Annotated in this window: 48 protein-coding genes, 1 tRNA gene and 1 pseudogene (2 of these 50 running past the window's edge); 19 read left to right on the top strand and 31 right to left on the bottom strand. The window is 71.7% G+C overall.

Annotation, left to right across the window (positions count from 1 at the left end):
* From tmk to bldG, 8 genes are all read right to left on the bottom strand, one after another.
* Nucleotides 1-2,828 carry the 5' portion of a dTMP kinase gene (gene tmk, locus ABTY62_RS26215; RefSeq protein ID WP_352131869.1) on the bottom strand. The gene continues 412 nt to the left of window position 1, outside the view, so 2,828 of the gene's 3,240 nt are visible here — the first part of the coding sequence; it begins with the start codon at nt 2,826-2,828; its stop codon lies off the left edge, out of view.
* A gap of 183 nt (nt 2,829-3,011) precedes the next feature.
* Nucleotides 3,012-5,891, bottom strand: coding sequence for a type I DNA topoisomerase (gene topA / locus ABTY62_RS26210; RefSeq protein ID WP_352131868.1), 2,880 nt, complete (start codon nt 5,889-5,891; stop codon nt 3,012-3,014).
* 211 nt (nt 5,892-6,102) lie between these two features.
* Nucleotides 6,103-6,300 (bottom strand): hypothetical protein, encoded by a 198-nt coding sequence (locus tag ABTY62_RS26205; RefSeq protein ID WP_352131867.1) that lies wholly within the window; start codon nt 6,298-6,300, stop codon nt 6,103-6,105.
* Nucleotides 6,301-6,452: 152 nt separating this feature from the next.
* A complete protein-coding gene (locus ABTY62_RS26200; RefSeq protein WP_311727078.1) occupies nt 6,453-8,051 on the bottom strand; it encodes a DUF7059 domain-containing protein in 1,599 nt (532 codons plus the stop codon).
* Between the two features lie 78 nt (nt 8,052-8,129).
* Nucleotides 8,130-8,720: a small secreted protein gene (locus ABTY62_RS26195; RefSeq protein WP_352131866.1), complete on the bottom strand. Its 591-nt coding sequence runs from the start codon at nt 8,718-8,720 to the stop codon at nt 8,130-8,132.
* Nucleotides 8,721-8,971: 251 nt separating this feature from the next.
* On the bottom strand, nt 8,972-11,416 hold the full coding sequence (locus ABTY62_RS26190) for a sodium-translocating pyrophosphatase (RefSeq protein ID WP_352131865.1): 2,445 nt from the start codon (nt 11,414-11,416) through the stop codon (nt 8,972-8,974).
* Nucleotides 11,417-11,831: 415 nt separating this feature from the next.
* A complete protein-coding gene (locus ABTY62_RS26185; RefSeq protein ID WP_311727075.1) occupies nt 11,832-12,266 on the bottom strand; it encodes an ATP-binding protein in 435 nt (144 codons plus the stop codon).
* Nucleotides 12,267-12,352: 86 nt separating this feature from the next.
* Nucleotides 12,353-12,694 (bottom strand): anti-sigma factor antagonist BldG, encoded by a 342-nt coding sequence (gene bldG / locus ABTY62_RS26180; protein WP_144382955.1) that lies wholly within the window; start codon nt 12,692-12,694, stop codon nt 12,353-12,355.
* Between the two features lie 54 nt (nt 12,695-12,748).
* Here bldG and ABTY62_RS26175 point away from each other — a divergent pair, with 54 nt between their 5' ends.
* Complete coding sequence (locus ABTY62_RS26175; protein WP_352131864.1) at nt 12,749-15,217, top strand: DEAD/DEAH box helicase; 2,469 nt, start codon at nt 12,749-12,751, stop codon at nt 15,215-15,217.
* Nucleotides 15,218-15,297: 80 nt separating this feature from the next.
* On the opposite strand, the gene ABTY62_RS26170 is transcribed toward ABTY62_RS26175, so the two are convergent.
* From ABTY62_RS26170 to ssd, 7 genes are all read right to left on the bottom strand, one after another.
* Nucleotides 15,298-15,660, bottom strand: coding sequence for an Rv3654c family TadE-like protein (locus ABTY62_RS26170; RefSeq protein ID WP_352131863.1), 363 nt, complete (start codon nt 15,658-15,660; stop codon nt 15,298-15,300).
* The gene (locus ABTY62_RS26165) at nt 15,657-16,115 is read right to left on the bottom strand and encodes a TadE family type IV pilus minor pilin (RefSeq protein ID WP_352131862.1); all 459 of its coding nucleotides are present in this window, start codon (nt 16,113-16,115) and stop codon (nt 15,657-15,659) included. Before ABTY62_RS26165 ends, ABTY62_RS26170 begins: the two co-directional genes overlap by 4 nt.
* Nucleotides 16,102-16,299 carry a DUF4244 domain-containing protein gene (locus tag ABTY62_RS26160; RefSeq protein ID WP_311727071.1) on the bottom strand — a complete coding sequence of 66 codons (198 nt, stop codon included), beginning with the start codon at nt 16,297-16,299 and terminating at the stop codon, nt 16,102-16,104. The genes ABTY62_RS26165 and ABTY62_RS26160 overlap by 14 nt, the downstream gene beginning before the upstream one ends.
* Before the next feature lie 142 nt (nt 16,300-16,441).
* Nucleotides 16,442-17,251, bottom strand: coding sequence for a type II secretion system F family protein (locus tag ABTY62_RS26155; RefSeq protein ID WP_352131861.1), 810 nt, complete (start codon nt 17,249-17,251; stop codon nt 16,442-16,444).
* Nucleotides 17,241-18,170, bottom strand: a complete 930-nt coding sequence (locus tag ABTY62_RS26150) for a type II secretion system F family protein (RefSeq protein WP_352131860.1) — start codon at nt 18,168-18,170, stop codon at nt 17,241-17,243. The genes ABTY62_RS26155 and ABTY62_RS26150 overlap by 11 nt, the downstream gene beginning before the upstream one ends.
* On the bottom strand, nt 18,167-19,363 hold the full coding sequence (locus ABTY62_RS26145; protein ID WP_352131859.1) for a TadA family conjugal transfer-associated ATPase: 1,197 nt from the start codon (nt 19,361-19,363) through the stop codon (nt 18,167-18,169). Before ABTY62_RS26145 ends, ABTY62_RS26150 begins: the two co-directional genes overlap by 4 nt.
* Nucleotides 19,360-20,472 carry a septum site-determining protein Ssd gene (ssd, locus tag ABTY62_RS26140; RefSeq protein ID WP_352131858.1) on the bottom strand — a complete coding sequence of 371 codons (1,113 nt, stop codon included), beginning with the start codon at nt 20,470-20,472 and terminating at the stop codon, nt 19,360-19,362. Before ssd ends, ABTY62_RS26145 begins: the two co-directional genes overlap by 4 nt.
* A 455-nt stretch (nt 20,473-20,927) precedes the next feature.
* Between ssd and ABTY62_RS26135 the strand changes: the two genes are divergently transcribed.
* Nucleotides 20,928-21,764 (top strand): HAD family hydrolase, encoded by an 837-nt coding sequence (locus tag ABTY62_RS26135; RefSeq protein WP_311727223.1) that lies wholly within the window; start codon nt 20,928-20,930, stop codon nt 21,762-21,764.
* A gap of 346 nt (nt 21,765-22,110) precedes the next feature.
* Here ABTY62_RS26135 and ABTY62_RS26130 read toward each other — a convergent pair whose 3' ends face one another.
* Nucleotides 22,111-22,932: a Fic family protein gene (locus tag ABTY62_RS26130; protein ID WP_352131857.1), complete on the bottom strand. Its 822-nt coding sequence runs from the start codon at nt 22,930-22,932 to the stop codon at nt 22,111-22,113.
* Between the two features lie 110 nt (nt 22,933-23,042).
* Here ABTY62_RS26130 and ABTY62_RS26125 point away from each other — a divergent pair, with 110 nt between their 5' ends.
* Nucleotides 23,043-24,047, top strand: coding sequence for an ATP-binding protein (locus ABTY62_RS26125; RefSeq protein ID WP_352131856.1), 1,005 nt, complete (start codon nt 23,043-23,045; stop codon nt 24,045-24,047).
* On the opposite strand, the gene ABTY62_RS26120 is transcribed toward ABTY62_RS26125, so the two are convergent.
* Nucleotides 24,028-25,281, bottom strand: coding sequence for a polysaccharide deacetylase family protein (locus ABTY62_RS26120; RefSeq protein WP_352131970.1), 1,254 nt, complete (start codon nt 25,279-25,281; stop codon nt 24,028-24,030). The genes ABTY62_RS26125 and ABTY62_RS26120 overlap by 20 nt on opposite strands.
* A gap of 348 nt (nt 25,282-25,629) precedes the next feature.
* Here ABTY62_RS26120 and ABTY62_RS26115 point away from each other — a divergent pair, with 348 nt between their 5' ends.
* The 6 genes from ABTY62_RS26115 (at nt 25,630) to ABTY62_RS47535 (ending at nt 33,624) form a co-directional block, all read left to right on the top strand.
* Nucleotides 25,630-28,134: a bifunctional SulP family inorganic anion transporter/carbonic anhydrase gene (locus ABTY62_RS26115; protein ID WP_352131855.1), complete on the top strand. Its 2,505-nt coding sequence runs from the start codon at nt 25,630-25,632 to the stop codon at nt 28,132-28,134.
* 105 nt (nt 28,135-28,239) lie between these two features.
* Complete coding sequence (gene acs / locus ABTY62_RS26110; RefSeq protein ID WP_352131854.1) at nt 28,240-30,201, top strand: acetate--CoA ligase; 1,962 nt, start codon at nt 28,240-28,242, stop codon at nt 30,199-30,201.
* Between the two features lie 191 nt (nt 30,202-30,392).
* Nucleotides 30,393-31,784: a Na+/H+ antiporter NhaA gene (nhaA, locus tag ABTY62_RS26105; RefSeq protein WP_352131853.1), complete on the top strand. Its 1,392-nt coding sequence runs from the start codon at nt 30,393-30,395 to the stop codon at nt 31,782-31,784.
* Between the two features lie 120 nt (nt 31,785-31,904).
* Entirely contained in the window at nt 31,905-32,366 is a 462-nt protein-coding gene (locus ABTY62_RS26100; RefSeq protein WP_311727061.1) for a phage holin family protein, read from the top strand.
* The gene (locus tag ABTY62_RS26095) at nt 32,363-33,289 is read left to right on the top strand and encodes an alpha/beta fold hydrolase (RefSeq protein ID WP_352131852.1); all 927 of its coding nucleotides are present in this window, start codon (nt 32,363-32,365) and stop codon (nt 33,287-33,289) included. The genes ABTY62_RS26100 and ABTY62_RS26095 overlap by 4 nt, the downstream gene beginning before the upstream one ends.
* 128 nt (nt 33,290-33,417) lie before the next feature.
* Complete coding sequence (locus ABTY62_RS47535; protein ID WP_502997521.1) at nt 33,418-33,624, top strand: hypothetical protein; 207 nt, start codon at nt 33,418-33,420, stop codon at nt 33,622-33,624.
* Between the two features lie 66 nt (nt 33,625-33,690).
* On the opposite strand, the gene ABTY62_RS26090 is transcribed toward ABTY62_RS47535, so the two are convergent.
* Genes ABTY62_RS26090 through nth form a run of 3 tightly spaced genes read right to left on the bottom strand, consistent with a single transcriptional unit; the run spans nt 33,691 to nt 36,614 of the window.
* Nucleotides 33,691-34,890: a MarP family serine protease gene (locus ABTY62_RS26090; protein ID WP_352131851.1), complete on the bottom strand. Its 1,200-nt coding sequence runs from the start codon at nt 34,888-34,890 to the stop codon at nt 33,691-33,693.
* Nucleotides 34,891-34,902: 12 nt separating this feature from the next.
* A complete protein-coding gene (locus tag ABTY62_RS26085; protein WP_502997520.1) occupies nt 34,903-35,589 on the bottom strand; it encodes an NUDIX hydrolase in 687 nt (228 codons plus the stop codon).
* Nucleotides 35,586-36,614 (bottom strand): endonuclease III, encoded by a 1,029-nt coding sequence (nth, locus tag ABTY62_RS26080; protein ID WP_352131850.1) that lies wholly within the window; start codon nt 36,612-36,614, stop codon nt 35,586-35,588. The genes ABTY62_RS26085 and nth overlap by 4 nt, the downstream gene beginning before the upstream one ends.
* Before the next feature lie 248 nt (nt 36,615-36,862).
* On the opposite strand from nth, the gene ABTY62_RS26075 reads away from it, so the two are divergent.
* Nucleotides 36,863-37,537: a Crp/Fnr family transcriptional regulator gene (locus ABTY62_RS26075; protein WP_003981529.1), complete on the top strand. Its 675-nt coding sequence runs from the start codon at nt 36,863-36,865 to the stop codon at nt 37,535-37,537.
* A 124-nt stretch (nt 37,538-37,661) separates the two neighbouring features.
* Here ABTY62_RS26075 and ABTY62_RS26070 read toward each other — a convergent pair whose 3' ends face one another.
* From ABTY62_RS26070 to ABTY62_RS26060, 3 genes are read right to left on the bottom strand one after another with little or no spacing between them, the layout of a single operon-like run.
* The gene (locus ABTY62_RS26070; RefSeq protein WP_352131849.1) at nt 37,662-38,492 is read right to left on the bottom strand and encodes an MBL fold metallo-hydrolase; all 831 of its coding nucleotides are present in this window, start codon (nt 38,490-38,492) and stop codon (nt 37,662-37,664) included.
* Nucleotides 38,489-39,379: an NUDIX hydrolase gene (locus ABTY62_RS26065; protein ID WP_352131848.1), complete on the bottom strand. Its 891-nt coding sequence runs from the start codon at nt 39,377-39,379 to the stop codon at nt 38,489-38,491. Before ABTY62_RS26065 ends, ABTY62_RS26070 begins: the two co-directional genes overlap by 4 nt.
* A gap of 60 nt (nt 39,380-39,439) precedes the next feature.
* On the bottom strand, nt 39,440-40,822 hold the full coding sequence (locus ABTY62_RS26060) for an RICIN domain-containing protein (RefSeq protein ID WP_352131847.1): 1,383 nt from the start codon (nt 40,820-40,822) through the stop codon (nt 39,440-39,442).
* A gap of 279 nt (nt 40,823-41,101) precedes the next feature.
* Between ABTY62_RS26060 and ABTY62_RS26055 the strand changes: the two genes are divergently transcribed.
* On the top strand, nt 41,102-41,896 hold the full coding sequence (locus ABTY62_RS26055) for a VOC family protein (RefSeq protein ID WP_352131846.1): 795 nt from the start codon (nt 41,102-41,104) through the stop codon (nt 41,894-41,896).
* Nucleotides 41,897-42,028: 132 nt separating this feature from the next.
* Here the strand turns inward: ABTY62_RS26055 and ABTY62_RS26050 are convergent, their stop codons facing one another.
* Both ABTY62_RS26050 and sp36 read right to left on the bottom strand, forming a co-directional pair.
* Nucleotides 42,029-42,493 carry a RidA family protein gene (locus tag ABTY62_RS26050; RefSeq protein ID WP_311727050.1) on the bottom strand — a complete coding sequence of 155 codons (465 nt, stop codon included), beginning with the start codon at nt 42,491-42,493 and terminating at the stop codon, nt 42,029-42,031.
* The gene (sp36, locus tag ABTY62_RS26045) at nt 42,490-42,651 is read right to left on the bottom strand and encodes a Sp36 family protein (protein ID WP_014178397.1); all 162 of its coding nucleotides are present in this window, start codon (nt 42,649-42,651) and stop codon (nt 42,490-42,492) included. Before sp36 ends, ABTY62_RS26050 begins: the two co-directional genes overlap by 4 nt.
* Nucleotides 42,652-42,722: 71 nt before the next feature.
* On the opposite strand from sp36, the gene bagA reads away from it, so the two are divergent.
* Together bagA and bagB are read left to right on the top strand one after the other, a co-directional pair.
* On the top strand, nt 42,723-43,700 hold the full coding sequence (gene bagA, locus ABTY62_RS26040) for an ATPase BagA (protein WP_352131845.1): 978 nt from the start codon (nt 42,723-42,725) through the stop codon (nt 43,698-43,700).
* Between the two features lie 181 nt (nt 43,701-43,881).
* The gene (gene bagB / locus ABTY62_RS26035) at nt 43,882-45,333 is read left to right on the top strand and encodes an ATPase BagB (RefSeq protein ID WP_352131844.1); all 1,452 of its coding nucleotides are present in this window, start codon (nt 43,882-43,884) and stop codon (nt 45,331-45,333) included.
* Between the two features lie 174 nt (nt 45,334-45,507).
* Here bagB and ABTY62_RS26030 read toward each other — a convergent pair whose 3' ends face one another.
* Complete coding sequence (locus tag ABTY62_RS26030) at nt 45,508-45,843, bottom strand: WhiB family transcriptional regulator (RefSeq protein ID WP_043487364.1); 336 nt, start codon at nt 45,841-45,843, stop codon at nt 45,508-45,510.
* Nucleotides 45,844-46,228: 385 nt separating this feature from the next.
* Between ABTY62_RS26030 and ABTY62_RS26025 the strand changes: the two genes are divergently transcribed.
* Nucleotides 46,229-48,496 carry a transglycosylase domain-containing protein gene (locus tag ABTY62_RS26025; RefSeq protein ID WP_352131843.1) on the top strand — a complete coding sequence of 756 codons (2,268 nt, stop codon included), beginning with the start codon at nt 46,229-46,231 and terminating at the stop codon, nt 48,494-48,496.
* 89 nt (nt 48,497-48,585) lie between these two features.
* On the opposite strand, the gene ABTY62_RS26020 is transcribed toward ABTY62_RS26025, so the two are convergent.
* Nucleotides 48,586-49,056, bottom strand: a complete 471-nt coding sequence (locus tag ABTY62_RS26020) for a GatB/YqeY domain-containing protein (protein ID WP_352131842.1) — start codon at nt 49,054-49,056, stop codon at nt 48,586-48,588.
* A gap of 77 nt (nt 49,057-49,133) precedes the next feature.
* Here ABTY62_RS26020 and ABTY62_RS26015 point away from each other — a divergent pair, with 77 nt between their 5' ends.
* From ABTY62_RS26015 to ABTY62_RS26005, 3 genes are all read left to right on the top strand, one after another.
* Nucleotides 49,134-50,063, top strand: coding sequence for a metallophosphoesterase (locus tag ABTY62_RS26015; protein WP_352131841.1), 930 nt, complete (start codon nt 49,134-49,136; stop codon nt 50,061-50,063).
* A 118-nt stretch (nt 50,064-50,181) separates the two neighbouring features.
* Nucleotides 50,182-50,255: transfer RNA gene (locus tag ABTY62_RS26010), tRNA-Pro, on the top strand.
* Between the two features lie 123 nt (nt 50,256-50,378).
* Entirely contained in the window at nt 50,379-50,615 is a 237-nt protein-coding gene (locus tag ABTY62_RS26005; protein WP_352131840.1) for a hypothetical protein, read from the top strand.
* Between the two features lie 76 nt (nt 50,616-50,691).
* Here ABTY62_RS26005 and ABTY62_RS26000 read toward each other — a convergent pair whose 3' ends face one another.
* Both ABTY62_RS26000 and ABTY62_RS25995 read right to left on the bottom strand, forming a co-directional pair.
* A complete protein-coding gene (locus ABTY62_RS26000) occupies nt 50,692-51,474 on the bottom strand; it encodes a VOC family protein (protein ID WP_352131968.1) in 783 nt (260 codons plus the stop codon).
* A 189-nt stretch (nt 51,475-51,663) separates the two neighbouring features.
* The gene (locus ABTY62_RS25995) at nt 51,664-51,894 is read right to left on the bottom strand and encodes a hypothetical protein (RefSeq protein WP_311727232.1); all 231 of its coding nucleotides are present in this window, start codon (nt 51,892-51,894) and stop codon (nt 51,664-51,666) included.
* Between ABTY62_RS25995 and ABTY62_RS25990 the strand changes: the two genes are divergently transcribed.
* Entirely contained in the window at nt 51,809-53,095 is a 1,287-nt protein-coding gene (locus ABTY62_RS25990; protein WP_352131839.1) for a cytochrome P450, read from the top strand. The two genes, ABTY62_RS25995 and ABTY62_RS25990, sit on opposite strands and share 86 nt — an antisense overlap.
* Nucleotides 53,096-53,184: 89 nt before the next feature.
* On the opposite strand, the gene ABTY62_RS25985 is transcribed toward ABTY62_RS25990, so the two are convergent.
* Complete coding sequence (locus tag ABTY62_RS25985; protein ID WP_352131838.1) at nt 53,185-54,642, bottom strand: hypothetical protein; 1,458 nt, start codon at nt 54,640-54,642, stop codon at nt 53,185-53,187.
* Between the two features lie 143 nt (nt 54,643-54,785).
* Between ABTY62_RS25985 and ABTY62_RS25980 the strand changes: the two genes are divergently transcribed.
* Complete coding sequence (locus ABTY62_RS25980; protein ID WP_352131967.1) at nt 54,786-56,675, top strand: S9 family peptidase; 1,890 nt, start codon at nt 54,786-54,788, stop codon at nt 56,673-56,675.
* An 85-nt stretch (nt 56,676-56,760) separates the two neighbouring features.
* Here ABTY62_RS25980 and ABTY62_RS25975 read toward each other — a convergent pair.
* Nucleotides 56,761-56,940, bottom strand: a pseudogene (locus ABTY62_RS25975) (SURF1 family protein) (its annotated part continues 447 nt past the right edge of the window); the annotation flags it as partial.

The following is a 56,940-nucleotide window of genomic DNA, read 5'->3' as shown; positions in this document are numbered from 1 at the left end:
GGCTTGGGCAGGACGGCCGTCTCCTCGACGTCCGAGCCCCCCTGGGGCCGCACGGGCGGCAGCACGGCGGTCTCGTCGGCGTCGGCGGCCCCGCCGCCGGAGCGGGCGGTCCGGGGGTCGACACGCGGCGTCTGGACGGTCACCGTCGAGTCCGCCGTGTCCGCGTTCTTGGACGGCGCGGGGGCCGGGGTCTCGACCGTCGGGGCGTCAGCGCTCGTGGAGGGGGAAGCGGCCGGGGAAGCAGCCTTGGGAGCGGGCGCCTCCGAGGCCAGCCGCGCCTCCTCGGCCCGCAGCAGCGCCTCCTCCGCCTTGCGCTGCTTCTCCAGGCGGAGCGCCTCCGCCTCGGCCCGCAGCCGGGCCTCCTCCTCGGCCTGGCGGCGCCGCCGCTCCTCCTCGGCAGCGCGGGCCCGGTCCTCGGCCTCGATGCGCTTGCGCTCCTCCTCGGCGCGCCGACGGGCGTCCTCGGCCCGCTTGCGGGCCTCCTCCGCCTGGCGCTCGGCCTCGCGCCGCCGGGCCTCCTCCAGCTCGAGGCGCTTGCGCTCCTCCTCCTCGGCGCGCGCCTTGGCGAGGGCCTCCTGCCGCTCGCGCTCCAGCCGCTCCTCCTCCGCCTTGCGGCGGGCCTCCTCCTCGGCCTTGCGGCGCGCCTCTTCCTCGGCCTTGCGCCGGGCCTCCTCCTGCGCCTTCACCTCCGCCTCGGACAGCGGCAGCATCCGGTCCAGGCGGTGGCGTACGACGGCGGTGACGGCCTCGGGCAGCTGGCTTGCGTCGACGACGAGGTAGCGGGCCGGGTCGGCCGCGGCGAGGGTCAGGAAGCCGTTCCGTACCCGCTGGTGGAACTCGGCGGGCTCGGACTCGAGCCGGTCCGGGGCCTCGGTGAAGCGCTCGCGCGCGGTCTCCGGCGCGACGTCGAGCAGCACCGTCAGATGCGGCACCAGGCCGTTCGTCGCCCAGCGCGAGATGCGGGCGATCTCGGTCGGGGCCAGGTCGCGGCCGGCGCCCTGGTAGGCGACGGACGAGTCGATGTAGCGGTCCGAGATGACGACCGCGCCGCGCTCCAGTGCCGGGCGGACCACGGAGTCGACGTGCTCGGCGCGGTCGGCCGCGTACAGCAGCGCCTCCGCCCGGTGGGAGATCCCGGCCGAGGAGACGTCGAGCAGGATCGAGCGGAGCCGCTTGCCGATGGCGGTCGCGCCCGGCTCGCGGGTCACCACGACCTCGTGGCCCTTGGCCCTGATCCACTCGGCGACCGCCTCGACCTGGGTGGTCTTGCCCGCTCCGTCGCCGCCCTCCACGACGACGAAGAAGCCGGTCGCGGCGGGCGCCTCCACGGCCTCCGCGCCGCGCAGCGCCTCGCGCAGGTCGTGCCGCAGCGGCACGCCCTGGCGGTCGTCGGTCTTGCCGAGGACGAGCGCGGCGACGGGCAGCAGCAGCGCGCCGACGAGCATGAGGGTGAAGGCCGCGCCGCCGTGGGCGAAGACGAAGTCGCCGCTGCCCAGCCGGTGCGGTCCGATCACGGCGGCCAGCAGCGGGGCGGCCACCGCTCCGAGCCCGACGAAGACGCGGACGACGGCGTGCAGATGCTCGGTCGTACGGGCCCGGCGGGACTCCTCGGCCTCCTGGTCGAGCAGGATGTGGCCGGTGTTGGCGGCGATGCCCGCCGAGACCCCGGCGACCACGGTGATCAGCACCACGGTCGTGGTGTCGTGGACCAGGCCCGCGACCAGCAGCGCCAGCCCGGTCAGCGCGATCGCCAGCGCCAGCAGGCGGCGCCGGGACAGGCCGGGCAGGACCTTGGGCGCCCAGCGGACGCCGACGGCCGGGCCGCCGCCGAGGGCGAGCACGAGCAGCGAGAAGCCGACCGGCCCGCCGCCGAGGTCGACCGCCTGGAGCGCGGCCACGCCGACGGCTGCGGCGACCGCGGCCGCGACGGCGGCGCAGGCGAGGACGAGCAGCGGAATGGCGCCGGTGCGGCCCTTGTCGGGGCCGGAGCCCGACGCGGCGCGCGGGCGGCGCAGCCCCTCCAGGGGAGAGCGGGCGCGGGGGGTCTCCGCGCCGGAGAGCTCGACGAAGTACAGGATCGACAGGGAGGCGGAGAAGAGTCCGGCGCCGACGTACGAGCCCAGCGCCGCCTGGTGGGTGTCGAACCACACGACGCCGGTGGCGAGCAGCCGTCCGACGAGCGTGGCGGCGAGCAGCGCGGCGGCGGCGATGGGCAGCGCCACGAAGTTGGTACGGAGCGACAGCCGGCGCAGCGCGTCGAGGTGGTCGGGCAGCGGGCGGACGGCCGCGCCCTCGAGGGGCGGGGCCGGGAGCAGCCCGGGTGCCGCGCTGTCCTTGGCCACGGTCCACAGCCGCTCGGCGACGCCGATGAGGAAGGTGGTGGTGAGCAGCCAGGCGACGGCGCGGTCGGGGGTCCAGTCGATCCACAGGGGGGCGACGATCAGCAGCGCCAGCCGCAGCGCGTCCGCGCCGATCATGGTCCAGCGGCGGTCCAGCGGTCCCGACGGTCCTACCAGCGCGGACAGCGGGCCGAGCAGCACCGCCCCGAACAGCACGGTCGCGAGGAGCCGTGCGCCCAGGACCGCCGCGACGGCCAGGGCCGCGCCGCGGTATCCGTCGCCGAAGGCACCCGTGGCAACGGACGCCTGGAGCGACAGCAGCACGAGCACCAGCACGGCCAGCGCGTCCGCGGTGCCGCTGACGAGCTGGGCGCTCCACAGGCGGCGCAGCGGCGGATGGCGCAGCAGGGCTCGTACGGCACGCTCGCGGGAATCCGCGGCAAGGGCGCCGGATGTGGTGGTCACGTCCGTAGGCTGCTCTCGCGTCATCCCGCCAGCCTATCCGGATCGCGTTAATACCCGGGTACCCGCCCGAACAAACGGGCGGGCATCCGCGCGATCCGCCGGTTTCCGTCGGCTTTGGCCGCCGCCTCAGGCATTGGCCGCCGCCTCAGGCATTGGCCGCCGCCTCAGGCCCGGGACGAGGCGCCGCCCCGGACCGGGCCGCCGGCTTCAGTCGGCCTGAGCCGTCGGCTTCGTGGCCGCCTTGGCGGCCGTCGCCGTCTTCTTCGCCGCGGTCTTCTTGGCCGTGGTTGTCTTCTTGGCCGCGGTCTTCTTGGCGGTCGTGGTCTTCTTGGCCGCCGTCTTCTTGGCCGTGGTCGTCTTCTTGGCCGCGGTCTTCTTGGCGGTCTTCTTGGCCGGGCCCTTGGCGCGCTTCTCGGCGAGCAGCTCGAAGCCGCGCTCCGGGGTGATCGTCTCGACGTCGTCGTCGCGGCGCAGCGTCGCGTTGGTCTCGCCGTCGGTGACGTACGGGCCGAACCGGCCGTCCTTGACCACGACCGGCCGCTCGCTGACCGGGTCGGTGCCCAGCTCCTTCAGCGGCGGCTTGGCCGCGGCCCGGCCGCGCTGCTTGGGCTGCGCGTAGATCGCGAGCGCCTCGTCGAGGGTGATCGTGAAGAGCTGCTCCTCGCCTTCGAGCGACCGCGAGTCCGTGCCCTTCTTCAGGTACGGGCCGTAGCGGCCGTTCTGCGCGGTGATCTCGACGCCCTCGGCGTCGGCGCCGACCACGCGCGGCAGCGACATCAGCCGCAGCGCGTCCGCCAGGGTGACCGTGTCCAGGCTCATCGACTTGAAGAGCGAGGCGGTGCGCGGCTTGACCGCGTTCTTTCCGGTCTTCGGGGTGTCCTCGGGGAGCACCTCGGTGACGTACGGGCCGTAGCGGCCGTCCTTGGCGACGATCTGGCGGCCGGTCTCCGGGTCCGTCCCGAGCTCGAAGTCGCCGCTCGGCTTGGCGAGCAGCTCCTCCGCGTACTCGACGGTCAGCTCGTCCGGCGGCAGGTCGTCGGGGACGTCGGCGCGCTGGCCGGTCTCGCCCTCGGCCTCGGTCGGCCGCTCGACGTACGGGCCGTAGCGGCCGACCCGCAGCACGATGCCGTCGCCCACGGGGAAGGAGGAGATCTCGCGGGCGTCGATCGCGCCGAGGTCGGTGACCAGGTCCTTGAGGCCGCCGAGGTGGTCGCCGTCGCCGTTTCCGGCCGCGGCGGCATCGCTCTCGGCCCCGGGCGCGGTCGCCCCGCCCCCGGGCGCGGTGGTGCTCTCGCCGAAGTAGAAGCGCTTGAGCCACGGCACGGCCTGGGCCTCACCGCGCGCGATGCGGTCGAGGTCGTCCTCCATCCTGGCGGTGAAGTCGTAGTCGACCAGCCGGCCGAAGTGCTTCTCCAGCAGGTTGACCACGGCGAAGCTCAGGAAGGACGGGACGAGCGCGGTGCCCTTCTTGAAGACATAGCCGCGGTCCAGGATGGTGCCGATGATCGAGGCATAGGTCGAGGGGCGGCCGATCTCGCGCTCTTCGAGCTCCTTGACCAGCGAGGCCTCGGTGTAGCGGGCCGGGGGCTTGGTGGCGTGGCCGTCGGCGGTGATCTCCTCGGCGGCCAGCCGGTCGCCCTCGGCGACCTGCGGCAGACGCCGCTCGCGGTCGTCGAGCTCGGCGTTCGGGTCGTCCGCGCCCTCCACATAGGCCTTCATGAAGCCGTGGAAGGTGATCGTCTTGCCGGAGGCGGAGAACTCGGCGTCGCGGCCGTCGCTCGCCCGGCCGCCGATCTTGACGGTGACGGAGTTGCCGACCGCGTCCTTCATCTGGGAGGCGACGGTCCGCTTCCAGATCAGCTCGTACAGCCGGAACTGATCGCCGGTGAGACGGGTCTCCGCCGGGGTCCGGAAGCGGTCCCCCGAGGGGCGGATCGCCTCGTGCGCCTCCTGGGCGTTCTTGACCTTGCCCGCGTAGGTGCGCGGCTTGTCCGGCAGATAGTCGGCCCCGTACAGCTGGGTGACCTGCGCCCGGGCCGCCACCACCGCCGTCTCGGACAGGGTGGTGGAGTCCGTGCGCATATACGTGATGAAGCCGTTCTCGTACAGCTTCTGCGCCACCTGCATGGTCGCCTTGGCACCGAAGCCGAGCTTGCGGCTGGCCTCCTGCTGGAGGGTGGTGGTGCGGAACGGGGCGTACGGCGAGCGGCGGTACGGCTTGGACTCGACGGAGCGCACCGTGAAGGCGGCGCCCGCGAGGCCCGCGGCCAGCCCGCGCGCACCCGCCTCGTCCAGGTGCAGGACCTGGGCACCGCCCTTGAGCTGCCCGGTCGAGGTGAAGTCGCGGCCCTGGGCGACACGGCGGCCGTCGACGGCGGTCAGCCGGGCGCCGAAGGTGCCGGGGTCGCTGGTGTCCCCGGCCCGGCCGGTCGCGAAGACGCCGGTCAGGTCCCAGTACTCGGCGGAGCGGAAGGCGATGCGCTCGCGCTCGCGCTCGACGACCAGGCGGGTGGCCACCGACTGGACGCGCCCCGCGGACAGGCCGCGCATGACCTTCTTCCACAGGACCGGCGACACCTCGTAGCCGTAGAGGCGGTCCAGGATGCGGCGGGTCTCCTGGGCGTCGACCAGCCGCTGGTTCAGCTCGCGCGGATTGGCGACGGCCGCGCGGATCGCGTCCTTGGTGATCTCGTGGAAGACCATCCGGCGGACCGGGACCTTGGGCTTGAGCACCTGCTGGAGGTGCCAGGCGATGGCCTCGCCCTCGCGGTCCTCATCGGTGGCCAGGAAGAGCTCGTCCGAGTCGGCGAGCAACTCCTTGAGCTTCCTGACCTGGCTCTTTTTGTCGGCGTTGACGACATAGACGGGCTGGAAGTCATGTTCGACATCCACACCGAGGCGGCGGACCTCCCCGGTGTACTGGTCGGGCACCTCGGCCGCACCGTTCGGCAGGTCCCGGATGTGCCCGACACTCGCTTCGACCACGTAGCCCGGGCCGAGATAGCCCTTGATCGTCTTCGCCTTGGCAGGCGACTCGACGATGACAAGTCGGCGGCCGCCCTGTGCGGTCTCGCTGGTCGGGGACAACTTCGCTCTTCTCTCCGGTCGACGCTCGGTGAACGGGCACTACTGCACGGGTTACGTGCACACGCACACCACTACGGTGACGCTGCGGAGTGTGACGGTACCTCCCGGCCCCGTGTCAAACGGAAAAAGCCCGCAACGCCACTCGAACGGTAACCCGACAAGCGTCCTGTCTGCCGCCCGGACCGGCACTCGGTGTCGCGAGAGGGCCCTGTCAGGCGTAAACCAGGCACCAGATCCCGCCGCCCAGCGCGGCGGTGCCGAAGAGAACGGAGAGGACCGCCGAAGCGACAGGGCTCACACCGTGCGCGACCGGCGCATGCCGCCGCGTTCGCGCTGCTGTCCACAGCAGCAGCGCCGCGCCGAACACGACGAACGCCGTACCGGCGAAGATCGCGGGTCCCCTCTCCATGGGCAGAGCGTGGCACCCGCGGAAGGCGCACGCGCGAACCGCGGGTGAACAGCGCACGACCCGCTCTTCCGGCCATGATCACGCCTCTGAGTGGCAACTTCTTGCCATCCGGGCGGAGCGCGGAGTGTCGCGCGCGCTCCGGCGCACTACCTCTACTCCCCCCGTCCGTCCACCGACCCGGTCGCCCCGGCCCCCGGTTCGTCACCCCATCCGTCCACCGGCTCGTCCACCGGACGCAGGAACCCCTGCTCCACCAGGAGCCGGATCGAGTCGGGGGTGCGGTCGCGCAGCACCACCGGATCCTCCCCGAGCAGCTGGGCGATCGCGTCCAGGATGCGGCCCGCGCTGAGCGTGCCGTCACACACCCCCGCGAATCCCGCGCCGACCGTGTCCACCTTCGTCGCCCGCCGCATGCCGCGGTTCTGACGCAGCACCACATGCTCGGGGTCCTCCGCCCCGGGCAGCCCCACCTGCTCCTGGACGACCTCGTCGGCCAGCCGGAAGCGGGCGGCCAGCAGCGCCGCGTCGTCGTGTGTGCGCAGGAAGTCCTGCCGCTCGAAGTGGGCCACGACCGCCTCCCCCAGCGGCTGCTCCACGGGGTGCGGCCATTCCTCCGCGATCACGGACGGGCGGTCGGCCCCGGACTTGCGCAGGGTGATCCAGCCGAACCCCACGGCCCTGGTCTTGCGGGCCTCGAACTCCTCCAGCCAGGCGTCGTACCGCGCGGCGTACTCGGCGGGCCCGGCGAGGTGGGCCCCGGCGTCCCGCAGCCACAGCTCGGCGTACTGCGTGATGTCCTGCACCTCGCGCTGCACGATCCAGGCGTCACAGCCGCTGGGCACCCAGGAGGCGATCCGCTCGCGCCAGTCCTCCCCCTCCACGTGCTGCCAGTTGGCCAGCAGCTGGCACCAGCCGCCGTCGGTGAGATGGCCGGCGGAGCGCTGGACCAGGGTGCGGCACAGGTCGTCACCGGACATCCCGCCGTCCCGGTAGACCAGCCGGTCCCGCTCGGAGGAGGGCGGCGAGATCACAAAGGGCGGGTTGGAGACGATCAGGTCGTACGCCTCGCCGGCGACCGGCTCGAAGAGCGAGCCCTCCCGCAGATCGGGCTCCGCCGCGCCGGACAGGGCGAGGGTGAGCCGGGCGATGCGCAGGGCGCGCGGGTTGGTGTCCGTGGCGGTGACGGAGGCCGCGTGGCGGGCGGCGTGCAGCGCCTGGATGCCGGAGCCGGTGCCGAGGTCGAGGGCCCGGCCCACCGGGGCGCGGACCGTGAGCCCGGCGAGCGTGGTGGACGCCCCGCCGACCCCGAGGACGAGCCCCGAGCGGTCCACGCCGCCGGGCCCGCCGATGCCTCCCGCGCCGCCGACCGCGCAGCCCAGGTCGGAGACGATCCACCAGTCCTCGCCCTGCGGGCCGCCGTACGGGCGCACATCCACGGTGGCCCGCACCTCGTCGCCGTCGCGCACCAGCCAGCCGTCGGCCAGGCAGTCCTCGACGGGCAGGGCCGCGGCCGCCCGCCCGTACGCCACCGGGCGCTGAAGCAGGAACAGCCGCACCAGCGTCTCCAGCGGGCCGTCGCCCCGCGTGGCGCGCAGGGCGGGGACGGTCTCGCTGCGCGCCAGGGCGGCGTAGGCGGGGGCGCCGAGCAGGTCCAGCAGGCCGTCGGCGGTGAAGGCGGCGGCCAGCAGCGCATCGCGCAGGTGGGCGATGCGCTCGGGGCCGGCGGGGCTGGGGAGGCGATGCGTACTCACGCCCCCATTGTCGGGGGAACCACTGACAGTCGGGGGAACCGCCGGCAGTGGGGGCCGCTGACAATGGGGGCCGAGCGGCTACGAGGGAGACGCGGTGCTGGTGCCCTTGGGCTTCTGGCAGCCGGGCTGCTTGGCCATCGCCTTGCCGACCTCGCCCTCCTGAAGCTTCTGAAGGGCCTTGTCACCCGAATTGCTGAGCTTGTTGAGCTCGTCGGCGATGCCCTTGAGGCCCGCCGCGAACTTCGCCTTGTCCGAGGTGTCGAGCTTGTCGACGGTCGTCTGGAGGTCCTTGTACGCCTTGGAGGTGGAGTTGAGCTCCTTGACCGCCTGCTTCTGGGTCTGCTCGCCGCCCTTGACGGGCGGGGCGCCCGCGTCCTGCACCGCCTTGGCGAGGGCCGCGTACGCCTCGGAGATGTCCCCGAAGGCCTCGGAGTCGGTCTGCTGAAGCTTCTTGGAGTCCTGCTCGTCGGACGCGGCCTGGATCGAGGCGTTGGCGGCCTGGATCTTCTTCAGCTGGGGCTGTACTTCGTCACAGACCGTCTTGGCCCAGTCGTTGACCTTCTTGTTGCTTTCGCCCCCACCGCCGCAGCCGGTCAGCGCCACGACAAGTGCCGCACCGCCGGACAGTGCCGCCACAAGCTTCTTGTTCACCGGATTGGTCCCTTCCATGGCTCTTCTCGGCCCCGGAACATACACGGCCGAACGGCCGGGGCCCTGGGTTGAGCGTCCCCTATAGGGCCTTATGAAGCCATTTGAACCAAGCCAGGTGTGCTGTCCGCCTCATTGAAGGGAGCTCCGAAGGGAGCTCTGGAGAGGGCACCGACGGACGGACGCGGAAGCGGGCGGACAGCGTGCGACGCACCCTGTCCGCCCGCCCGTTGCGGGGCTCGCCCCGCCGGCTCGCGGCCGCTCCGCCCGCGTCAGGACACCACCGCGGCGTCGGCTGACTTACTGACCCGCTCGGAGTTGCCCTCGTCACCCACCGCGATGCCGCGCCGCTTGGACGCGTACACGGCGGCGATGATGATCACCAGGGCCAGCGACGCGATCCCGGCCCGCAGGCCCGGGCTGGCGTCGTTTCCGTAGGAGAACTTCACGACCGCCGGGGCGATCAGCAGCGCCACCAGGTTCATGACCTTCAGCAGCGGGTTGATCGCGGGGCCCGCCGTGTCCTTGAACGGGTCGCCGACCGTGTCGCCGATCACCGTCGCGGCATGCGCCTCGCTGCCCTTGCCGCCGTGATGGCCGTCCTCCACCAGCTTCTTCGCGTTGTCCCAGGCCCCGCCGGAGTTCGCCAGGAACACCGCCATCAGCGTCCCGGTGCCGATCGCGCCGGCCAGGAACGAGCCGAGCGCGCCGACCCCGAAGGTGAAGCCGACCGCGATCGGCGCCAGCACGGCCAACAGGCCGGGCGTGGTCAGCTCGCGCAGCGCGTCCTTGGTGCAGATGTCCACGACCCGCCCGTACTCGGGCGTCTCGCTGTAGTCCATGATCCCGGGCTTCTCGCGGAACTGCCGCCGCACCTCGTAGACCACCGCGCCCGCGGAACGCGACACCGCGTTGATCGCCAGCCCCGAGAACAGGAAGACGACGGCGGCGCCGAGGACGAGCCCGACCAGGTTGTTCGGCTGCGAGATGTCCAGGCTCAGGTTCATGTTCCCGGCCACGGTCGTATGCACCTCGGAGACCGCCTCGGCGATGGCGTCGCGGTACGAGCCGAAGAGCGCCGAGGCGGCGAGCACCGCCGTCGCGATGGCGATGCCCTTGGTGATCGCCTTGGTGGTGTTGCCGACCGCGTCGAGGTCCGTGAGCACCTGCGCGCCCGCGCCCTCGACCTCGCCGGACATCTCGGCGATGCCCTGGGCGTTGTCGGAGACCGGGCCGAAGGTGTCCATCGCGACGATCACGCCCACGGTGGTGAGCAGGCCCGTGCCGGCCAGCGCGACCGCGAACAGCGCCAGCATGATCGAGGTGCCGCCGAGCAGGAACGCGCCGTAGACACTGAGGCCGATCAGCACCGCCGAGTACACCGCGGACTCCAGCCCGAGCGAGATCCCGGAGAGCACCACGGTGGCCGGGCCGGTCAGGGACGTCTTGCCGATGTCCCGCACCGGGCGCCGGGTGGTCTCGGTGAAGTAGCCGGTGAGCTGCTGGATGAGCGCGGCCAGCACGATGCCGATGGCGACGGCGACGAGGGCGAGCACGCGCGGGTCCCCGCCGTGACCGAGGATCGCGCGGTCGGTGACGCCGTCCAGGTCGGCGTAGCTGGACGGCAGATAGACGAAGACCGCGACCGCCACCAGCGCCAGCGAGATCACCGCGGAGATGAAGAAGCCGCGGTTGATGGCGGTCATGCCGCTGCGGTCGGCGCGCCGCGGGGCCACGGCGAAGATGCCGATCATGGCGGTGACCACGCCGATGGCCGGGACCAGCAGCGGAAACGCCAGGCCGGAGTCGCCGAAGGCGGCCTTGCCGAGGATCAGCGCGGCGACCAGGGTCACCGCGTACGACTCGAAGAGGTCCGCCGCCATGCCGGCGCAGTCCCCGACGTTGTCGCCGACGTTGTCCGCGATGGTCGCGGCGTTGCGCGGGTCGTCCTCGGGAATGCCCTTCTCGACCTTGCCGACGAGGTCGGCGCCGACGTCGGCGGCCTTGGTGAAGATGCCGCCGCCGACCCGCATGAACATGGCGATCAGGGCGGCACCCAGGCCGAAGCCCTCGAGCACCTTGGGCGCGTCGGCCGCGTAAACCAGCACCACGCATGACGCACCGAGCAGGCCGAGGCCGACGGTGAACATGCCGACCACGCCACCCGTGCGGAAAGCGATCTTCATGGCCTTGTGCGAGACGGCCGTCAGATCGACATCCGATTCGCCCGGGGTCGATGAGGGGGAACTCCCATTGACGGGAGTGGACCCGGACGGCTTGTCCGGCGTCGCCTCACGGGCGGCGGCCGCGACGCGCACATTGCTGCGCACGGCGAGCCACATCCCGATATAGCCAGTGGCCGCCGAGAATCCGGCGCCGATCAGAAAGAACACCGATCGCCCGATGCGCTGCTTCCAGTCGTCCGCCGGCAACAGCATGAGCAGGAAGAACACCACGGCGGCGAATACGCCGAGAGTGCGCAGCTGCCGGGCCAGATAGGCATTCGCGCCTTCCTGGACCGCCGCCGCGATCTTCTTCATGGTGTCGGTGCCCTCGTCGGCCGCGAGCACTTGTCGTACCAGCGTCACCGCGACCACGAGTGCCGCCACCGCGACCGCGGCGATCACCAGCACGATCACTCTGTTGTCGTCGGTCAGTTCTGCGGCGGCCAGGGTTGGGGGAAGGTCCAGTGGATGAGGGGTGAGTTGCCCCGCCATTCGTCCTCCTTGACGTTTGGCACATGGGCGCGCAGCAGTTCTGCGACCGCAGAAGAGCCGCCACGCTCAGGCGTCCTGAGCTCAAGATGTGGACGGATTGTAGGGAGCGACACCAGATCAAAACAGGGCGCCGGAATAGGAATTCGCCTGCACCAGGGAAGATCAATAGGTTTCGGCCGCGGGAATTCCCCCGGATGAAGGAAGGCATCTAATTCGCTGACGCATGGATAATGATCTCTATAAACGATCTCAGCGTCATATAAAAAGCCCTGCTCAGGGCAGGGCCGGAGCAGGGCGGAGCACCCGGCGCCGACGTCCGTCGGGGACGCCGGCGCGAGCGGTCGGGGTTTTGGCGGAAGACGCGCGGCTGGGGGCCGCGCGGCAGCAGAACTGTGCCGGGCTACGGCACGTCGGGCTACGGCAGCACGGACTGAGGGGCGGTCGGCCAGCTCATCCGGATCCGGCCGCCGGTCTCGCTCGTCGACACCTCGACGTCGTCGACCAGCCCGCTGATGACCGCGAGCCCCATTTCGTCCTCGCCCTCGGCCGCCGGCTCCTCGTCCACATCGGGATGGGAGCCGGGAGCGAGCCCGGCGGAGGTCGGCGACTCGTCGCCGACCTCGATGGAGAACTTCTTCTCCTCGTCGGTCAGCACCACCCGCACCGGGGCCTCCACCCCGTTGCTCAGGTGCAGCCCGACCGCGCGCGTGCACGCCTCACCGACGGCGAGCCTCACCTCGTCGAGCACGGCCTCGTCCACACCGGCCCGGCGCGCCACTGCCGCCGCCACCAGGCGTGCGGTTCTGACGTGCTCGGGCAGCGCGCTGAAGCGGAGTTCGACGGTGGCCATGCCATCCCCCTCGGGCGTGTGGGCGTGCATCTCAGGGGGCCGGGCGCATCCGCCCGGTGCCCCCTCGTTCTTCCGATGGTGACTGATCAGTCAGTCGCCGCAACGGCGTCCTCGACCGAGGTGTGGATCGGGAACACCTTGGTCAGGCCGGTGATTCGGAAGATCTTGAGAATGCGCTCCTGGTTGCAGACCAGGCGCAGCGAGCCCTCGTGGGCTCGCACTCGCTTGAGCCCGCCGACGAGCACGCCGAGCCCGGTGGAGTCGAGAAAGTCGACGCCCTCCATGTCGACGACCAGGTGGTAGTTGCCGTCGTTGACAAGCTCGACCAGCTGCTCGCGCAGCTTGGGCGCGGTGTATACATCAATCTCGCCACCGACCTCGACGACCGTGCGGTCGCCAACGGTCCGGGTCGACAGGGACAGGTCCACGGATCCTCCAGCACCTTGCATCGAGCGGTCGCCCCCCATGGATCGGCAGCCGCGATGGCATTCAATCACTTACCAGCAGGCGCGCACGACGCCTTGAGCCCATTGTCCGTCAGACCAGTGACAGACTCGGTGTCGATGGCCCACAACCAACTCCCGCGGAACGCGGGCATACGCACCTCACCCCGGACCGTCCTAGGGCGGCTCACCACTGGGGCGGGCCGGGCTGCGCGCATCACTCATACGGAGCACTTGCCCCCGCGTATCGGGACCCATGCCGATTGGCCTCGCCAGATCCGGCCGGAAGTCGTCGCCGCCATCCGGGCCGCGGGCATCGAGCGCCCCTGGGCCCACCAGGCGCGTACGGCCGAACACGCGCTGCGGGGCGAATCGGTGGTCGTCGCCACCGGCACCGCGTCGGGAAAGTCCCTGGCCTATCTGGCCCCCGTCCTCAGCACCCTCCTGGACGGCTCCGAGGAGCCCAACGGCAGGGGCGCGACCGCCCTGTATCTGGCGCCCACCAAGGCCCTGGCCGCCGACCAGCGGCGCGCCGTGGCCGATCTCGCCGCGCCGCTGGGCACCGGCGTCCGCGCGGCGGTGTACGACGGGGACACCCCGGTCGAGGAGCGCGAGTGGGTCCGCCAGTACGCGAACTATGTGCTCACCAACCCCGACATGCTGCACCGCGGCATCCTGCCCGGGCACCCCAGGTGGTCCTCCTATCTGCGCGCGCTGCGCTATGTCGTCATCGACGAGTGCCACACCTACCGGGGCGTATTCGGCTCCCATGTGGCCCAGGTGCTGCGCAGACTGCGCCGGGTCTGCGCCCGCTACGGCTCCTCGCCCGTCTTCCTGCTCGCCTCCGCGACCGCCGCCGAACCGGCCGTCGCGGCGACCCGGCTGACCGGGCTGCCCGTGATGGAGATCACTGACGATTCCTCGCCCCGGGGCGAGGTGGTCTTCGCCCTGTGGGAGCCGCCGCTGACCGAGCTGCACGGCGAGCAGGGCGCCCCGGTCCGCCGCACCGCCACGGCGGAGTCCGCCGACCTGCTCACCGACCTGGCCGTCCAGGGCGTCCGTACGGTCGCCTTCGTACGCTCCCGGCGCGGCGCCGAGCTCATCGCCCTGATCGCCCAGGAGCGGCTCGCCGAGGTCGACCGGTCGCTGGCGGGCAGGGTCGCCGCCTACCGGGGCGGCTATCTCCCCGAGGAGCGCCGCGCCCTGGAGCGCGCCCTGCACTCCGGGGACCTCCTCGGGCTCGCCGCCACCACCGCCCTGGAGCTGGGGATGGACGTGGCCGGGCTGGACGCCGTCGTCCTCGCCGGCTATCCGGGCACCCGCGCCTCGCTGTGGCAGCAGGCGGGGCGGGCCGGGCGCAGCGGGCAGGGCGCGCTGGCCATCCTGGTCGCCCGGGACGATCCGCTGGACACCTATCTCGTCCACCACCCGGAAGCCCTCTTCCGGCAGCCGGTCGAGTCCACCGTGCTGGACCCGGACAACCCTTACGTCCTCGCGCCCCACCTCTGCGCGGCCGCCGCCGAGCTGCCGCTCACCGAAGCGGACCTGGAACTCTTCGGCCCCGCCGCCGAGGAACTGATGCCGCAGTTGGAGCAGCGCAGGCTGCTCCGCCGCCGGGCCACCGCCTGGCACTGGACCCGCCGTGAGCGCGCCGCCGACCTCACCGACATCCGCGGCGAGGGCGGGCGGCCGGTGCAGATCGTGGAGGCGGCGACGGGACGGCTGCTGGGCACCGTGGACGCCTCAGCCGCCCACGCCACCGTCCACGAGGGCGCCGTCCACCTCCACCAGGGCCGGAGCTATCTCGTCGGACAGCTCGACCTCGAGGACTCGGTCGCGCTCGTGGAGGAGGCCAGCCCGCCGTATTCGACCACCGCCCGCGACACCACGGCGATCTCCATACTGGAGACCACCACCGAGGTCCCCTGGGGCGACGCGCGGCTGTGCTTCGGCTCGGTCGAGGTCACCAACCAGGTCGTCTCCTTTCTGCGCCGCAAGCTGATCACCGGTGAGGTGCTGGGCGAGTCCAGGCTCGACCTCCCGCCCCGCACGCTGCGCACCCGGGCCGTGTGGTGGACGGTCACCGACGACCAGCTCGAGGACGCCCGCGTCGCCCCCGAGGCCCTCGGCGGCGCCCTGCACGCGGCCGAGCACGCCTCCATCGGCATGCTGCCGCTGTTCGCGACCTGCGACCGCTGGGACATCGGCGGGGTCTCCGTCCCGCTCCACCCCGACACCCTCCTTCCGACCGTGTTCGTCTACGACGGGCACCCCGGCGGAGCGGGCTTCGCCGAGCGCGCCTTCCACACCGCGGCCCGCTGGCTCACGGCCACCCGCGAGGCGATCGCCGCCTGCGAGTGCGATTCCGGCTGCCCGTCCTGCATCCAGTCCCCCAAGTGCGGCAACGGCAACGACCCGCTCGACAAGAAGGCCGCCATCCGCCTCCTGAGCACCCTCCTCGCCAAGGCGCCGCCCCAGCCGGCCGACACCGACGACGCTCCCGTCTGACGACGCGCAGGGCCTGCTGCCGGCCCGCTCCGGCCGCCCCCGTACGCGCAGCCGCCGCTGGACGCCTGTGGGGGCGTATGTCACCGGGCCTGGGGCCGCCCGGCAGGGTCGACGGGTCCGGCGCGGGACCGCACCTCGGGGGCGAACGGCCCGGCGCGCGCCTCCACCCTTAGATCGGCGATCGCACCGGTCAGGGCGCACCTCACCACACGGGCGCCCTGTGCGGCGGCCACCCGCCGGGCGAGACGGCACGCCGTCTCGGGCCCCTCCAGCCCATGGTCCGCCGCCGCGAGCGCCGCCAGGTCCGCTGCCGCGCCCGCCCGGTGGCGGGCCACCATGACCTGCCCGGCCGCGAGTACGGCCGCGAACACGGCACACAGCGCGGTGGCGGCCAGGGCGGTCCACACCGTCGCCGACCCGCGGTCTCCCCCAGCCCGTCTCATGGCCCCGCCTCCCCCACGCCGGTGGACGCCCCGCCTCCGCCGGGCACCGTCTCACCCCGGCCCACCGATTCCTCGGCGAGGGCGACCGCCTCGCCGCGCAGGCGCACCGCCAGCGGGCCGGGCCCGGGCGCGCGGGCCTCGACCCGCACCCGCACCAGGTCGCCCTCCCGCCGCAGCTCGACCCGGGCCCCACGCGGGGCGGCCGACCGGGCGGCGGCCAGCGCGGCCGCCCGCGGCTCGGACCGCGCGGCGGCGCGCGCCCCCGCCCTCGCCGCGTCCACGCACCGCATCTGCCCGGACGCGGCCATCAGACCCCAGATCAGCATCAGGGCGAACAACCCCAGCACCGGCAGCACGACGGCCGTCTCCGCCGTGACAAACCCCCGGTCGCCCGGTCCGACCGGGCCGCGCCGCCCGCTCGGACCGGACCGGCCGGTGGCCTCAGAACTGCGCATCGAGCGCCTTCCCGATCACCGACCGCAGCGCGTCGTCGACCGCCCCGCCGGTCACCACCTTGTACAGAACCGCGGCGAAGGCACACGCCACGATCGTCCCCATCGCGTACTCGGCGGTCGCCATCCCCGCATCCGCCCGTGCCTTGGCCGCCGCGTACCGCCGCAGACACCACCGCATCACCATTTCGGCCTCCCCGACCTGTGCTGAGTCCCGTGCTTCCGGCCGTCGCGTTCCCGACGGCCGTGCTTCCGTGTCCGTGCTTGCGTTGCCGCGCTCGCGTTTCCGTGCGTGCCTCGCTTTCGTGCTCGCACCCCTCTCGTCCGCCTCATCCACCGCCCGCCAGGGCGCCCGCGAGCCCGAGCATCACCGGCGCCACCCCGATCAGCAGGAACGCGGGCAGAAAGCAGGCCCCCAGCGGGGCGGTGGCCAGGATGCTCGCGTGCTGCACCCGTTTGTCCGCCTGTCTCCCTTGCTCGGCCCGGCAGTCGGCGGCGAGCCGGGACATCGGCTCCACTGCCGGGGCGCCCGTCGTTCCGGCGTGCTCCAGGGCGCGCGCCAGACCGCGCGCCCCGGGCAGAGCTCCCATGCGCCCCCAGGCGGCAGCCGGTTCGCCCCCGAGCCGGAGCTCTGCCGCGGCCTGGGAGAGCCGCTCGCCGATCGGGCCGCCGAGCGACCGCCCCACCGCCTCCGCCGCCTTGCGCGGCCCCGCTCCGGCCGCCAGACAGGCGGTGAGCAGATCGGCTGCCAGCGGAAGCTGACGCACCACGCCTTCCCCGGCCCGCTTGCCCGACCGCCCGCCATCTCCGGCCCGGCGGTGCCGCTGCCATCGCCTCGCCCCATAGCCCGCAGCGAGCCCCAGCGCGCAGCCCAGCACGCCCCCGACCAGGACGAGGCAGACGAGCAGGGCACCGGCGGCCGAGGCCCAGCCCCGTATCGCGTCGGACGCGCCGTACGCCCGCCATCTCTCCCGCAGCCCCGGACGCCGCACCGCCTCGTGAGGCTCCGGCAGCAGCGCCGCGAGCCGCCGCCGAGCGGTCCGGACCCGGCGGGCCTCGGCCACCGCTTCCACCGCCGAGACGGTGGCGGCCGCGAAGGCCGTCGCGATCCACAGGCTGTGGACGACGTCAGCCCGCATGACCCCGGCGTCCTCCCTGACCGGCCGCCGTCCGGATCACCCGCGCCGTCCAGGCGAACCCGGCCCACTCCAGCAGCCCGCCCACCAGCAGGCAGGCCAGCCCGGCCGGGGTGTGCAGCAGCACATGCAGCGGGTCCGCTCCCAGCCCGGCGCCCATCCCCAGCCCGAAGGCGGGCAGCAGCATCAGGAGGACGGCCGTCGCCCTGGGACCAGCCAGCTTGGCGCGCAGATGCTGCCGATGGTCCCGCTCGGCCCGCAGGGCCGCCGCGACCCGGTCGAGGCCCGCCGCGAGGCCCGCCCCCTCGTCGACCGCGACCTGCCAGCAGGCCGCGACTCCGGTGAGCCCCTCCGCACCAGGCGCCCGGGCCGCCCCGCGCAGCGCCTCGGGCACATCGCCGCCGAACCGCGCCGCCGCGGAGACCAGGCCCCAACGCTCCCCGATGGGCCCCGGGGGCACGGCCAACAGCGCCTCGACCGGCTGCCGCCCGGCGCGCAGCTCGCCCGCCACCACCCCGCACAGCTCGATCACCGCGGCGGCCCGCCGCTCCCGCTCCCGGTCGTGCGTGCGCGCCCGCCGCCACCGGCCGACGACCGGCACGGCCGCGGCCCCGGCCAGCAGCGGCAGCGCCGAATCGCCCACCAGCGCCAGCACGCATCCCACCGGCAGGCACAGCAGCTCACGCCCCATCCGCCCGCCGTAGGCGGTCCACCATCGCTCCCGGAGCCCGGCCACCGTCTCGGCCAGCCGACGCCGCGGAGCCCGTCTTGCGGGGCCGACGGCTCCGGCGCCCGCGAACAGCAGCCTGGCCCGCCGCAGATCTTGGTCCCACCCGGAGATCAGCCAGGCCGCCGCGCCCGCGCACAGCACGGCCGCGTACAGCGGCAACGTCGTCTCCGGGGGCGCCCCACCGCCGCTCATACCGCACCCCCACCGCGTACGCACAGCCGCTCGAGCCGCTCCCAGCCCGCCGCCTTCCCGAAGCCCTCGGGGGTCCACACCGCGGCCGGGACGGTCGTGACATAGCCCGCCCGATCCCGGCCGAGGACATGCAGCTCGGCGACCCTGCGCCGCCCGCCGCGGTCCCGCACCAGATGGACCACGACCGATACCGCGGCCGCCAACTGGCTGTGCAGCGCGGCCCGGTCGAGACCGGCCGTCGATCCCAGCGCCTCCAGCCGGGCCGGGACATCCGCCGCGGTGTTGGCGTGCACCGTGCCGCACCCGCCCTCGTGCCCGGTGTTGAGGGCGCCGAGGAGGTCGGTGACCTCGGGGCCGCGCACCTCTCCGACCACCAGCCGGTCCGGACGCATCCGCAGCGCCTGGCGCACCAGATCCCGCAGCGTGACCTGGCCTCTGCCCTCCTGATTGGCAGGCCGGGTCTCCAGCCGGACCACATGCGGATGGTTTGGCCTGAGCTCCGCGGAGTCCTCGGCGAGGACGATCCGCTCGTCCCGCCCGACGAGCCCCAGCAGTGTGCTCAGGAGCGTCGTCTTGCCCGAGCCCGTGCCACCGCTGATGAGGAACGACAGCCTGGCGTCCAGCATCGCCCGCAGCAGCTGCCGGCCGCCTGGCGGCACCGTCCCCGCCGCCACCAGCTCCTCCAGCGAGAACGCCCGGGGCCGCACCACGCGCAGCGACAGACAGGTGGATCCGACGGCCACCGGAGGCAGCACCGCGTGCAGCCGTGTGCCGTCCGGCAGCCGGGCGTCCACCCACGGCCTGGCATCGTCCAGCCGGCGACCCGCCACGGCGGCCAGGCGCTGGGCGAGCCTGCGCACCGCGGCCGCGTCGGTGAACGCGACATCCGTCCGCTCCAGTCCGGCTCCGCGGTCCACCCACACCTCATCGGGGGCGGTGACCAGCACATCCGTGACATCGGCGGCGGCGAGCAGCGGCTCCAGCGGCCCGGTGCCGACCAGTTCGGAGCGCAGGGCCGCGACGACGCCCAGGACCTCCGTGTCGCCGAGCAGCCGCCCCTCCTCGCGCAGGGCCGCAGCCACCCGCGCGGGCGTCGGCTCCGCCCCGCTGCGCGCCAGCCGCAGCCGCACCGCGTCCAGCAGCTCCGGCGACTCGACGCCCATGCCACCGCGCTCACTCCAACCGGCGCTCATGCCCCGCCCCCTCGCTGCTCCGCGCCGGCCAGGACCCGCGCCCAGAACTCGGCGCAGAACCGGGCGAGCGGCCCACGGGGGCTGCCGCCCGGTGGCTCCCCGCCGTCCAGCGCTTCCGGCAGCCCGGGCTCCGGCGGCAGCTCACCGGCCAGCGGCAGATCCAGCAGCCGGGCGATCTCCTCGTCGTCGAGCCCCGGGCCGCACGGTCCGCGCACCACCGCGCGCAGATCCCGCAGCACCATGCCCACCGTCGATGCCACGCGGTGGGCGGCGGCCACGGCCCGCAGCTCGGCGGGCACCACCAGCAGGCCCAGATCCAGCTGGGCGAGGGCCTCGGCCACCGTGTCGTCCACCCGCCGCGGCAGATCCACCACCACGACCCCGCCGCGCCGCCGTGCGGCCGAGAGCACGGCCCGCATCGCGGACGGCGCGATGCCCACCGATTGGCCGCGGTCCCAGCTGAGCACCCGCAAGGAGTGCAGCTCGGGGAGCGATTCCTCCAGCGCGCCCCCGGCGACCCGGCCACGCGATTCGGAGAAGGCAGGCCATCTCAGCCCCTCCGCACCCTCGCCGCCCAACAGCACGTCCAAGCCGCCGCCCAGCGGGTCTGCGTCGATGAGCATGGTGCGCCGCCCCGCGCGGGCGGCGGTGACCGCCAGGGCGCAGGCGAGGGTGCTGGCCCCCGCGCCGCCGCGCCCGCCGACGACCCCGATCGTGAAGGCCTGGCGGCCGACGCCCTCGGCCACATCGGCGATGCGGTCCACCAGCCAGGTCTCGGCATCGGGCAGAAACGCCACATTGTCCGCACCGAGGTCGACCGCCCGCCGCCAGATGTCGTGGTCGTCGAGGTCCCGCCCGATGAGCAGCACCCCTTCCCTGCGGGTGGTGCCGCGCAGCCGGGCTGCGGCGTCGTCACCGACAAGAATCAGCGGGGCGCTTTCCCAACTGCCCCGGCGCGTGGGCGCGCCATGCACCACTTCGGGCTCGGCCCCCGCCGCCGCGCACAGCCGCAACAAGTCGTCGAGAAGCTCCTCGTCCTCCGTGACGATCAGCGGTCTGCGCTGTCGTCCATCCGCCGCCGGTTGTTTCGCTGTGATGGATCCAGCCACGATCCCCTCCCCCATCTCGTTACGCGCTCTCACTCCCGCGAACGATGAGCGCGAACACCGCGGAGAATCAGCGTCCGGCGATCCAGGAAATCTTGGGGATCTTGGTCCAAAACTGTGGACAACTCATCAGTTGTGAATATCCCAGTCACCTAAACCAGTGACTTCCGGAGAGCAGTCTTGCGATTACGGACAGTCACGGATCAGGCTGGTGACACGAAGGGCGCGGGCAGAGGCCCGAGAGGGGGAAATGATCAGATGAGAAGACGGAAAATGCGTCCGGACATGCGACGACCCCCGCCGGGGGGGAGAGCGGGGGTCGTCCCCACGGCCGACTCGGGGGGGGAGGAGTCGGACCGGGTTAGCACGGTCGCGAACGATCCGTGACTTCCATGGTGTACCCGAGAGCCTTCTCAGGCAAACCCACGCGCCTGAGCTTACGCCGAATGGTGGGCCCTATGCTCGGCGTCGTGGAAAACCACTCGTTGCCTCGGACAGCCGCCTTCTTTGACCTGGACAAGACGGTCATTGCGAAGTCGAGCGCGCTCACCTTCAGCAAGTCCTTCTACCAAGGTGGGCTGATCAACCGCCGCGCCGTACTGCGTACCGCATATGCGCAGTTCGTCTTCCTCGCCGGCGGCGCCGATCACGAGCAGATGGAACGGATGCGGGAGTATCTCTCGGCGCTGTGCCGGGGATGGAACGTCCAGCAGGTGCGGGAGATCGTCGCCGAGACCCTGCATGACCTCATCGACCCGATCATCTATGACGAGGCCGCCTCGCTCATCGAGGAACACCACGCCGCAGGCCGCGATGTGGTGATTGTCAGCACATCGGGCGCCGAGGTCGTCGAGCCGATCGGCGAGCTGCTGGGCGCGGATCGCGTCGTGGCCACCCGCCTGGTCGTGGAGAACGGGGTGTTCACCGGCGAGGTGGAGTACTACGCATACGGGCCGACCAAGGCGGAGGCGATCGCGGAGCTGGCCGAGTCCGAAGGCTATGACCTCTCCCGCTGCTATGCCTATAGCGACTCGGCCACCGACCTGCCGATGCTGGAATCCGTCGGCCATCCACACGCGGTCAATCCGGACCGCGCCCTGCGGCGCGAGGCCGCGGCCCGCGGCTGGCCGGTTCTCTCCTTCAACAGGCCGGTGCGGCTGAAGCAGCGAGTGCCCTCCCTCTCCATGCCGCCGCGTCCGGTGCTGGCGCTGGCGGCTGCGGTGGGCGCGGCAGCGGCTACCGCGGGGCTGGTGTGGTACGCGAGTCGACGCCGCGCACCGTATGCCCGCGTTTGAAGCCAATCGCAAAGAACTGCGATGAAAGCTTCCGCTTGGCCGGGCACAGGAGTAGAAAGGAATCGAAGGCCCGCGAGACCAGGGGCATCCGGAGGATTCCCCCCAGACGCACCAAGGCCCACGGACCAAGCATGAATACCGGGCACCCACGCGACGCCGACCCGTCGATTACGGGCCAGCCGCACCAGGTGACGGGCGAAGATCCCGACCTGATGGGCAAATTTTCGTGCACGCATGGTAACCCGGTGGACGTGCCAGCGGCGGTACCGAACTCGGTGCCGCCGCAACCATGTCCGGGCCCGTTCGCGGCGGCCCGGCCGCGCCCGAGTGGGTCGAGTGACCGGACTCAGGCGGCGCCGCGCTGCAAGGCCTCGCAGACCGCCGTGCTCTCACGGGCCCCCAACTCCACCGCCCGCCCGCAGTGCGCGATCCACGCGGCCATACCCTCCGGCGTCCCGGAGGCATAGCCGTCCAGCGCCGCGGCATACGCCGCGCCCCCCAGCTCCGCATGTCCGACCTCCGCCGGACAGATGGACTTCGGGTCAAGCCCGCTTCCCACCAACACGATCCGCTCCGCCGCGCGGGCCACCAGACCGTTGTGGGTACCAAAGGGCCGCAGGGCCAACAGTTCGCCGTGCACCACCGCCGCCGTCACCAGCGCCGGGGCACCGCTCCCCGCGATGAGCAACTGCGCCAACCCGTCCAGCCGCCCCGCCATCTCACCGGCGTCCGGCAGCGCCAGCTCGATCAGCGGCTCCTCGACCGGCTCACCGGCCAGCCGTGGCCGCCCCACCGAATCGGCCACCTCTGTTCCCCCGGCCGCCACCAGATGCAGCCGGGCCAGCACCCGCAGCGGCGACTGCCGCCACACACTCAACAGCTGTCCCGCCTCGGCGGTCAGCCGCAGCGCCGCCCCCACCGTGCGCGGCTCGCCCTCCGATCCGAAGTCGCTGCGGCGCCGCACCTCCTCCAGCGCCCAATCGGCCCCGGCCAGGGCAGCGGAGCCACGCGCTCCGCGCAGGGCCGCCTCGGATGTGACCTCATTGCTGCGGCGGCGCATCACCCGGTGGCCGTAGATCCGGTCCACCGCCTTGCGTACGGCTTCCACAGAGTCGGCGACGCCGGGAAGCGCGACCAGAGCGGCGAGCGGATCTGCTGTCGTACTCATGGGTACGACCCTACGCACCCATCGGCTTCCACGGCCGCCGCCCCTCGTTGGAGTGGTCTTCTTCACCGTTACCGCCATCCGGGACGATCACTCACCTACGCTAGGTGAACATGAAGATCGCTTTCGTGGGCAAGGGCGGCAGCGGCAAGACCACGCTGTCCTCGCTGTTCATCCGCCATCTCGCCGCCACCGGCGCCCCCGTCATGGCCGTCGACGCGGACATCAACCAGCATCTCGGCACGGCCCTCGGCCTGGACGAGCCGGAGGCGGCCGAGCTGCCCGCCATGGGCGCCCGCCTCCCCCTGATCAAGGACTATCTGCGCGGCACGAACCCCCGCATCTCCGGGGCCGACACGATGATCAAGACGACTCCGCCGGGCGAGGGTTCGCGGCTCCTGCGGATCGACGAGGACAACCCGGTGTACGCGGCCTGCGCCCGGACGGTCGGGCTCGACGGCGGGCAGGTGCGTCTGATGGTGACCGGCCCCTTCACCGAGTCCGATCTCGGTGTCGCCTGTTACCACTCCAAGGTCGGCGCGATCGAGCTGTGCCTGAACCATCTGGTCGACGGCCGGGACGAGTTCGTCGTCGTCGACATGACCGCCGGCAGCGACTCCTTCGCCTCGGGCCTCTTCACCCGCTTCGACATGACGTTCCTGGTCGCCGAGCCCACCCGCAAGGGCATCGCCGTCTACCGCCAGTACAAGGAGTACGCCGCCGACTTCGACGTGGTGCTGCGCGTGGTCGGCAACAAGGTGCAGGGCCCGGACGACCTGGCCTTCCTACGCGCCGAGGTGGGCGAGGACCTGCTGGCCACGGTCGGCCACTCGGACTGGGTGCGGGCCATGGAAAAGGGCCGCCCAGCGCGCTTCGACGAGTTGGAGGAGGTCAACCGCCGCGCGCTGCGGACGCTGCACGAGGCGGTGGACGCGACCTACGAGCGGCGGGACTGGCAGCGGTACACCCGCCAGATGGTGCACTTCCATCTGAAGAACGCCCAGAGCTGGGGCAACGAGAAGACGGGCGCCGACCTGGCCGCCCAGGTCGACCCCGCCTTCGTCCTGGACGAATCCGTCCGGACCGAGCGGCCGGCGGCTACTCCCGCTCCCGCTTAGCGGGCATGGCCGAGTGGGTGGAGGCCGGCTCGGCGGTGAAGAACTTCGCCCAGCCGCCCTTCGGCCGCTCCCCGACGTCCAGTCCGCGCAGCCGGCGCAGCACCCCGGGGCCCTGCGCGTCCAGCCAGTCGGCCAGTTGTTTGAAGGGAACACAGCGCACGCCCTTGCGCGGGCAGATCTTCTTGATGGTGTCCTCGACGGCGCGCATATACGTTCCGCCGTTCCAGGACTCGAAGTGGTTGCCGATGAACAGCGGTGCGCGGTTGCCGTCGTACGCCCGGTCGAAGGCGGCGAACAGCCCGTCTCGCATCTGTCTGCCCCACGCCGCGCGCTTGGAGGGGTCGCCCTTGGTCGTGCCGGACTGGTTGGCGAGGAAGTTGTAGTCCATCGACAGGGTCTCGTAGGAGCGGCCGGGCACGGGGATCTCCTGTAGCGGGAAGTCCCAGATCCCGTGGATCTTCTTCGGCCAGACCTGACGGCCGCCCACGGAGCTGGCGTCGTAGCGGAATCCCAACTTCTTGGCCGCCTTGATCAGGTTCTTCTGCCCCTCCAGGCAGGGGGCACGGCCGCCCACGAGCTCCTTGCCGTAGTCGAAGGGCAGCGGTTCGCCGCCCCGCAGGCCGGTGTTGGTCTTCCAGTGCTGGACGAACGACACGGCCTGCCGGGTCTCGTCGATCCACTCTCCGGGGCTCCAGGTGCCCACCCCGTCGTCCGGGCCGCAGAAGTGCCCGTTGAAGTGGGTGCCGATCTCATTGCCCTCCCGCCAGGCGGCGCCGAGTTGCTCGACGGTGTCCTTGACGCCCTTGACGTCGTTGAAGCCGATCGACGAGGCGCCGCGCGAGTGTCTCGGCGGGTCGTACTTGTCGCGCTTCTCGGCGGGCAGCATGTAGACGCCGCTGAGGAAGTACGTCATCTTCGCGTCGTACTTCTTGCCGACCGCGCGGAAGCGGGAGAAGAGCTTCTGGCCGTCCTGGCCCGCGCCGTCCCAGGAAAAGACGACGAACTGCGGTGGCTTCTCGCCCGGTTTGAGCCGCCGGGGTCTGAGCTGCCCTGGCTGTGGCCCGGTGTCGGACATCGATCCGTCCCCGATGAGTTTCCCCGCCCGCTTGGGGTGGTTCGGCGCCGCCGGTCCGTTCCGCTGCGCGTCGCGATCCGAACCAGGCCCGCCCGGGCTGCCTGGGCGCTGTGGGTCCGATCCCCCTGTGCAGTTGGCCACCGCGGCCAGCGCGGCCATCACGGCGAACCATGCAGTGACGTTTCTTCTGGCTCTCACGCCGCCACCTCGTCTCTCTCGTCGCCCCGCGTCGCGGGAGCTCGAACCCAGAGCCAAGCTCGCACGGAACGACGAAAAGACAGAGGATGACAAGCCATCTTAAATGACTATTCACCCGTTAGATGGAATATCGAGCAGGTTAGCCCGAAAAAGCTTCTCGTGGACTTTACTCGGCATTACGATTCATTTACCAATGCTTGGTAGTCCTTGCCGGGCTTGGCATCCAGACCGCAGGCAGCCAAACCGCAGTACGCCGTGACCCACGGCCGTGTATTCGTACGCGGCCGCGAAGCCCCGGAGGAGACGGGAATGTCGCAACTCTTGAACCGGATCGGCGGGGTCTCCTGTCGACGGGACCTTTCCGCCTCGATCGTCGTCTTCCTGATCGCGATCCCGCTCTCCCTCGGGATCGCGCTGGCCACGGGCGCCCCGTTGCAGGCCGGGCTGGTCTCCGCCGTCGTGGGCGGGATCGTGGCCGGGCTGCTCGGGGGCGCCCCGCTCCAGGTCAGCGGGGCCGCGACCGGCCTGGTCGTGGTCACCGCCGATCTGGTGCAGCGCTACGGCTGGCGCACCACCTGCGCGATCACCGTGCTCGCCGGCGCGGCGCAACTGGCCCTCGGCGCTCTGCGGGTGGCCCGGGCGACGCTCGCGATCAGCCCGGCCATCGTGCACGGGATGCTCGCGGGCATCGGCGTCGTGATCGCGGTCGGCCAGCTGCATGTGGTGCTCGGCGACAGCCCCGACAGCTCGGTGATCGACAATATCGCCGCGCTGCCCACGGAACTGAGCCATCCGCACCCGGCCGCCCTGCTGGTGGGCGCGATCACCGTCGGAGTGCTCGCGGTGTGGCCGTGGCTGCCGGGGAGAGCTGGGCGGATCGCGCGGGCCGTACCGGCGGCGCTCGTCGCCGTCGTGGCGGCCACCACGGTGAGCGCCGGCATGTCCCTGCCGCGTGTCGACCTGCCGTCCTGGGAGCTCCCGGCGCTGCCCGGCCTCCCGGAGGGGCCGGTGCTCGGTCTGGTCGCCGCAGTACTGACGGTCACTCTGGTCGCCAGCATGGAATCGCTGCTGTCCGCCGTCGCCGTCGACCGGCTCCATACCGCGAGCCCCGGCCGGCGGCCGGCAAACAGGCGGGCGGAAAACCCGTCGGCGGAGGAGCGGGTAGCGGTGCCGGACAAACGGCCCGTTCGGCTGGACCGCGAGCTGGTCGGGCAGGGCGCCGCCAATCTGGTCTCCGGCCTGCTGGGCGGGCTGCCGATCGCCGGAGGCGCGATCCGGGGCTCGGCCAATGTCCGGGCCGGTGCCGTGACCCGGCGGTCCACGGTGCTGCACGGCGCATGGGTGGCGCTGTGCGCCGGGCTGCTCGCCGGGGTGCTGGAGCTGATTCCGCTCGCAGCGCTCGCCGCGCTGGTCATGGTCGTCGGCGTGAAGATGGTCAGCTTCGCGCACATCAAGAACGTCCAGCGGAACCGGGAGTTCCCGGTGTACGCGGCCACGCTGGGCGGCGTCGTTCTGCTGGGCGTGTTGCAGGGGGCGGCGGTCGGGATCGTCGTCGCGGTCTTCACCGCGCTGCGCCGGCTGACCCATACCCGGATCACCGTGGTCGAGGAGGCCGGGCTGCACCGAGTGCGGGTGAGCGGGCAGCTGACGTTCCTGGCGGTGCCCCGGCTCAGCCGGGCCCTGGCGCAGCTGCCCGCCGGGGCGAGCGTGGTGGTGGAGCTGGGCGGCTGGTTCATGGACCACGCCGCGTATGACGCATTGCAGTCCTGGGCCGAGGGGCACCGGGCGCGCGGCGGCTGGGTCAGGCTCGGCGGCCGGTCGGGGCGGCCGATCGCCGAACCGGCCAGCGCCCATGCCTGCCGCCCGTGGACTCCCTGGCGCAACCATCACTGCACCCGCCCCGCCCCGGCGGCCGTGCGGAGCGGCGGGGAGCAGTTGGCCGGCGGGGAGCAGCTGCTCGGCGGGGTGAGCGCCTTCCAGCGGAACACCGCGCCGCTGGTGCGGGAGGAGCTGGCGCGGCTCGCGCGGGAGGGGCAGCGGCCCACTCAGCTCTTCCTGACCTGTGCCGACTCCCGGCTGGTGACCAGCATGATCACCTCCAGCGGGCCCGGTGATCTGTTCACCGTGCGCAATGTGGGCAATCTGGTGCCGCCACCCGGCGGCGGACCGGCCTGTGACTCGGTGGGCGCGGCGATCGAGTACGCGGTGGAGGTGCTGAAGGTCGGCAGCATCACGGTGTGCGGCCACTCGGGGTGCGGGGCGATGCAGGCCCTGCTCGGCTCGGCGGTGCCCGCACCGTCGGCCGGAGAGGCTCCATCCGCTGGAGAGGCACCGTCCGGTGGAGAGACGCCGTCCGCGGCGCAGACGCCGCTCGCGCGGTGGCTGCGCCACGGCCGACCGAGCCTGGCTCGTATGGAGCGGATCGGGCGGCTGGGGCGCGGCGAGGTGGCGCTGGGCAACAGGCCGGTGGCCGACGAGCTGGAGCGGCTGGCGCTGGTCAATGTGGTGCAGCAGCTCGACCATCTGATGTCCCACGGCTGTGTGGCGCGTCGGGTGGCGGAGGGCGCGCTGGTGCTCCACGGCATGTACTTCCATGTGGGGGAGGCTCAGGCGTATGTGCTGGAGTCGGGGGGATCGGGCAGGTTTTCGGCTGTGCGGCCGGACCACGGCGCGGCGGCGGCCGCCGCCTGTGCGAGCAGCAGAGCCTCTGCCGACACGGGCGGCGCGGGCGGCATGTTCCGGTCTCGTGCGGAGGACGGGCTCCGATCCGGGGCAGGAGGCGGCTCCCGGTCCGGGGCCTTGGGCCTTATGTGATTACAGGTCTAAACCAATTTTTGCCAACCACCCTTGTCAGGGTGCACCGCGGGCTGATGAGCTATGGCCTGGGACACAACGGTCACCCTGGGAATGGGAGATGTCGTGAGCAACGAAAGCCTGGCCAACCTTCTTCGGGAGGAGCGTCGCTTCGCGCCCCCCGCCGATCTGGCCGCGAACGCCAACGTGACAGCGGAGGCGTACGAGCGGGCGAAGGCTGACCGCCTGGGCTTCTGGGCCGAGCAGGCCCGTCGGCTGACCTGGGCCGCCGAACCGAGCGAGACGCTGGACTGGTCGAACCCGCCGTTCGCGAAGTGGTTCGCCGACGGCAAGCTCAACGTGGCGTACAACTGCGTCGACCGCCACGTGGAGAACGGGCTGGGCGACCGGGTGGCCATCCACTTCGAGGGCGAGCCCGGCGACACCCGAGCCCTCACCTACGCCGAGTTGCAGCGCGAGGTCTCCCGGGCGGCGCACGCCCTGACCGAGCTCGGGGTCCAGGCCGGTGACCGGGTCGCCATCTATCTGCCGATGATCCCGGAGACCGTGGTCGCGATGCTGGCCTGCGCCCGTATCGGCGCCCCGCACTCCGTGGTCTTCGGCGGCTTCTCGGCCGACGCTCTCGCCACCCGCATCCAGGACGCCGACGCGCGCGTGGTGATCACCGCGGACGGCGGCTACCGCCGCGGCAAGCCCTCCGCGCTCAAGCCCGCCGTCGACGAGGCCCTGACCCGCCCCGGCACCGACAAGGTGCGCAATGTGCTGGTGGTCCGCCGCACCGGCCAGGAGGTGGCCTGGACCGAGGACCGCGATGTGTGGTGGCACGAGCTGGTCGACCGCCAGCCGGACCAGCACACCCCCGAGGCGTTCGACGCCGAGCACCCGCTCTTCATCCTCTACACCTCGGGCACGACCGGTAAGCCGAAGGGCATCCTGCACACTACCGGCGGCTATCTCACCCAGATCTCCTACACCCACCACGCCGTCTTCGACCTCAAGCCGGAGTCGGACGTGTACTGGTGCACGGCGGACGTCGGCTGGGTCACCGGCCACTCGTACATCGTCTACGGACCGCTGTCCAACGGCGCGACCGAGGTGCTCTACGAGGGCACACCGGACGCCCCGCACCAGGGCCGCTGGTGGGAGATCATCCAGAAGTACGGCGTCACGATCTTCTACACCGCCCCGACCGCGATCCGCGCCTGCATGAAGTGGGGCGACGACATCCCGGCCAAGTTCGATCTGTCCTCGCTGCGCATCCTCGGCTCGGTCGGCGAGCCGATCAACCCCGAGGCATGGATCTGGTACCGCAAGCACATCGGGGCGGACCGCACGCCCGTGGTCGACACCTGGTGGCAGACCGAGACCGGCGGGATGATGATCAGCCCGCTGCCGGGCGTCACCGAGACCAAGCCCGGTTCGGCCCAGATCCCGCTCCCCGGCATCTCCGCCACCGTCGTCGACGACGACGCCAACGAGGTGCCGGACGGCTCCGGCGGCTACCTCGTCCTCACCGAGCCCTGGCCGTCCATGCTCCGCACCATCTGGGGCGACGACCAGCGCTATCTGGACACCTACTGGTCCCGCTTCGCCAACCGCTACTTCGCCGGCGACGGCGCCAAGAAGGACGACGACGGCGACATCTGGCTGCTCGGCCGGGTCGACGATGTGATGCTGGTCTCCGGCCACAACATCTCGACCACCGAGGTGGAGTCGGCACTGGTCTCGCACCCCAAGGTTGCCGAGGCCGCGGTCGTCGGGGCGACCGACCCCCAGACCACCCAGGCCATCTGTGCCTTCGTCATACTGCGCGGCGGCGCGGCGGAGGACGACGACCTGGTCGAGGAGTTGCGGGCGCATGTCGCCAAGCAGCTCGGCCCGATCGCCAAGCCCAAGCGGATCCTGCCGGTGGCCGAGCTGCCCAAGACCCGCTCCGGCAAGATCATGCGGCGGCTGCTGCGCGATGTCGCCGAGAACCGCGCCCTGGGCGATGTCACCACGCTCACCGACTCCTCCGTCATGGATCTCATCCAGGCCAAGCTGCCGACCGCCGCCAGCGAGGACTGACCGGGGTACACGAGCGGAGGGCGCCCGGTTCGGCCGGGCGCCCTCCGCGCATTCCGGATAGGGTGGGAAGCCGTCGCGTAAAGAGCGCGACAAGAACAAGGTTTCAGGGGCGCGCCGGGAAGTCTGGTCGGCACACAGCACACGTGTGTCCGCATGGGGATACACCCGACCGACTCAGGAGGCCTCCGCCCGTGGCCGCGCCCTTCCGCCGCAAGTTCCTCGGACGTCTGTCGCTGCCCGAGCGGACCTTCGTCGTCGACGCCCTGCGCACCGAAACCGTCGGCGGCGTCATCCTGCTGGTCGCCGCCCTGGCCGCGCTGCTCCTCGTCAACACCCCGCTCAGCGGGTTCTATCAGCACATCAGGGACTTCTCCTTCGGCCCCGACGCGCTGCATCTGCACCTTTCGGTCGCCTCCTGGGCCGCAGACGGCCTGCTCACCGTCTTCTTCTTCGTGGCCGGCATCGAGCTCAAGCGCGAGCTGATCGCGGGCGAGCTGCGCGATCCCCGGGCGGCCGCGCTCCCCGTCGTGGCCGCGATATGCGGCATGGCCATGCCCGCCCTCGTCTATGTGACCGTGGGGGCGGTCGGCGGCGGGAACCTCAGGGGCTGGGCGGTGCCCACCGCCACCGATATCGCCTTCGCCCTCGCCGTGCTCGCCGTCATCGGCACCGCGCTGCCCGCCGCCCTGCGCGCGTTCCTGCTCACGCTCGCGGTGGTCGACGACCTCGGCGCGATCCTGATCATCGCGATCTTCTACACGACGCATATCAATTTCCTCGCCCTCGGCCTCGCCTTCGCCGGCCTCGTCGTGTTCTGGACCCTGCACCACAAGGGCGTCCGCGGCGCCTATGTCTATGTCCCGCTGGCCTTCGTCATCTGGGCGCTGATGCACGCGAGCGGGGTGCACGCCACGGTCGCGGGCGTGGCCATGGGCCTGATGCTGCGCTGCACCGTGCGCGAGGGCGAGGAGCGCTCCCCCGCCGAGCGCGTCGAGCACCGGATGCGCCCGCTGTCGGCCGGTCTCGCCGTCCCGCTGTTCGCCTTCTTCGCCGCCGGGGTCCCGGTCTCCGGTGGCGCCGTCGGGCAGGTCTTCTCCCGCCCGGAGACGCTCGGCGTCGTCCTCGGCCTCGTCGTGGGCAAGGCCGTCGGCGTCTTCGGCGGCTCCTGGCTCGCCGCCCGCTTCACCAAAGCGACCCTGAACGAGGACTTGGCCTGGGCCGATGTGTTCGCGGTCGCCTCGCTCGCCGGAATCGGCTTCACGGTCTCGCTGCTCATCGGTGAGCTGGCCTTCCCCGGCGACCCCGCGCTCGCCGCCGAGGTGAAGGCGGCGGTGCTCATCGGCTCGCTGATCGCCGCGGTCCTGTCGGGCGTCCTGCTGAAGATGCGCAACAACACCTACCGCAGGCTGTGCGAGGAAGAGGAGCGGGACGAGGACCATGACGGCATCCCCGACGTCTATGAACTGGACAGCCCCGAGTACCACCTGCGCATGGCCGCCATCCACGAGGCCAAGGCCGCCGAGCACCGCCGACTTGCCGAAGTGGCCGCTGCGGCCGACTCCGGTGACGATCGTCCGGCATGATCTGAGAGGCTTGACGACCGCGGAGTAACACAGCAGATGTGGACGACGCATCAGCAGGACATGGCGAACGCGTATGACATACGGGACGCGTAAGACGTGCGAGAGCAGAGGGAGATGGCGATGAGCGCAGCCGACGACGGCGGCAACCGCAGCCTCGGCCAGCTGGTGGCCACGGCGACCACCGAACTGTCCGCGCTGGTGCACGACGAGATCGCGCTGGCCAAGGCCGAATTCAGGGACAGCGCCCGGCGCACCCTGTTCGGCAGCGGCGCGGCGATCGTGGCCGGGGTGCTGCTGCTGTTCTCGCTGCCGGTGCTGAGCTTCGCCCTCGCCTACGGCCTGCGCGCCTGGACCGGCCTCGGCCTCGCCTGGTGCTTTCTGATCGTGGGCGGCATCTACTGGCTGCTCGCCGCGATCCTCGGCGCACTCGCGCTCGCCAAGTTCAAGCGGGTCAAGGCGCCGAAGAAGTCCGTGGCCTCGGCCAAGGAGACGGCTGCCGTCCTGGGGAGCGTCAAGCCGCACCCGCGTGCCGCGTCCAATGGCGGCCGCCCGGCACGGGATGTGACACGCTCGTCGGCATGACGGCCCCTGACACCTCCGCCTCGGTCGTACGGCTCGACGGACCCTGGACCCATCGGGACGTCGCGGCCAACGGTGCGCGCTTCCACATCGCCGAGCTGGGTGACGGCCCGCTGGTCCTGCTGCTGCACGGCTTTCCGCAGTTCTGGTGGGCATGGCGGCACCAGCTGACCGCCCTGGCCGACGCCGGGTTCCGCGCGGTGGCGATGGATCTGCGCGGGGTGGGCGGCAGCGACCGCACGCCCCGGGGCTACGACCCGGCCAATCTCGCCCTCGACATCACCGGGGTGGTCCGCTCGCTCGGCGAGCCCGACGCCGCGCTCGTCGGCCATGACCTGGGCGGATATCTCGCGTGGACGGCCGCGGTGATGCGGCCGAAGCTGGTCAGGCGGCTCGCGGTGGCCTCGATGCCGCATCCGCGGCGCTGGCGCTCGGCCATGCTCAGGGACGTCAAGCAGAGCGCGGCGAGCAGCTATATCTGGGGCTTCCAGCGGCCCTGGCTGCCCGAGCGGCAGCTGACCGCGGACGGCGGAGCGCTGGTCGGGCGGCTGCTCCGGGACTGGTCGGGGCCGCGGCTGCCCGAGGACGAGGCCGTGGAGACCTACCGGCGGGCGATGACCATCCCGTCGACGGCGCACTGCTCGATCGAGCCGTACCGCTGGATGGTGCGATCGCTGGCGCGCCCGGACGGTTTCCAGTTCAACCGGCGGATGCGGCGGCCCGTGCGGGTGCCCACGCTGCATCTGCACGGGTCACTCGACCCGGTGATGCGTACGCGCAGCGCGGCGGGGTCCGGGGAGTATGTGGAGGCGCCCTATCGCTGGCGGCTCTTCGACGGCCTCGGGCACTTCCCGCACGAGGAGGACCCGGCCGCCTTCTCCACCGAGCTGATCAACTGGCTCAAGGACCCCGAGCCCGATCGCTGAGGCCGCACGGCGGACGGGCCACAGCCGTACGAACATGTGTTTTTCGAACGGCCACTTGCCTGGAGCATAGGCCAATTGCCGCAGCCGCGGGCGATTACGGACCATGGGCCCCGGGCAGAGACCCATGTATGGGCTGGACGCACGACTACCGTGACGCACCAAGCGACCGCGGCTCCGAAGCCGCCGCTGCTGCCAATACCGCGCTGAGCGTTCCCGAGCGGGGCGGTCCCGGGCCTTCCGCAGGCCATGACCCCGATATGGGAATCCCGCGCATTATCCGCCGCAGGGCCCGCTGGGTCTCGGCCCGGCTGCGCCATCCACGCGGTCGCCAGTAGCAACCGTCATGCGGTGTGGCCGCGAGGTCACTCACGGCCACACCGCTGACGCATCGGGGTCGGCTGCTACAGCGCACATCCCTTGGTGTCCACCGGGGTCTGGGCCGTGCGCCCCTTCACGACGTCCTCGTGCACCTCGTCCGCGGTCAGCGCGTACCCGGTGTGGGCGTCGTCGAGGGACTTGGCGAAGACCACGCCGTACACCCTGCCCTGCGGGGTGAGCAGCGGGCCGCCGGAGTTGCCCTGCCGCACGGTCGCGTACAGGGAGTACACATCGCGCTGCACGGTGCCGTTCTGGTAGATGTCCGGGCCGTTGGCATCGATACGGGCGCGGACGCGGGCCGCGCGCACATCGAACGCGCCGTTCTCCGGGAATCCGGCGACGATCGCGCCGTCTCCGGTGCGCGCGTCGCCCTCGGCGAACTTCAGCACGGGCGCGTTGAGCGAGGGCACATCCAGAACGGCGATGTCGCGCTTCCAGTCGTAGAGCACGACCTTCGCCTTGTAGAGCCGACCCTCGCCGCCTATCTGCACGGTCGGGTCGTCGACCCCGCCGACGACGTGCGCGTTGGTCATCACCCGGTGCTGCGCGAAGACGAAGCCGGAGCCCTCCAGGATCTTGCCGCAGCTGGGGGCGGTGCCGACCACCTTCACGATGCTCTGCTTGGCGGCGGTGGCCACCGGGCTCGCGGCGAGCGCGGGGTCCGGCGCGGGCACCGAGGTGATGGGCTCGTTCGCGAAGGGCGAGAAGACCTGCGGGAAGCCGTTCTGCGCGAGCACCGAGCGGAAGTCGGAGAACCAGGTCGTCGCCTCGGCCGGGAGCACCCGGGAGACCCCGAGCAGCACCTTGGAGTCACGGACCTCCTTGCTCACGGTGGGCAGCGAGGCGCCGGCCAGGTTGTAACCGAGCAGCCAGGCGACCAGCAGCATCGCCACCACATTGACCAGCGCGCCGCCGGTCGCGTCCAGGGCGCGCGCCGGTGACCAGGTGATATGCCGGCGCAGCTTGTTGCCCAGGTGGGTGGTGGCGGCTTGGCCGACCGAGGCGAACACGATCACCAGCACGACCGCCATGACCGCGCTGAAGGTGCCCGGCGACGCCCGGTCGGTGGCGCCGTCCCAGATCACGGGCACCAGATAGATCGCGACGAGGCCACCGCCGATGAACCCGAGCACGGACAGAACACCGACGATGAAGCCCTGGCGGTATCCGATGATCGCGAACCACACGGCGGCGAGCAGCAGCAGGATGTCCAGCACATTCACCCGGACACCGTCTCATGCACGCCAGTCGAGCGGGACGCGCTTGTCATGGTTCCAAGGTCTTTCCCAGCCCGCGAAGTGCAAGATCCGGTCGATCACCCCGGCCGTAAATCCCCAGACCAGCGCCCCTTCCACCTGGAAGGAGGGGCCGGTGTGGCCGCTGGGGTGGACGGTGGTGGCCCGATACGCGGGATCCGTGAGATCCGCCACGGGCACGGTGAAGACCCGGGCCGTCTCGGCGGGGTCCACGGGCCGGATGGGGCTTGGCTCGCGCCACCAGCCGAGCACCGGGGTCACCACAAAGCCGCTGACCGGGATGTACAGCCGCGGCAGCACCGAGAAGACCTGCACCCCCGCCGGGTCCAGGCCCGTCTCCTCCTCGGCCTCGCGCAGCGCCGCGCGCACCGGACCCGCGCCGTTCGGATCGCCGTCCTCCGGGTCGAGCGCGCCCCCGGGGAAGGAGGCCTGGCCCGCGTGCGAGCGCAGCGAGCCGGCCCGCTCCAGGAGCAGCAGCTCGGGCCCGCGGTCGCCCTCCCCGAACAGCACCAGCACGGCGGAGGGGCGGCCGCCGCCCCGGGCGGGCGGCAGAAACCGGCTGAGCTGCCGGGCCTCCACCGTCTCGGCGGCGCGGGCCACGGGCATCAGCCACTCGGGCAGGCCGTCGCTGGTCACGCCGGCCACGCCGCCGTATGTGCTCGTCACTCGGCGGCTCCCAGCGGGGCGGTGGCGTCCGCCGGGGCGGTGGCGTCCGCCGGGGCGGTGGCGTCCACTGGGGCAGTGGCGTCCACTGGGGCAGTGGCGTCCACTGGGGCAGTGGCGTCCGGCGGAGCCGTGGCCCCCAGCGGGGCGGCGGCCCGGCCCGGATAGCCGGCCGGCGGCCGCAGCCGCTGCCCGGGCTGGCCGCCCATCTCGTACTTCAGCAACTTCTTCGCCTTGTCGGGATCCGTCTCGCCCTCCCCGTACGACGGGCACAGCGGGGCGATCGGGCAGGCGCCGCAGGCGGGCTTGCGCGCATGGCAGACGCGGCGGCCGTGGAAGATGATCCGGTGCGAGAGCATCGTCCACTCGCTCTTGGGGAAGAGCGCGGCGATCTCCGCCTCGACCTTCTCCGGATCCTCCTGGGCGGTCCACTTCCAGCGCCGCACCAGCCGCCCGAAGTGGGTGTCCACGGTCAGGCCGGGCACCCCGAAGGCGTTTCCGAGCACGACATTGGCTGTTTTTCGCCCCACGCCCGGCAGCGTCACCAGGTCGTCCAGGCGGCCCGGCACCTCGCCGCCGAAGCGGTCCCGCAGCGCGGCGGACAGGCCCAGCAGGGACTTCGCCTTGGCCCGGAAGAAGCCCGTCGGCCGGATCAGCTGCTCCAGCGCCTCGGGGTCGGCCGCGGCCATGTCCTCGGGCGTCGGGTAGGCGGCGAACAGGGCGGGAGTGGTCTGGTTGACCCGCAGGTCGGTGGTCTGAGCGGACAGGACCGTGGCGACCAGCAGCTGGAACGGGTTCTCGAAGTCCAGCTCGGGGTGTGCGTACGGATACAGCTCGGCGAGCTCTCGGTTGATCCGGCGGGCCCGGCGGACGAGCGCGAGCCGGGATTCGGGACGAGCGCCGGAGGCTTCACGCGGTCTGGGGGCAGCGGTGGCAGCGGCACCCGCGGCATTGGCTGCTTTTGTCCGCTTGATTGTTTTGTGCGGATTTGCCGTTTCCGTCGCCTCGGCGGACCCTTGTTCGCCCACAGCGGAATTACGAGGTGCGCTCACCCGTCCGGCCCCCTTGCCCCGTGCTGTCACCGGCCTATTGGACACCCAGCCAGCCTAAGCCCCGGCACTGACATACGCTCCGACCACCCGAAAGAGCCGCTCAATCGGACCCCTGCCGTACAGTGCCGCAGGCAGGTGCGTCAAACTTGTGATTGATCGCACTGTTTTACCGTCCGGCATCATGGGGACGTCGGTCCCCTGTGCATGTCGACAAGGAGAGTCTCGTGGACGACGTTCTGCGGCGCGCCCCGCTTTTCGCGGCGCTCGATGACGAGCAGGCCGCTGAGCTGCGCGCCTCCATGGGAGAGGTCACCCTCGCGCGCGGTGACGCCCTCTTCCACGAAGGGGACCCCGGCGACCGCCTGTACGTGGTCACCGAGGGCAAGGTGAAGCTCCACCGCACCTCTCCCGACGGCCGCGAGAACATGCTGGCCGTGCTCGGCCCCGGCGAGCTGATCGGCGAGCTGTCGCTCTTCGACCCCGGCCCGCGTACCGCCACCGCCACCGCCCTCACCGAGGTCAAGCTGCTCGGCCTGGGCCACGGCGACCTCCAGCCGTGGCTGAACGCCCGGCCCGAGGTCGCCACGGCGCTGCTGCGCGCGGTCGCCCGGCGCCTGCGCAAGACCAACGACCAGATGTCCGACCTGGTCTTCTCCGATGTCCCCGGACGCGTGGCCCGCGCCCTGCTGGACCTCTCACGCCGCTTCGGTGTGCAGTCGGAGGAAGGCATCCACGTCGTCCACGACCTCACCCAGGAGGAGCTGGCCCAGCTGGTCGGCGCCTCCCGCGAGACGGTCAACAAGGCGCTCGCCGACTTCGCGGGCCGCGGATGGCTCCGGCTCGAGGCGCGCGCGGTGATCCTGCTGGACGTCGAGCGGCTGGCCAAGCGGTCCCGCTGAGGCACACGCCGTACGTCGTACGCCGTATATGAGGAGGGCCCTCGCGAGGGCCCTCCTCGTACGTCCGCGTGCGGGACCTCAGGGCCCTGGCAACCCGGCACCCCTGTCACCCCGGCACCCGGCGTCAGATCAGCCCGTGCTCGCCCAGGTAGTCCAGCTGGGCACGGACCGACAGCTCGGCCGCCGGCCACAGAGACCGGTCCACGTCCACGTACACATGCGCCACGACCTCCGCGGGCGTGCGGTAGCCGCTCTCCACGGCCGTCTCCACCTGCGCCAGCCGGTTGGCCCGGTGCGCGAGGTAGTACTCCACCGCGCCGCGCGCGTCGTTCAGCACCGGCCCGTGCCCCGGCAGCACGGTGCTCACCCCGTCGTCCACCGTCAGCGAGCGCAGCCGCCGCAGCGAGTCCAGATAGTCGCCGAGCCGACCGTCCGGATGCGCCACCACCGTCGTGCCGCGCCCCAGCACCGTGTCGCCGGTGAGGACCGCGGCGTCGGCCGGGAGGTGGAAGGACAGCGAGTCGGCCGTGTGGCCGGGCGTGGGCACCACCCGCAGCTCCAGCCCGCCGGTGGTTATGACGTCGCCCGCGCCCAGCCCCTCATCCCCCAGCCGCAGCGCCGGGTCCAGGGCCCGTACGCGCGTACGCGTCAGCTCGGCGAAGCGCGCCGCGCCCTCGGCGTGGTCGGGGTGGCCGTGGGTGAGCAGCGTCAGGGCGATCCGCTTGCCCGCCCGCTCCGCCGTGGCGACGACCTCTTTGAGGTGCGCGTCGTCGAGCGGGCCGGGGTCGATGACGACGGCCAGGTCGGAGTCCGGCTCGGAGACGAGCCAGGTGTTGGTGCCGTCGAGCGTCATGGGGGACGGGTTCGGCGCGAGGACGCACAGCGCCCGCTCGGTGGCCCGGCCGCCGATCCCGCCGCCTCGCGGCTGGCCGGGCAGGGCCGCTGCGTACGTCATCCGGTCGCTCCTCCCGTGGGGCCCGTGGGGATGTGCTTGGTGAACTCGTCATGGCCCGGCCAGCTCAGCACGACCTGGCCGCCCTCCAGCCGCGCCTGCGCCAGTACGGGCGTGAGATCCCTGCCCGGGGCCGCCGCCAGCACGTCCGTGACCGTGCCGTACGGCTCCAGGTCGCGCAGGGTCGCGATGGTCGGCGGCATCATCAGCAGCTCGCCCCGGTCGTACCCCGCGGCCGCCTCGGCGGGCGGGATCCAGACCGTGTGGTCCGCCTCCGTCGAGACGTTGCGGGTGCGCTGACCGCTCGGCAGGGCGGCCACGAAGAACCAGGTGTCGTAGCGGCGCGGCTCAAACTCCGGGGTGATCCAGCGCGCCCAGCCCCCGAGCAGGTCCGAACGGAGCACGAGCCCGCGGCGGTCCAGGAATTCGGCGAAGGACAGCTCCCGGTCGACCAGCGCCGCGCGGTCCGCGTCCCACTCCTTGCCGGTCGTGTCCGCGACAACGGTGTCCGGCGTCGGGCCCGCGAGCAGCACGCCCGCCTCCTCGAAGGTCTCCCGGACCGCCGCGCACACGATGGCCTGGGCCGCCGTCCCGTCGCCCTCCGCGAGGCCCAGCCGCAGCGCCCACTCCCGGCGCGAAGGCCCGGCCCAGGCCACCTCGCGCTCGTCACGCGGGTCCACCGAGCCGCCCGGATAGGCGTAGGCCCCGGCGGCGAAGGCCATGGACGTCCGTCGGCGCAGCATGTGCACGGCGGGGCCCTCCGCCCCGTCGCGCAGCAGCAGCACGGTGGCCGCCCGGCGCGGGGGCACCGGGGTGAGTTCGCCGTTTGCCAGCCGCCGGATGCGCTCCGGCCAGTCGGGCGGATACCACTGACCATTCGTAGTGGACATGGCCGGATGCTATGCGCTGGCGCGCTGATGTTCGAGGGGCCCGGGGGGTGACGCGCCGCCTCAGGGCGCGGTGAAACGGAATGCCTGGTCCGCCGCGCCGGTACAGGCGGTCTGAATCGCCTCGGCGCCCTCCGTACGGGGCGACTGGATCCCGACGCACAGCCCGCTGTGGACGGGGCGCAGCCGGAATCCGCCGTGGGACGGCTCCAGCCGGAACTTCCTGTTGTCCGCGTCTGAGCACCTGTCCGGGTAGAGCAGGGCGCCCTGGTCCTTCGCGCCCCCGTTGACGGTCAGGCAGCCGAGGCCTTTATTTGGGTCGGGATGGTCCCACTGGATGCGGTAGACGCCGTCGCCGACCGCGTCCAGCGACACGCGGGGCAGCGGGACGTCGGCGCATGGCATCTGGGCGGCGATCTCATCACTCTGGGGGTTGCCGCGTTCCCGGCCCTCGCTGATGCAGAGGTCGGACGCCGAGACGGGATGGATCCGTGTCGGGCCCGCGGCGGGCAGGCGGGGCTTGGAGCCGGTGGCCGTGGCCGTCGGGCCGGGCTTCGACGAGGAGGCGTCGCGGGTCGGGGACGCGGGCGCGGTGTCGTCGTCGGCGATGGGCTCCTTGGTGCCCGGCGTCTTCGAGGTGTCGGCGGTGTCGGAGGTGTCCGAGGTGTCGGAGCTCTTCGAAGGCGAGGCGGCGTCCGTGGACGGGCCGGCTCCGGCCCCGGACCGGGCGTCGGGGCCGGAGCCGTCGGAGCCCGAGAACGGCCCGTAGGCCAGCAGTAGCACCCCGACGGCGGCGGACAGCCCGACCGCGAGCGTGGGCAGATACCGTCTTCGCCACGCCAAGCCGGATGTGGGCTCCGCGGGTGCCGACCCGGGCTCCTTGCCGGAGGCGAGCACCTCGGCCCCTTCGGCCGGACGGCTGATCTCATGCCTCCGCTCGGCCGGGTCGGCCGACGGTGGGCCATGGAGCGGTGTGACGGCCGGTGTGGCGGCTTCGGAGGCCCGGGGCCCGGCGGCGCCGACAGCGGCATCGGCATCGGGCTCCGGGGCCGCCTCGGACGCGGCTACGGAGGCTGCGGCAGGCCCCGCGGCGGGAGCGGCCCCTGACACGGCTCCTGATGCGGCTCCTGACATGGCTTCTGACGCGGCGGGAGACTCGGACCCCGACGTGGCTATGGACAGCCGCCGACGGGCCGTCAGCCAGGAGGCCACGGTCTCCTCGTCCCCGCCGCACGCCCGTACGAACGCGGCGAGAAGCTGCTCCCTGGGCAGGTCGTCCCGGCTGAGCGCCCCCGAGATGGTCGCGCGCGGCAGCACGTCCCCGGCCGCCTCCGCCTTCCGTTCCAGCTGGCGATAGCTCAGGTCGGACCAACTGCGCAGCTGCCGCATCGCGACAACGAACTCGGCTGCGGTACGCGCCGCCTTCGGGTCAGGCCCCGTCTCCATGACCGCTCCTATGCGCTCGGGCTGTCCAAGCAGCCTAATCCGAACGCGAGTTGGCCAGGGCATGTCTATGGGCATGTTCATGCGGGATCGGTCCCCCTCGTCTCAGAACGGGCCTCGCGGCGGCCCATGAAGGAGCCTTTTCGGCGCCGTGCCGTCCGGCAACAGCTCCCGGCGTCCCGGACAGTCCGGGATTGTCCGGTTGTCCCCGCCACAGGCGTCGGAGAGCGAATGTCAGTGGCGGGTGTCACCCTGGATGCACCGGTCGAGAAGGGAGGCGCCATGATCACCACAGACTTTGTGCCCGGCTCGCCGTGCTGGATCGATCTCGGGGCGCCCGATGTCGCCGCCGCGGCCCGCTTCTACGGCTCGGTCTTCGGCTGGCAGCTCGAACCACCGGAGCCGGAGGCGGACGGATACGCCGTCTTCCGGCTGGGCGGGAAGAGCGTCGGCGGCCTGGGCCCGCTCACCCAGGCGGGGGCCCGCTCGGCCTGGATGATCTACTTCCTGACGCCCGACGCCGAGGCCACGGCAGCGGCGGTGGAGCGGTCCGGCGGCTCGATAAGGGTCGCTCCGCTCGATGCGGACGGCGAGGGCCGGATGGCGCAGCTCACGGACCCGCAGGGCGGCCAGTTCGCCGTCTGGCAGCCGGCGACGGTACGCGGCCTGGAGGTGGCGGACGCGCCGGGCTCCCTGTGCTGGACCGAGCTGTACACGACGGACGCGGCCGCCGCGAAGGAGTTCTACGGCTCCCTCTTCGGCTGGCAGACCCAGGACACCCCGCTGCCGGGCGACGGGGGGACGTACACGCTGGTCACCCCGGCCGGCCTGAACCCTGACCGCGCGCAGGGCGGCATCATGGGGCTGTCCGCGGATCACCTGGCGCTGGCCGGCGGCCGGCCGTACTGGCACCCGGTGTTCGCGGTCGCCGACTGCGACGCCACGGTCGCCAAGGTCACCGAGGGCGGCGGCAGCGTGCAGATGGGCCCGGTGGACATGCCGGACGTGGGGCGGCTGGCCGTCTGCCTCGACCCGTCCGGCGCGGACTTCGTGGCGCTCGCCCCAACGACTGGCTGAGCCCAACGGCCGGCTGAGCCCGACGGAGCGCGCCAACGAAGCGCGCCCAGGAATCCCGCCCACGAAGGCGAGTCGGGCAGGGCCCTGGACCCTGCGGTCCCGTGGCCCTGTCCTGACCTGACCTGGTCGGACCTAGTCCGCGACCTCGACCTGGATCTCGACCTCGACCGGCGCGTCCAGCGGCAGCACCGCCACGCCCACGGCGCTGCGGGCGTGCACCCCCGCCTCGCCCAGCGCCTCGCCGAGCAGCTCGCTCGCGCCGTTGATCACGCCCGGCTGCCCGGTGAAGTCCGGCGCCGAGGCCACGAAGCCCACGACCTTCACGACCCGCACGACCTTGTCCAGGTCACCAATGGCCGACTTGACCGCGGCCAGGGCGTTCAGCGCGCAGACGCGCGCCAGCTCCTTGGCCTCCTCCGGCGTCACCTCGGCGCCGACCTTGCCGGTCACGCCGAGCTTGCCGTCGACCATGGGCAGCTGGCCCGAGGTGTAGACGTACGAGCCGGAGCGGACCGAGGGCACGTACGCGGCCAGGGGCGCCACGACCTCCGGCAGGGTCAGGCCCAGCCCGGCGAGCTTGTCCTCGACCGCGCTCATGCGGCCTTCTCCCGCTTGAGGTAGGCCACCAGCTGCTCGGGGTTGTTCGGCCCGGGCACGACCTGGACGAGCTCCCAGCCGTCCTCGCCCCAGGTGTCCAGAATCTGCTTGGTGGCGTGTACGAGCAGCGGTACGGTCGCGTATTCCCACTTGGTCATAGGCCGACTGTAGTGCCTGTCTGCCGGGGCCTGGTGCGTAGCCCGGACGACGACTGGTTAGGCTCCCCACTGTGAGCAGGCTCCATGTCGTCAGTGGCAAGGGCGGAACCGGCAAGACCACGGTCGCCGCGGCACTCGCGCTGGCCCTCGCGACCGACGGCAGGCGAACCCTGTTGGTCGAGGTCGAAGGCCGCCAGGGCATCGCGCAGCTCTTCGAGACCGAGGCGCTGCCCTACGAGGAGCGGAAGATCGCCCGCGCGCCGGGCGGTGGCGAGGTGCACGCGCTCGCCATCGACCCCGAGTTCGCGCTCCTCGACTACCTCCACATGTTCTACAAGATGGGTTCCGCCGGCCGGGCGCTGAAGAAGCTCGGCGCGATCGACTTCGCGACCACCATCGCCCCCGGGCTGCGCGACGTGCTGCTGACCGGCAAGGCGTGCGAGGCGGTGCGCCGCAAGCGCAAGGACGGCCGCTTCGTCTACGACTCCGTCGTCATGGACGCGCCGCCGACCGGCCGGATCACCCGCTTCCTGAACGTCAACCACGAGGTGGCGGGGCTCGCCAGGACCGGCCCCATACACAATCAGGCGCAGGCCGTGATGCGCGTCCTGAAGTCCCCCGAGACGGCGGTCCACATGGTCACGCTGCTGGAGGAGATGCCGGTCCAGGAGACCGCGGACGGCATCGGGGAGCTGCGTACCGACGGGCTGCCGACCGGCGGGGTCATCATCAACATGGTGCGGCCCGCGGTCCTCGACCACGCGGCCGTCGACACCGCCGCCAACGGTCAGCGCGCCGCCGTCGCCAAGGCCCTGTCCCAGGCGGGGCTGGGCGGGGCGCGGCGCGGCGGGCTCGCCGAGCGCCTGGTCGATCCGCTGCTGGCGCAGGCCCGCGAGCACGCGGAGCGGGTCGCCCTGGAGCGGACGCAGCGGGCTGAGCTGACGGACCTCGGGCTGCCCATGTACGAGCTGGAGCTGCTCACCGACGGCATCGACCTGGCCGGCCTGTACCGGCTCGCGGCGGATCTGCGCAAGCAGTGGCCGATGTGACCCGCACGGCGACCCGTACGGCGACCCGTACGGCTGTCGAACGGGCCGTGCGGGTGCCGCGGCGGACACAGGCGGCACAATCAGCACGAACAGTACGAGCTGCACGAAGAGCAGGGACTGCACAAACTGCACGGGCCGCAAAAGTGAGCGGTACGAGCCGTACGCAGGAGGCGGCATAAGCATGGACATGGCACCGCGGCTGGACACCGACGCGCTGCTGGCCGACCCCGAGACCCGCATCGTGGTGTGCTGCGGCTCCGGCGGCGTCGGCAAGACCACGACGGCCGCCGCCCTCGGCGTACGGGCCGCGGAACAGGGCCGCAAGGCCGTCGTCCTCACCATCGACCCGGCCCGCCGGCTCGCACAGTCGATGGGCATCGACGCGCTGGACAACGTGCCGCGCCGGGTCGAGGGCATCGACGGCGCGGCGGGCGGCGAGCTGCACGCCATGATGCTCGACATGAAGCGGACCTTCGACGAGTTCGTCGAGGCGCACGCCGAACCCGAGCGCGCCCGCGCGATCCTCGCGAACCCCTTCTACCAATCACTTTCGGCCGGTTTCGCGGGCACGCAGGAATACATGGCCATGGAGAAGCTCGGCCAGCTGCGGGCCCGCGACGAGTGGGACCTGATCATCGTCGACACGCCGCCGAGCCGGTCGGCGCTGGACTTCCTGGACGCCCCGAAGCGCCTCGGCTCCTTCCTGGACGGAAAGTTCATCAAGATCCTGATGGCCCCGGCGAAGGTCGGCGGCAGGGCCGGGATGAAGTTCCTGAACGTGGGCGTGTCGATGATGACGGGCACGGTCAGCAAGGTGCTGGGCGGGCAGCTGATGCGCGATGTGCAGACCTTCGCCGCGGCCATGGACACCATGTTCGGCGGCTTCCGCACCCGCGCGGAGGCCACCTACCGGCTGCTACAGGCCCCGGGCACGGCCTTCCTGGTGGTGGCGGCCCCGGAGCGGGACGCACTGCGCGAGGCGGCGTACTTCGTGGAGCGGCTGGCCGCGGACAAGATGCCGCTGGCGGGGCTGGTACTGAACAGGGTGCACGGGAGCGGCGCCGTGCAGCTCTCGGCGGAGCGGGCGCTGGCGGCCGCGGAGACGCTGGCCCTGGGCCTGGGCCTGGCCGAGACACTGGGCACGCCGGGCACACCGGCCCCGGCGAACTCGGCGGAGCAGACGGACGAGGCCGACCCGGTGGACGTGGCGTACGCGACCGTCCCGGCAGACCCTGCCGACCCGGCCGACCCGGCGGACGACCCCGAAGCCATGGCCGTCACCATCAACAGCCCAGAAAATCTTGGCAAGGGCGGCATTGTCGACCCCGGTTCAGGGAATGCTCAAGGGCAGAACGCCTCAGCGGCGGACGACTCCTCGGCATCTGACCCCGACGGCTCCCCCACGTCGGCAGAGCGGCTCGCCGTGGGGCTGCTCCGGTTGCACGCGGAGCGTATGCAGGTGCTCGCCCGCGAGCAGCGCACACACCACCGCTTCACGGCACTGCACCCCGAGGTTCCCGTGGCGGAGGTGGCCGCGCTCCCCGGCGATGTACACGACCTCGCGGGGCTGCGGGCGATCGGCGAGCGCCTCGCGGACCAGACGGAGCGGGAGCCGGGGCACGCGGCGGGCTGACGGGCAAGGCCGACCGACCGGGCGAGCCGACACAGCCGGACGCGGGCGCGCGACAGCGCGGGGCGGCGCACCACGGCGCGGGAACGGCACAGGGCGCGCGAGAGCGCCACAGCACCCCACACCCGCGCTCAGACGCTCAGGCGCTCGGGCCCCACGAGAACTCCTGGCCGACGGCTAACCGACGGCGGCGAAGCGCTCGTACTCCTCGTCGTCGAGCGGCAGGATCCCCGCACCGCGCTCGTACTCGAGGCGTGCGGTCTCCAGCAGCCGGCGCCAGGAGGTGACCGTGGGACGGCGGCGCAGCAGCGCCCTCCGCTCACGCTCGGTCATTCCACCCCACACGCCGAACTCGACGCGGTTGTCCAGCGCGTCGGCAAGGCACTCGGTGCGCACCGGGCATCCGGTGCAGACCGCTTTGGCCCTGTTCTGTGCCGCGCCTTGGACAAACAGTTCATCTGGATCAGTCGTGCGACAGGCGGCCTGCGCACTCCAGTCGGTTACCCAGCCCATGCTGGCGCCGTCCTCTCCCGATTCGGAGCTCCCCCACGGCGACAAACGGCATATTCACCGTCGCCAGTTGAGGACGTTACGGAAGGCGGACAGGGTGCAACACCCCCAGCGGGCCCAATCTTGGATGGCCCGAACGGACTATGGGTACGCGGCAGATCACCCAACGGAGTGAGCTGACGACATCCGCGACTTCCCGTACGAATGGGGGCAGTTCACCCACGCCAGAAGGGGCATGACGGGGCACAAGATCACAAATGGGACAGGGCTCATCACTCACTCGAGTGATGAGGAGGATGGTGCTCGACCGCACCTGGGTGACTGGCGTGAAACAGCGTATGCGAACTGGTGGTCCCCTGTCCGGCGATTCGACACGTAGGCTGCCCCCATGGGTAACAAGCGTTCGGGCGGAGGGCTGTCCTCCGCTCAGCAGGCCGCGAAGTTTCTCGGTGTCAGCGTGCTCGCGGGAGCGGTGCTGGCCGGGCTCGCGCTGCCCGCCGTCGGCGCGCTCGGGCTCGCGGCCAAGGGAACGGTCGAGGGATTCGACGAGATTCCGGCCAATCTCAAAACGCCGCCGCTCAGCGAGCGGACCACCATCCTGGACGCCAAGGGCGGCGAGATCGCGAAGGTCTACTCCCGCGACCGCACCATCGTGGAGCTCAAGGACATCTCCCCGTACATGCGGAAGGCGATCGTCGCGATCGAGGACGCGCGCTTCTACGAGCACGGGGCGGTCGACCTCAAGGGCGTGCTGCGCGCGCTCAACAAGAACGCCCAGGAAGGCGGCGTCTCCCAGGGCGCCTCCACGCTGACCCAGCAGTATGTGAAGAACGTCTTCGTGGAGGAGGCGGGCAACGACGCGGAGCGGGTCGCCGAGGCCCAGAAGCAGTCGATAGGGCGCAAGATCAAGGAGCTGAAGTACGCGATACAGGTGGAGAAGGAGCTGGGCAAGAAGCGGATCCTCCAGAACTACCTGAACATCACGTTCTTCGGGCAGCAGGCCTACGGCATCGAGGCCGCCTCCCAGCGCTACTTCAGCAAGCACGCCAAGGACCTGAAGCTGGAGGAGGCGGCGCTGCTGGCCGGCCTCGTCCAGTCGCCCAGCCGCTACGACCCGGTCAACAACGCGGAGGTGGCCAAGGCCCGCCGCGACACCGTGCTCCAGCGCATGGCCGAGGTGAAGGACATCACCCACGCCCAGGCCGACGCGGCGAAGAAGAAGCCCCTCGGCCTCAAGGTCAGCTCGCCCAAGAACGGCTGCATAACGGCCGTCGACGGCGCCGGGTTCTTCTGTGACTACGTCCGCGAGGTCTTCCTCAACGACCCGGTCTTCGGCAAGACGCGCGAGGCGCGCTCCCAGCGCTGGGACCGCGGCGGTATGACGATCCGTACGACGCTGGACCCGCAGGCCCAGAAGTCGGTCCAGAGCTCGATCAAGACCCACGTCTACGAGGACGACCCGGTCGCCACCGCCGTCACGCTCGTCCAGCCCGGCACCGGCAAGGTGGTCGCCATGGGCCAGTCCAGGCCGTACGGCTTCGGGCCCAACGACCTGACGATCAACCTGTCCGCTGACAAGGCCATGGGCGGCTCGAACTACGGCTTCCAGGTCGGTTCGACGTTCAAGCCGATCACCGCGGCGGCCGCCCTCGAGCAGAGCAAGAAGCCGTACCAGCGCTACTCGTCCCCGTACAAGATGGACTACCCGAGCCCGGTCTCCACGTGCAACGGCACCTGGTCCAACAGCGAGGGCGCGACCGTCGAGAACGAGGACGTCAGCGAAAAGGGCCCGTATGGCATGCAGGAGGCGCTCGCCAAGTCGATCAACACCTACTTCGTGCAGATGATCAGCGACATAGGCGTCTGCCCGGTCAGCGAGATGGCCGAGAAAATGGGTGTGAAGCGCGCCGACGGCGAGAAGCTCAACCAGGTGCCCGCCATCACGCTCGGCACCGACGGCTTCTCGCCGCTGACGATGGCCAACGCGTACGCGACCTTCGCCAACCGCGGCGTCTACTGCACGCCGGTCTTCATCGAGTCGATCACCGGCCCGGGCGGCAAGGACCTCGAGGTCCCCAAGTCCTCCTGCACGCGCGCCATGTCGCAGAAGACCGCCGACACCATGAACACCCTGCTGCGCGGCGTCGTCGAGGACGGCACCGGCAAGAAGGCGGGCTTGGACAACCGGCCGAGCGCCGGTAAGACGGGTACGACGGACGAGCGCAAGGCCGCCTGGTTCGTCGGCTACACCCCGAACCTCGCCGGCGCGGTCTGGGTCGGCGGCTCCGGCTCCAAGGGCGTCAAGATGGAGAACATCCGGATCGGCGGCATCCTCCACGACAAGGTCTACGGCGGCGACACCCCCGGCCCCATCTGGAAGGACGCCATGAACGGCGCCCTGGTGGGCAAGACGGTGGAGCAGTTCGTCACCGTGCCGATCAAGGACCCGAGCGACCGGAAGCGCGACCGCGACAACAACGGCGACAAGCCGGGCCGCGACAACGGCGGGAACAACGGCGGCCAGGACAAGCCGTGGCCGGACGTCACCATCCCGCCGGACCTGATCGGCGGAGGCGACGGCTGGTCCGGCGGCAGCCGGGGCGGCAACGGAAACGGCGGCAACGGGAACAACAACGGCGGCTGGAACTTCCCGTAGCGGAGGCCGGACGAGCAAGCGGCAGTAAAGCGGGCCCGGACATCGTCCGGGCCCGCTTTGCCGTAGCTTCTCTCGCCCCCTGCGGCGGGTCAGCCCTCGGCGAGCCGCTTCTTGACCGCGGCGGCGACCCGGCCGCCCTCGGCCCGGCCCGCCACCTTCGGGTTCACGATCTTCATCACCGCGCCCATCGCGCGCGGCCCCTGCGCCCCGCCGGCCACGGCCTCCTGCACGGCCTCCGCCACCAGCGCGGCCAGCTCCTCGTCCGAGAGCTGCTTGGGCAGATACTCGGCGAGCACCTCGCCCTCGGCCCGCTCCCGCTCGGCCTGCTCCACCCGGCCGCCCTGCGCGAACGCCTCGGCCGCCTCGCGGCGCTTCTTGGCCTCGCGCGTGATGATCTTCTCCACCTCGGCGTCGGACAGCTGCCGGGCGGTCTCGCCCGCGACCTCTTCCTTCTGGATCGCGGTGAGGGTCAGCCGGAGCGTGGAGGAGCGCAGCTCGTCGCGCGCCTTGATCGCCGCGGTGAGATCGTCGTGCAGCCTGGACTTGAGCGTGGTGGTCATGGCGTCGAGTCTGCCAGCCCTGGCCGGGAATCACCCGAAGATTTCTCGCCCGTCCACGGTCTGCGACCATGGTGACCATGCGCGCGCGATACGGAGTACCCCTGGGAATCACGGCGGTCGGCGCCGCCGGCCTCATCTACGCCGCCGGCTTCGAAGTCCGGTCCTTCCGCCTCCGACGGGTGACCGTCCCCGTACTGCCGCGCGGCATGCGGCCCCTGCGCGTCCTCCAGGTCTCCGACATCCACATGGTCAGCGGCCAGCGCAAGAAGCAGCGCTGGCTCCAGGCCCTGGCCGGGCTCCGCCCCGATTTCGTCATCAACACGGGCGACAACCTCTCCGACCCCGAGGGCGTCCCCGAGACGCTGGACGCGCTCGGCCCGCTCATGGAGTTCCCCGGCGCGTATGTCTTCGGCTCGAACGACTACTACGGCCCCACGCCGCGCAACCCCGCCCGGTACCTGAAGGAGAAGGCCAGCGGCAAGCACGGCCTGAACGGCAATCCCCCCGTCGTCGGCGCGGTCCACAACCCCTGGAAAGACCTGCGCGACGCCTTCGACGCGGCCGGCTGGGTCGGCCTGTCGAACACCCGCGGCCGGCTCAAGCTGGACGGCGTGGAGATCGCCCTGACCGGCCTCGACGACCCGCACATCAAGCGCGACCGCTACGGCGAGGTGGCCGGCGGCCCCGAATCCGACGCCGACCTCTCCCTGGCCGTCGTCCACGCCCCCTACCTGCGCGTCCTCGACGCCTTCACCGCGGACCGCTACCCGCTGATCCTCGCCGGTCACACCCACGGCGGCCAGCTGTGCATCCCCTTCTACGGCGCCCTCGTCACCAACTGCGACCTGGACGCCCGCCGCGTCAAGGGCCTCTCCACCCACCACGCCTCCGGCCACACCTCCTACCTCCACGTCTCCGCCGGCTGCGGCACCAACCGCTACACCCCGGTCCGCTTCGCCTGCCCGCCCGAGGCCACCCTCCTCACCCTCACCCCGCCCAACGCCTGACCCCCCGGGGTGGGCCGACCGGCGCCCGACGGCCGGCCCACCCCGCCCCGACCTGCGAGGCCCCGAAAACCGGATTTCGTCTCTGGCCACGGGTCCGCTAAAGTAGAGCTCGTTGCTTCGGGGTGTAGCGCAGCTTGGCAGCGCGCTTCGTTCGGGACGAAGAGGTCGTGGGTTCAAATCCCGCCACCCCGACACAGGTCAGAGGGCCACCTACCGGTTTCGGTAGGTGGCCCTCTGCGTTGTCCGCACGTGAGCGAAAACGAGGTGCGTGCGAACTCCGTCGGTTGACGGGCCGTGCCGGTGAACCGTGAAGAGATGTCCCGGATCACCCATGCCGAGCACCGGATCAGGTCTCCGCTCGACGACGACTCGGTCGGCCGGCTGCTGGAGCGGGAACTTCACCGGCCTGGCGACCACCGTGATGAGGACGACGGCGAGCTGACCTGCCGCATGGTCTGGGGCTGCGCCGATCGGCAGGTCTGGTGGCACTGGGTGGACCGCCCGGAGGGCCCGCTGGAGCCTTGCCCGTACCCGGGTCTGCTCGACTACTGACGCGGCCACCACCGGTTTGGTGGAGGGGAGTTGGCGAAGGCGGCGTACAGGGTCCTCAGCGCCTCCCATAGGGCGGTCAGTTGTGGGAGCGGCGGGGTGCGGGTTCGGAGGACCGCACCGCGCCCGTCGTCGCCGCGATGCTGAAGAGTCCGCCTTCGGGGTCGCGGAGGGCCGCGATGCGGCCGTAGGGGGTGTCGGAGGGGGCGGAGATGATGCCGCCGCCGAGGGTGGCGGCGTGGCTGGCCACGCGGTCGACGTCCTCGACGCAGAAGTAGATGTGCCAGCGGGGGCGGACGTTGGGGTCGGGGGCGGCTTCGAGGGCGCCGCCGAGCAGGCCGGCGACGGCCTTGCCGTCGATGTGGAGGACGACCCGGTCGTGCTCGAAGCGGACGTCGCAGCGGTCCTGGCCCTGGGCGTCCCAGCTGAAGACGTGGCCGTAGAAGAGCGCGGCCTCGAAGGCGTCGCGGGTGCGCAGCTCGAGCCAGACCGGGGCGCCCGGGCGGCGCTCGCCCCACCAGGCGGAGGTGAGCTCGCCTTCCCAGATGCCGAAGACGGCGCCGTCAGGGTCGGCCGCCCAGGCCACCCGGCCGCTGCCGAACTCCAGTGGCCCGACCGCGACCGTGCCGCCGCGCTCGCGTGCGCGCCAGGCCACCTCGTCGGCGCTGTCGGCCGCGAAGTAGGTGGTCCAGGTGACGGGGCGGGTGCCGCCGGTCGCGGCCGGGATGCCCATGCCGACGGTGGGGGCGCCGTCCGGCGTGAACGCGATGGTGTAGCGGCCCTGGCCGTGGCGGCTGGGACGGAAGGTCCAGCCGAAGAGGTCACCGTAGAAGCTCTGCGCCCGGTCCAGGTCGGCCGCCATGAGGCTGACCCAGCACGGCGCGCCTTGGACCGCGCGGAATCTCTCCCGCCTCTCCACGGCCTGCTCACCTCACTCCGCCTCCGCGTGCGCGCGGCGGTTGCCGTTCCGCCTCCGCGCGCGGAGGCGATTGGCTCCCGCGTGCGCGCAGCCGTCACCGTCCGCACATGATGCCCGATAGCACTGCCTTGGTCAGAGTTTCTCCCGTTTTTTCGGGGCGCGCCACCCCGGCCGCTCCTCGGGCCGCGCGCCGGCGCGCGCCGTGTGGCGCATCACACCGAGGCGCGCCACCAGACGCATTACGGACACCCGACCGAAGCAGGGCAGTATTGCGCCCATGTCGAATCTCCGCTCAAACATCGTCGCCTGGCTCGGCCGCAAGTACTTTTCCAGGATCCAGAAGAACGGCTTCGACCTGTCCAAGTTGTCGTTTCTGTCGGATACGACGCTGACCCCGTTGCGACGGGACGGCCTGGACCCCGTGGCCGAATTGTCCCGCACTCGCGCAAAAGAGCCGATAAGTAAGCTTCCATTGCCTTTCGGGATGAAAGGATGGCTTGTCACGGGATACGACGAGACCAAGGCCGTCCTGGGCCGGACGAGCGGATTCAGCTCCGATTTCACCAATCTCTCGGAGAAGAACATCGGCATCGCCCCACAGCAGAATCCAGGAGGCCTCGGCTTCAGCGATCCACCGACACATACGAGACTGCGCCGCCTGCTGACGCCGGAGTTCACCATGCGCCGGCTCAGCAGGCTCACCCCGCGCATCCACTCCATCGTCGAGGAGCGGCTCGACGAGATGGCCGCGATGGGCGCGGCCGGGGACCCGGTCGACCTGGTGCAGACCTTCGCCCTCCCCATCCCCTCCCTGGTCATCTGCGAGCTGCTCGGCGTGCCGTACGAGGACCGGGCGGACTTCCAGCAGCTGAGCATGGCGCGATTCGATCTGTTCGACGGGGCCGACGCCTCGTTCGGCGCGATATCCGACTCGCTGTCGTATCTGCTCGACATCGTCAAGAAACAGCGTGAGTCGCCGGGCGACGGGCTGCTCGGGATGCTGGTCAAGGAGCACGGCGACGAGATCGAGGACCAGGAGCTGGCCGGGCTGGCCGACGGGGTGCTGACCGGCGGCTTCGAGACAACCGCGAGCATGCTGGCGCTCGGCACGCTGGTGCTGCTCCGCGACCCCGAGCGGTTCGCGGAGATCCGCGACAACGACGAGGTGATCGACCGGTACGTCGAGGAGCTGCTGCGCTACCTCACGGTCGTCCAGGTGGCCTTCCCCAGGTTCGCCAAGGAGGACATGGAGATCGCGGGCACGAAGATATCCACCGGCGATCTGGTGCTGTGCTCGCTGAGCGGGGCGAACCGCGAGGAGAAGCTCGGCCCGGACATGGAGCGGTTCGATCCGCATCGGCACACCCCGTCCCACCTGGCCTTCGGCCATGGCATCCACCGGTGCATCGGCGCCGAGCTGGCCAAGATGGAGCTGCGCGCGGCCTACCCCGCGCTGGTGCGGCGGTTCCCGGAGATGCGGCTGGCCGTCCCGCAGGAGAAGCTCGCGTTCCGGAAGCTGTCCATCGTGTACGGCGTGGAGGCGCTGCCGGTGACCCTGAAGTAGCCCGCCCCGACAGCCCGCCCCGAACCGGATCATCTGCCGGGTGCCTCGCGAGGGCGCCCGGCGGGGCCGGGGTACAGGGGCGCGGCGGCTCAGCGGTACGGGTCGTCCCGGCCCGGGTCCTTACGCGCGCCACCGACGTCGCGCGACACATCCGGCTGGGGGACGGGGTTGGAAGGCCCCTTGGCCTCGGTGATGTCGGTATGCATGACCGAGCTGCTGCCCCGCATGTCGAATTCCTGGGCCAGCCCGGTCCGGTGCAGCCGGCCCAGCTCGTCGTCCGCGACGGTGGTGATCCCGGCTACGTTGGTGAACTTGTCGGCATCCCAGTTGTAGCGGTCCCACACATTGAGCTGGGCGTCGAGGCCCACACGGGGTTTTCCGTCATCCCCTGGCGTCACCGTGACCACGCCGCTGATATTGGTGGTGACCGAGCCGACGGCGTAGACCCAGTTCTCATGCTTGCTGGAGAAGCGAAAGCCTCTGTTGCCCGTCTCTATGGTGATGGCGACCGGTCGGCCATCGTTCTTCTTGTATTCGGCCAGCGCCTTCTCGCGCCATTCATCCTGAGCGAGGAGAATGACACCGTTGGCGTCGTCGAGAAGCCGCTTGTCGTCCTTCATCATCTTGTCGACGGGCAGATTGAGCGGCGTACCGGAATTATCCAGGTAATGCATCATATGTTTCGCCGCGTCGTCCATCCCCAGCAGCGACGCCCCCTCCGCCATCATCTTGGCCTTCTCCAGGGTGACCCGCTCGCCGAGGCCAGGGGACTCGACACCGTGCCGGCCCGACCCCGCGTCCGGGGAGATCTGCCTGATCCGCGGGGACAGGACCCCCGCCGCCACCAGGTCGTCCTTGTGGGCCGCCCAGAGCTCGCCGCGCGCCCGCGGGCTCAGGGACTCCCACAGCCGCCGCAGCCGGGCGCGCTCCTCCGGGCTCGCCTCGTCCCCGAGCGAGGCCAGCTCGACCGCGCGCGGGATCATGTCCTCGTCCAGCGAGGTGTAGACGGCATGGCCCGCGTCATGGCGGTCCTGGCCGTGGCTCGCGCGCAGGGCGCGGGTGACGGCGGCGTCGATCTCCGCGGCGTAGGTGACCATCTCCGTGATGGAGTCGGTGTACCACGTGAGCAGGTCCTCGGTGCGCTGGCTGTCGCTGTCGACATTGCACAGCGTCTCGGTCACCCGCACCGAGCCGTCGCCCGCGTCCTTGACCAACAGCGACGGCTCCCCCGCCGCGGCGTCGGCGACCAGCTTTCCGACCCGCTTCTGGATGCCCCGCAGCTCCGTGTTCGCATCGTCCAGAACGCTCCAGACGCTCTTCGCCTCGCGGTGCAGATCCCGGAACTCCTTCGCCGTCTTGCCGACGAACTCCCGGGTCACCGTGGCGTTGAGACCGGCCCATTTCGCGGCGTTCGACTTCCGCACCAGGCCCCGGTCGACATCCGTCCCCAGCTTTTCGAGATCGCTCACCAAGGTCTTCCAGTCGGCGACCGCCGCACCGAGCTTGCCGAGGTCCATCTCGAGGAGATTCGTATAAGTGAACGCCACCGCGGTCTCCAGCCCCCGTATCACTCCGTGCCCCACTCCGCGCATCGCCTCACGCGTGTGGATGGATGCGCACGTTAGCAAGGATCACGGCGGTCGGCGCCGGTCCGATCGGGTTTGATGGAGGGATGAATGACGCACAGACCATGCCCGACTGGGAGAAACGATTCCGGGCGCCGCGCGTCTCCCTGCCCGACTGGGCCGAGGACGCACCCGACCGCGCGCTGTTCGTGTCCAACGCGACCGGGACGTACGAGCTGTACGCGTGGGACCGGGCGACCGGAGCGCAGCGCCAGGTGACCGACCGGCCGAACGGCACGACGGACGGGGTGCTCACCCCGGACGGCCGGTGGATCTGGTGGTTCTCGGACACCGACGGCGACGAGTTCGGGGTGTGGATGCGCCAGCCGTTCGCCCCGGACGCCGTCCCGAGCCAGGGAACAGCGGCGCAGGGCGGCGGAGCGGACGAGCCTGCGGCGCCCGGCCTGGACCCCTCCTACCCGGCCGGTCTGGCGCTCGGCCGCGACGGCACCGCGGTCGTCGGGCGGTCCACGGACGAGGACGGTTCCACCGTCCACGTCGTACGGCCCGGGGCCGCGCCCCAGGAGATCTACCGCCACCGGGAGTCGGCCGGGGTGGGCGACCTGTCGTACGACGGGACGCTGATCGCGATCGAGCACACCGAACACGGCGACGCCATGCACTCGGCCATCCGGATCGTACGGCTGGACGGCACGCCCGTCGCGGAGCTGGACGACACCAAGGGCGGCACCGAGGAGCTGGGCCTGTCCGTCATGGGGTTCGCGCCGGTCGCCGGGGACAACCGGCTGCTCGTCGGGCACCAGCGGCGCGGCCGCTGGGAGCCGATGGTGTGGGACCCGGACACCGGCGTGGAGACGGCGCTGGCCATCGACCTGCCCGGGGACGTCGGCGCCGACTGGGTGCCGGACGGGACGGCGCTGCTGGTCGAGCACAGCTACCAGGCGCGCAGCGAGCTGTGGCGGTACGACCTCGCCTCCGGCGAGCTGACCCGCCTCGACACCCCGCCCGGCACCATCTCCGGGGCGACGGCGCGGCCGGACGGCACGTTCGAGTTCCTGTGGTCCTCGGCGGCCGAGGCGCCGCAGGTGCGCTCCACGAGCGGGCGCGTGGTGCTCGACCCGCCCGGGCTCAGGGCTCCCGGGTCGGTGCCGGTCGGCGACATCTGGGTGGACGGGCCCGGCGGGCGGGTGCACGCCCTCGTGCACAAGCCCGCGGGCGAGGGCCCCTTCCCGACCGTCTTCGACATCCACGGCGGGCCCACCTGGCACGACAGCGACGCCTTCGCGGCGGGCCCGGCGGCCTGGGTCGACCACGGTTTCGCGGTCGTACGGGTCAACTACCGCGGCTCCACCGGGTACGGACGGGCCTGGACGGACGCGCTGAAGCACCGCGTCGGGCTGATCGAGCTGGAGGACATCGCGGCCGTACGCCGGTGGGCGGTCGACTCGGGGCTCGCCGACCCCGAGCGGCTGGTGCTGGCCGGCGGCTCGTGGGGCGGCTATCTGACGCTGCTGGGGCTCGGGACCCAGCCCGAGGCGTGGGCGCTGGGGCTCGCGGCGGTGCCGGTCGCGGACTACGTCACGGCGTACCACGACGAGATGGAGGCCCTGAAGGCGATGGACCGCACGCTGCTGGGCGGCACGCCGGAAGAGGTCCCCGAGCGCTTCGAGGCCTCCTCACCGCTGACGTATGTGGACGCCGTGCGGGCGCCGGTCTACATCTCGGCGGGGGTCAACGACCCGCGCTGCCCGATCCGGCAGATCGACAACTACGTGGAGCGGCTGGCGCGGCGCGACGCCCCGCACGAGGTGTACCGGTACGACGCGGGGCACGGCTCGCTGGTGGTCGAGGAGCGGATCAAGCAGTTGCGCTTGGAGATCGAGTTCGCTCAGCGTCACCTGGGTCAGCTGCCGGATCCGCGTGGTCCGCACGATCCGCGTGACTCGCGTGACTCGCGTGATCTTCAGGCGCAGCCGGGGTCTCCGACGCGATGATCCCGAGCTCCAGGTCGCGCGCCGTCTCCGCCTCGCGGCGGAACAGCCGGAACCACATGAACACGACGAAGCCCGCGAAGACGAACCACTCGCCGGTGTAGCCGAGGTTCTGGAACGCCTTGAGGTCGAGCCCGGTGCCCTCCGCCACGGCCGGGGGCACCGGCTTCAGGGCCCCGGGGGCGGAGGCGGCGGTGATCCACGCGTCGTACACCCCGTACGGCACGAGGTTCACCAGCGAGGCGGCGCTGATCATGCCCAGCTGGCC

It is taken from the genome of Streptomyces sp. NPDC097640, assembly GCF_040302705.1.
Classification (GTDB): domain Bacteria; phylum Actinomycetota; class Actinomycetes; order Streptomycetales; family Streptomycetaceae; genus Streptomyces.
The sequence above is the reverse complement of the archived record's forward strand: the minus strand, read 5'-3'. Positions and strand labels throughout refer to the sequence as shown.

Excerpts from the sequence above, each read along its gene's own strand:
- ABTY62_RS26205 (WP_352131867.1), bottom strand. The coding sequence starts at position 6,300 with ATGGAGAGGGGACCCGCGATCTTCGCCGGTACGGCGTTCGTCGTGTTC.
- ABTY62_RS26195 (WP_352131866.1), bottom strand. The coding sequence starts at position 8,720 with ATGGAAGGGACCAATCCGGTGAACAAGAAGCTTGTGGCGGCACTGTCC.
- ABTY62_RS26190 (WP_352131865.1), bottom strand. The coding sequence starts at position 11,416 with ATGGCGGGGCAACTCACCCCTCATCCACTGGACCTTCCCCCAACCCTG.
- ABTY62_RS26185 (WP_311727075.1), bottom strand. The coding sequence starts at position 12,266 with ATGGCCACCGTCGAACTCCGCTTCAGCGCGCTGCCCGAGCACGTCAGA.
- ABTY62_RS26175 (WP_352131864.1), top strand. The coding sequence starts at position 12,749 with ATGGCATTCAATCACTTACCAGCAGGCGCGCACGACGCCTTGAGCCCA.
- ABTY62_RS26170 (WP_352131863.1), bottom strand. The coding sequence starts at position 15,660 with ATGAGACGGGCTGGGGGAGACCGCGGGTCGGCGACGGTGTGGACCGCC.
- ABTY62_RS26165 (WP_352131862.1), bottom strand. The coding sequence starts at position 16,115 with ATGCGCAGTTCTGAGGCCACCGGCCGGTCCGGTCCGAGCGGGCGGCGC.
- ABTY62_RS26160 (WP_311727071.1), bottom strand. The coding sequence starts at position 16,299 with ATGGTGATGCGGTGGTGTCTGCGGCGGTACGCGGCGGCCAAGGCACGG.
- ABTY62_RS26155 (WP_352131861.1), bottom strand. The coding sequence starts at position 17,251 with ATGCGGGCTGACGTCGTCCACAGCCTGTGGATCGCGACGGCCTTCGCG.
- ABTY62_RS26150 (WP_352131860.1), bottom strand. The coding sequence starts at position 18,170 with ATGAGCGGCGGTGGGGCGCCCCCGGAGACGACGTTGCCGCTGTACGCG.
- ABTY62_RS26145 (WP_352131859.1), bottom strand. The coding sequence starts at position 19,363 with ATGAGCGCCGGTTGGAGTGAGCGCGGTGGCATGGGCGTCGAGTCGCCG.
- ABTY62_RS26135 (WP_311727223.1), top strand. The coding sequence starts at position 20,928 with ATGCTCGGCGTCGTGGAAAACCACTCGTTGCCTCGGACAGCCGCCTTC.
- ABTY62_RS26130 (WP_352131857.1), bottom strand. The coding sequence starts at position 22,932 with ATGAGTACGACAGCAGATCCGCTCGCCGCTCTGGTCGCGCTTCCCGGC.
- ABTY62_RS26125 (WP_352131856.1), top strand. The coding sequence starts at position 23,043 with ATGAAGATCGCTTTCGTGGGCAAGGGCGGCAGCGGCAAGACCACGCTG.
- ABTY62_RS26120 (WP_352131970.1), bottom strand. The coding sequence starts at position 25,281 with ATGGCCGCGCTGGCCGCGGTGGCCAACTGCACAGGGGGATCGGACCCA.
- ABTY62_RS26115 (WP_352131855.1), top strand. The coding sequence starts at position 25,630 with ATGTCGCAACTCTTGAACCGGATCGGCGGGGTCTCCTGTCGACGGGAC.
- ABTY62_RS26100 (WP_311727061.1), top strand. The coding sequence starts at position 31,905 with ATGAGCGCAGCCGACGACGGCGGCAACCGCAGCCTCGGCCAGCTGGTG.
- ABTY62_RS26095 (WP_352131852.1), top strand. The coding sequence starts at position 32,363 with ATGACGGCCCCTGACACCTCCGCCTCGGTCGTACGGCTCGACGGACCC.
- ABTY62_RS47535 (WP_502997521.1), top strand. The coding sequence starts at position 33,418 with ATGGGCTGGACGCACGACTACCGTGACGCACCAAGCGACCGCGGCTCC.
- ABTY62_RS26070 (WP_352131849.1), bottom strand. The coding sequence starts at position 38,492 with ATGACGTACGCAGCGGCCCTGCCCGGCCAGCCGCGAGGCGGCGGGATC.
- ABTY62_RS26065 (WP_352131848.1), bottom strand. The coding sequence starts at position 39,379 with ATGTCCACTACGAATGGTCAGTGGTATCCGCCCGACTGGCCGGAGCGC.
- ABTY62_RS26060 (WP_352131847.1), bottom strand. The coding sequence starts at position 40,822 with ATGGAGACGGGGCCTGACCCGAAGGCGGCGCGTACCGCAGCCGAGTTC.
- ABTY62_RS26055 (WP_352131846.1), top strand. The coding sequence starts at position 41,102 with ATGATCACCACAGACTTTGTGCCCGGCTCGCCGTGCTGGATCGATCTC.
- ABTY62_RS26050 (WP_311727050.1), bottom strand. The coding sequence starts at position 42,493 with ATGAGCGCGGTCGAGGACAAGCTCGCCGGGCTGGGCCTGACCCTGCCG.
- sp36 (WP_014178397.1), bottom strand. The coding sequence starts at position 42,651 with ATGACCAAGTGGGAATACGCGACCGTACCGCTGCTCGTACACGCCACC.
- bagB (WP_352131844.1), top strand. The coding sequence starts at position 43,882 with ATGGACATGGCACCGCGGCTGGACACCGACGCGCTGCTGGCCGACCCC.
- ABTY62_RS26030 (WP_043487364.1), bottom strand. The coding sequence starts at position 45,843 with ATGGGCTGGGTAACCGACTGGAGTGCGCAGGCCGCCTGTCGCACGACT.
- ABTY62_RS26025 (WP_352131843.1), top strand. The coding sequence starts at position 46,229 with ATGGGTAACAAGCGTTCGGGCGGAGGGCTGTCCTCCGCTCAGCAGGCC.
- ABTY62_RS26020 (WP_352131842.1), bottom strand. The coding sequence starts at position 49,056 with ATGACCACCACGCTCAAGTCCAGGCTGCACGACGATCTCACCGCGGCG.
- ABTY62_RS26015 (WP_352131841.1), top strand. The coding sequence starts at position 49,134 with ATGCGCGCGCGATACGGAGTACCCCTGGGAATCACGGCGGTCGGCGCC.
- ABTY62_RS26005 (WP_352131840.1), top strand. The coding sequence starts at position 50,379 with ATGTCCCGGATCACCCATGCCGAGCACCGGATCAGGTCTCCGCTCGAC.
- ABTY62_RS26000 (WP_352131968.1), bottom strand. The coding sequence starts at position 51,474 with ATGGCGGCCGACCTGGACCGGGCGCAGAGCTTCTACGGTGACCTCTTC.
- ABTY62_RS25990 (WP_352131839.1), top strand. The coding sequence starts at position 51,809 with ATGTCGAATCTCCGCTCAAACATCGTCGCCTGGCTCGGCCGCAAGTAC.
- ABTY62_RS25980 (WP_352131967.1), top strand. The coding sequence starts at position 54,786 with ATGCCCGACTGGGAGAAACGATTCCGGGCGCCGCGCGTCTCCCTGCCC.